Annotated in this window: 45 protein-coding genes and 2 pseudogenes (2 of these 47 cut by a window edge); 19 read left to right on the top strand and 28 right to left on the bottom strand. The window is 62.2% G+C overall.

All coding sequences use genetic code 11. From position 1 onward, the window contains the following. Window positions 1–79 carry the start of a nitroreductase family protein gene (locus R4P65_RS10390; protein WP_124569410.1) on the bottom strand. The gene continues 578 nt to the left of window position 1, outside the view, so only the first 79 of its 657 coding nucleotides appear in the window; it begins with the start codon at window positions 77–79; the stop codon falls past the left edge of the window. Between the two features lie 117 nt (window positions 80–196). Here R4P65_RS10390 and R4P65_RS10385 point away from each other — a divergent pair, with 117 nt between their 5' ends. Further along, on the top strand, window positions 197–826 hold the full coding sequence (locus R4P65_RS10385; RefSeq protein ID WP_230813430.1) for a LysE family transporter: 630 nt from the start codon (window positions 197–199) through the stop codon (window positions 824–826). Between the two features lie 21 nt (window positions 827–847). Here R4P65_RS10385 and R4P65_RS10380 read toward each other — a convergent pair whose 3' ends face one another. From R4P65_RS10380 to R4P65_RS10360, 5 genes are all read right to left on the bottom strand, one after another. Then, entirely contained in the window at window positions 848–1,519 is a 672-nt protein-coding gene (locus R4P65_RS10380; RefSeq protein WP_317826427.1) for a DUF1345 domain-containing protein, read from the bottom strand. 69 nt (window positions 1,520–1,588) lie between these two features. Then, window positions 1,589–2,908: a lipase family protein gene (locus R4P65_RS10375; RefSeq protein ID WP_317826426.1), complete on the bottom strand. Its 1,320-nt coding sequence runs from the start codon at window positions 2,906–2,908 to the stop codon at window positions 1,589–1,591. A 20-nt stretch (window positions 2,909–2,928) separates the two neighbouring features. Further along, a complete protein-coding gene (locus R4P65_RS10370) occupies window positions 2,929–4,260 on the bottom strand; it encodes a cyclopropane-fatty-acyl-phospholipid synthase family protein (protein WP_317826425.1) in 1,332 nt (443 codons plus the stop codon). A 127-nt stretch (window positions 4,261–4,387) separates the two neighbouring features. Next, window positions 4,388–5,950, bottom strand: a complete 1,563-nt coding sequence (locus R4P65_RS10365) for a pyridoxal phosphate-dependent decarboxylase family protein (RefSeq protein ID WP_317826424.1) — start codon at window positions 5,948–5,950, stop codon at window positions 4,388–4,390. After that, window positions 5,947–7,344, bottom strand: coding sequence for an MFS transporter (locus R4P65_RS10360; protein WP_230813435.1), 1,398 nt, complete (start codon window positions 7,342–7,344; stop codon window positions 5,947–5,949). Before R4P65_RS10360 ends, R4P65_RS10365 begins: the two co-directional genes overlap by 4 nt. Window positions 7,345–7,467: 123 nt before the next feature. On the opposite strand from R4P65_RS10360, the gene R4P65_RS10355 reads away from it, so the two are divergent. Further along, window positions 7,468–8,121, top strand: coding sequence for a GNAT family protein (locus R4P65_RS10355; RefSeq protein ID WP_317826423.1), 654 nt, complete (start codon window positions 7,468–7,470; stop codon window positions 8,119–8,121). A gap of 523 nt (window positions 8,122–8,644) precedes the next feature. On the opposite strand, the gene R4P65_RS10350 is transcribed toward R4P65_RS10355, so the two are convergent. Further along, a complete protein-coding gene (locus R4P65_RS10350; RefSeq protein WP_317826422.1) occupies window positions 8,645–24,880 on the bottom strand; it encodes a non-ribosomal peptide synthetase in 16,236 nt (5,411 codons plus the stop codon). A gap of 192 nt (window positions 24,881–25,072) precedes the next feature. Here R4P65_RS10350 and R4P65_RS10345 point away from each other — a divergent pair, with 192 nt between their 5' ends. Both R4P65_RS10345 and R4P65_RS10340 read left to right on the top strand, forming a co-directional pair. Then, window positions 25,073–26,932, top strand: coding sequence for a DUF4012 domain-containing protein (locus tag R4P65_RS10345; RefSeq protein WP_317826421.1), 1,860 nt, complete (start codon window positions 25,073–25,075; stop codon window positions 26,930–26,932). A gap of 201 nt (window positions 26,933–27,133) precedes the next feature. After that, window positions 27,134–28,165 (top strand): iron-siderophore ABC transporter substrate-binding protein, encoded by a 1,032-nt coding sequence (locus R4P65_RS10340; protein WP_317826420.1) that lies wholly within the window; start codon window positions 27,134–27,136, stop codon window positions 28,163–28,165. A gap of 36 nt (window positions 28,166–28,201) precedes the next feature. Here R4P65_RS10340 and R4P65_RS10335 read toward each other — a convergent pair whose 3' ends face one another. From R4P65_RS10335 to R4P65_RS10310, 6 genes and pseudogenes are all read right to left on the bottom strand, one after another. Further along, window positions 28,202–28,705 (bottom strand): GbsR/MarR family transcriptional regulator, encoded by a 504-nt coding sequence (locus R4P65_RS10335; protein WP_317826419.1) that lies wholly within the window; start codon window positions 28,703–28,705, stop codon window positions 28,202–28,204. A gap of 93 nt (window positions 28,706–28,798) precedes the next feature. Next, window positions 28,799–30,025, bottom strand: coding sequence for a hypothetical protein (locus R4P65_RS10330; protein ID WP_317826418.1), 1,227 nt, complete (start codon window positions 30,023–30,025; stop codon window positions 28,799–28,801). Between the two features lie 34 nt (window positions 30,026–30,059). Further along, window positions 30,060–32,052, bottom strand: a pseudogene (locus R4P65_RS10325) (ArnT family glycosyltransferase). A 92-nt stretch (window positions 32,053–32,144) separates the two neighbouring features. Continuing rightward, window positions 32,145–32,651 (bottom strand): GNAT family N-acetyltransferase, encoded by a 507-nt coding sequence (locus tag R4P65_RS10320; RefSeq protein WP_317826417.1) that lies wholly within the window; start codon window positions 32,649–32,651, stop codon window positions 32,145–32,147. Window positions 32,652–32,791: 140 nt separating this feature from the next. Further along, window positions 32,792–34,090: an HNH endonuclease signature motif containing protein gene (locus tag R4P65_RS10315; RefSeq protein ID WP_317826416.1), complete on the bottom strand. Its 1,299-nt coding sequence runs from the start codon at window positions 34,088–34,090 to the stop codon at window positions 32,792–32,794. A 48-nt stretch (window positions 34,091–34,138) separates the two neighbouring features. Next, complete coding sequence (locus tag R4P65_RS10310) at window positions 34,139–35,032, bottom strand: 4-hydroxy-tetrahydrodipicolinate synthase (RefSeq protein ID WP_317826415.1); 894 nt, start codon at window positions 35,030–35,032, stop codon at window positions 34,139–34,141. Between the two features lie 71 nt (window positions 35,033–35,103). Between R4P65_RS10310 and R4P65_RS10305 the strand changes: the two genes are divergently transcribed. After that, window positions 35,104–36,012 carry a LysR substrate-binding domain-containing protein gene (locus R4P65_RS10305; RefSeq protein ID WP_317826414.1) on the top strand — a complete coding sequence of 303 codons (909 nt, stop codon included), beginning with the start codon at window positions 35,104–35,106 and terminating at the stop codon, window positions 36,010–36,012. 6 nt (window positions 36,013–36,018) lie between these two features. Here R4P65_RS10305 and nadC read toward each other — a convergent pair whose 3' ends face one another. From nadC to nadA, 3 genes are read right to left on the bottom strand one after another with little or no spacing between them, the layout of a single operon-like run. Further along, window positions 36,019–36,891, bottom strand: a complete 873-nt coding sequence (gene nadC / locus R4P65_RS10300) for a carboxylating nicotinate-nucleotide diphosphorylase (protein ID WP_317826413.1) — start codon at window positions 36,889–36,891, stop codon at window positions 36,019–36,021. Beyond that, on the bottom strand, window positions 36,891–38,462 hold the full coding sequence (locus tag R4P65_RS10295) for an L-aspartate oxidase (RefSeq protein ID WP_317826412.1): 1,572 nt from the start codon (window positions 38,460–38,462) through the stop codon (window positions 36,891–36,893). The genes nadC and R4P65_RS10295 overlap by 1 nt, the downstream gene beginning before the upstream one ends. Next, window positions 38,459–39,496, bottom strand: a complete 1,038-nt coding sequence (nadA, locus tag R4P65_RS10290) for a quinolinate synthase NadA (protein WP_317826411.1) — start codon at window positions 39,494–39,496, stop codon at window positions 38,459–38,461. The genes R4P65_RS10295 and nadA overlap by 4 nt, the downstream gene beginning before the upstream one ends. A gap of 102 nt (window positions 39,497–39,598) precedes the next feature. Between nadA and R4P65_RS10285 the strand changes: the two genes are divergently transcribed. Next, a complete protein-coding gene (locus tag R4P65_RS10285; protein ID WP_007733069.1) occupies window positions 39,599–40,327 on the top strand; it encodes an NUDIX hydrolase in 729 nt (242 codons plus the stop codon). A 14-nt stretch (window positions 40,328–40,341) separates the two neighbouring features. On the opposite strand, the gene R4P65_RS10280 is transcribed toward R4P65_RS10285, so the two are convergent. Continuing rightward, complete coding sequence (locus tag R4P65_RS10280; RefSeq protein ID WP_317826410.1) at window positions 40,342–40,674, bottom strand: short-chain dehydrogenase; 333 nt, start codon at window positions 40,672–40,674, stop codon at window positions 40,342–40,344. A 108-nt stretch (window positions 40,675–40,782) separates the two neighbouring features. Further along, window positions 40,783–41,385 (bottom strand): TetR/AcrR family transcriptional regulator, encoded by a 603-nt coding sequence (locus R4P65_RS10275; RefSeq protein WP_230813450.1) that lies wholly within the window; start codon window positions 41,383–41,385, stop codon window positions 40,783–40,785. An 83-nt stretch (window positions 41,386–41,468) separates the two neighbouring features. On the opposite strand from R4P65_RS10275, the gene R4P65_RS10270 reads away from it, so the two are divergent. Further along, entirely contained in the window at window positions 41,469–42,299 is an 831-nt protein-coding gene (locus tag R4P65_RS10270) for an SDR family oxidoreductase (protein ID WP_317826409.1), read from the top strand. Between the two features lie 11 nt (window positions 42,300–42,310). Here R4P65_RS10270 and R4P65_RS10265 read toward each other — a convergent pair whose 3' ends face one another. From R4P65_RS10265 to bioB, 3 genes are read right to left on the bottom strand one after another with little or no spacing between them, the layout of a single operon-like run. Further along, window positions 42,311–42,901: a DUF2567 domain-containing protein gene (locus tag R4P65_RS10265; protein WP_317826408.1), complete on the bottom strand. Its 591-nt coding sequence runs from the start codon at window positions 42,899–42,901 to the stop codon at window positions 42,311–42,313. An 11-nt stretch (window positions 42,902–42,912) separates the two neighbouring features. Beyond that, window positions 42,913–43,137: a hypothetical protein gene (locus R4P65_RS10260; protein WP_230813453.1), complete on the bottom strand. Its 225-nt coding sequence runs from the start codon at window positions 43,135–43,137 to the stop codon at window positions 42,913–42,915. Further along, on the bottom strand, window positions 43,134–44,147 hold the full coding sequence (gene bioB / locus R4P65_RS10255; protein ID WP_024487821.1) for a biotin synthase BioB: 1,014 nt from the start codon (window positions 44,145–44,147) through the stop codon (window positions 43,134–43,136). The genes R4P65_RS10260 and bioB overlap by 4 nt, the downstream gene beginning before the upstream one ends. 164 nt (window positions 44,148–44,311) lie before the next feature. Between bioB and R4P65_RS10250 the strand changes: the two genes are divergently transcribed. Beyond that, window positions 44,312–44,968 (top strand): TetR/AcrR family transcriptional regulator C-terminal domain-containing protein, encoded by a 657-nt coding sequence (locus R4P65_RS10250; protein WP_317826407.1) that lies wholly within the window; start codon window positions 44,312–44,314, stop codon window positions 44,966–44,968. On the opposite strand, the gene R4P65_RS10245 is transcribed toward R4P65_RS10250, so the two are convergent. Both R4P65_RS10245 and R4P65_RS10240 read right to left on the bottom strand, forming a co-directional pair. Continuing rightward, window positions 44,954–45,274: an AzlD domain-containing protein gene (locus R4P65_RS10245; RefSeq protein ID WP_317826406.1), complete on the bottom strand. Its 321-nt coding sequence runs from the start codon at window positions 45,272–45,274 to the stop codon at window positions 44,954–44,956. The genes R4P65_RS10250 and R4P65_RS10245 overlap by 15 nt on opposite strands. Further along, entirely contained in the window at window positions 45,271–45,966 is a 696-nt protein-coding gene (locus R4P65_RS10240; RefSeq protein WP_317826405.1) for an AzlC family ABC transporter permease, read from the bottom strand. The genes R4P65_RS10245 and R4P65_RS10240 overlap by 4 nt, the downstream gene beginning before the upstream one ends. Window positions 45,967–46,030: 64 nt before the next feature. On the opposite strand from R4P65_RS10240, the gene R4P65_RS10235 reads away from it, so the two are divergent. The 3 genes from R4P65_RS10235 (at window position 46,031) to R4P65_RS10225 (ending at window position 47,535) form a co-directional block, all read left to right on the top strand. Beyond that, a complete protein-coding gene (locus tag R4P65_RS10235; protein WP_230813457.1) occupies window positions 46,031–46,603 on the top strand; it encodes a helix-turn-helix domain-containing protein in 573 nt (190 codons plus the stop codon). Between the two features lie 114 nt (window positions 46,604–46,717). Then, window positions 46,718–47,131, top strand: coding sequence for a VOC family protein (locus R4P65_RS10230; protein WP_317826404.1), 414 nt, complete (start codon window positions 46,718–46,720; stop codon window positions 47,129–47,131). 29 nt (window positions 47,132–47,160) lie between these two features. Then, complete coding sequence (locus R4P65_RS10225) at window positions 47,161–47,535, top strand: VOC family protein (protein WP_317826403.1); 375 nt, start codon at window positions 47,161–47,163, stop codon at window positions 47,533–47,535. Between the two features lie 5 nt (window positions 47,536–47,540). Here the strand turns inward: R4P65_RS10225 and R4P65_RS10220 are convergent, their stop codons facing one another. After that, the gene (locus R4P65_RS10220) at window positions 47,541–47,861 is read right to left on the bottom strand and encodes a hypothetical protein (RefSeq protein ID WP_317826402.1); all 321 of its coding nucleotides are present in this window, start codon (window positions 47,859–47,861) and stop codon (window positions 47,541–47,543) included. A 132-nt stretch (window positions 47,862–47,993) separates the two neighbouring features. On the opposite strand from R4P65_RS10220, the gene R4P65_RS10215 reads away from it, so the two are divergent. The 7 genes from R4P65_RS10215 (at window position 47,994) to R4P65_RS10185 (ending at window position 54,928) form a co-directional block, all read left to right on the top strand. After that, a complete protein-coding gene (locus tag R4P65_RS10215) occupies window positions 47,994–48,122 on the top strand; it encodes a hypothetical protein (protein WP_003941742.1) in 129 nt (42 codons plus the stop codon). Next, window positions 48,106–48,639, top strand: coding sequence for a tail fiber domain-containing protein (locus tag R4P65_RS10210; protein WP_317826401.1), 534 nt, complete (start codon window positions 48,106–48,108; stop codon window positions 48,637–48,639). Before R4P65_RS10215 ends, R4P65_RS10210 begins: the two co-directional genes overlap by 17 nt. A gap of 10 nt (window positions 48,640–48,649) precedes the next feature. Then, entirely contained in the window at window positions 48,650–50,623 is a 1,974-nt protein-coding gene (locus R4P65_RS10205) for a helix-turn-helix domain-containing protein (RefSeq protein WP_317826400.1), read from the top strand. Between the two features lie 106 nt (window positions 50,624–50,729). Continuing rightward, window positions 50,730–52,004 carry a hydroxymethylglutaryl-CoA reductase, degradative gene (locus R4P65_RS10200; RefSeq protein WP_317826399.1) on the top strand — a complete coding sequence of 425 codons (1,275 nt, stop codon included), beginning with the start codon at window positions 50,730–50,732 and terminating at the stop codon, window positions 52,002–52,004. Between the two features lie 5 nt (window positions 52,005–52,009). Next, window positions 52,010–52,978 (top strand): hydroxymethylglutaryl-CoA lyase, encoded by a 969-nt coding sequence (locus R4P65_RS10195; RefSeq protein WP_317826398.1) that lies wholly within the window; start codon window positions 52,010–52,012, stop codon window positions 52,976–52,978. A 79-nt stretch (window positions 52,979–53,057) separates the two neighbouring features. Continuing rightward, on the top strand, window positions 53,058–53,549 hold the full coding sequence (locus R4P65_RS10190) for a hypothetical protein (RefSeq protein WP_230813465.1): 492 nt from the start codon (window positions 53,058–53,060) through the stop codon (window positions 53,547–53,549). Next, window positions 53,546–54,928 (top strand): tripartite tricarboxylate transporter permease, encoded by a 1,383-nt coding sequence (locus tag R4P65_RS10185; protein ID WP_317826397.1) that lies wholly within the window; start codon window positions 53,546–53,548, stop codon window positions 54,926–54,928. The genes R4P65_RS10190 and R4P65_RS10185 overlap by 4 nt, the downstream gene beginning before the upstream one ends. Before the next feature lie 55 nt (window positions 54,929–54,983). On the opposite strand, the gene R4P65_RS10180 is transcribed toward R4P65_RS10185, so the two are convergent. Then, window positions 54,984–55,688 (bottom strand): GGDEF domain-containing protein, encoded by a 705-nt coding sequence (locus R4P65_RS10180; RefSeq protein ID WP_317826396.1) that lies wholly within the window; start codon window positions 55,686–55,688, stop codon window positions 54,984–54,986. A 20-nt stretch (window positions 55,689–55,708) separates the two neighbouring features. Here R4P65_RS10180 and R4P65_RS10175 point away from each other — a divergent pair, with 20 nt between their 5' ends. After that, entirely contained in the window at window positions 55,709–55,912 is a 204-nt protein-coding gene (locus R4P65_RS10175) for a hypothetical protein (RefSeq protein WP_317826395.1), read from the top strand. A 14-nt stretch (window positions 55,913–55,926) separates the two neighbouring features. On the opposite strand, the pseudogene R4P65_RS33135 reads toward R4P65_RS10175, so the two are convergent. The 3 genes and pseudogenes from R4P65_RS33135 to R4P65_RS10165 form a co-directional block, all read right to left on the bottom strand. Further along, window positions 55,927–56,355, bottom strand: a pseudogene (locus R4P65_RS33135) (sensor domain-containing diguanylate cyclase); the annotation flags it as partial. Between the two features lie 231 nt (window positions 56,356–56,586). After that, window positions 56,587–57,270, bottom strand: coding sequence for a dethiobiotin synthase (gene bioD / locus R4P65_RS10170; RefSeq protein ID WP_317826394.1), 684 nt, complete (start codon window positions 57,268–57,270; stop codon window positions 56,587–56,589). Then, window positions 57,267–57,671 carry the end of an 8-amino-7-oxononanoate synthase gene (locus tag R4P65_RS10165; RefSeq protein ID WP_317826393.1) on the bottom strand. 741 nt of this gene lie beyond the right edge of the window, so 405 of the gene's 1,146 nt are visible here — the last part of the coding sequence; its start codon lies beyond the right edge, outside the window — the gene reads right to left on this strand; its stop codon occupies window positions 57,267–57,269. Before R4P65_RS10165 ends, bioD begins: the two co-directional genes overlap by 4 nt.

The following is a 57,671-nucleotide window of genomic DNA, read 5'->3' as shown; positions in this document are numbered from 1 at the left end:
GATCCAGACGCTTTCGAACCGTGCGTGTCGTGGTCAGTAATTCGTCGGGTGTCAGGTCGAGTACGGGGTACGGCGTCATCTCCCGATCATTGCACTGCAGCGAGCAGTGAGCAGTGAGCAGGACAGTCCGTCTACACTTTTCTGATCCCGTGCGTGCTGGTTGTCGGGAGTATTCCCCGATCAAAGGACATTCGACATGAGTTGGCACGTCTGGTTGGCCTTCTTCGGAGCAAGTTGGGTGATCAGCCTGTCACCGGGGGCCGGCGCCATTGCGTCGATGTCGTCGGGGCTTGCCTACGGCCTGCGGCGCGGTTACTGGAACATTTTCGGGCTGCAATTGGGATTGTTGCTGCAGATCGGAATTGTCGCGGCCGGGGTCGGTGCAATTCTCGCCAGTTCGACCGTGGCCTTTTCCTTGATCAAGTGGTTCGGTGTCGTATACCTCGTCTACCTGGGAGTCAGGCAGTGGCGGTCAGCGCCCACCGAAGTGGAGACCGACGAAGCCACCGCGAGCAGTTCCGGCCCGATGATGATGCTTCGCGGATTTCTCGTGAACGCGAGCAACCCGAAGGCCGTCGTTTTCATGCTCGCAGTGCTCCCACAGTTCCTGGACCCGGCGGCACCGCTGCTGCCGCAGTATCTGATCATCGCCGCCACGATGTGCGCAGTCGACGTGATCGTGATGACCGGATACACCGGCCTCGCCGCACGGGTGCTCACCTTGATGCGCTCCCCCAAACAGCAGCGAACCACCAATCGAGTGTTCGCCGGCCTGTTCTTCGGAGCCGCCGGCTTCCTCTCGAGCATCGGGCGTGCAGCGGCTTGATCGGTCACACGGCTTGATCGATCACAGGCCCGCAATCAAGTTGACGACGGACGCCACGATCACCGAACCGAACAGGTACGACAGCAATGCGTGGCCGAGCGCCATCGCGCGCATGTCCGACGACTTCAAGTTGGTGTCGGAAATCGCGAAGCTCATCCCGACCGTGTACGCCACGTAGGCGAAATCGCTGTACCTCGGCGGTTCTTCCTGATTGAAGTCGATTCCTCCGTCGGGGCCCGAGTAGTACAGCCGCGCGTATCCGAGGGCGAAGAGCGTGTGAACCGCCAACCACGAGATCACGACGCTGCCGACTGCGACGGACGCGGCCACGACTTGGTAGTGATGTCCGTCGGGTGCGGCCACGAGCAGGAACGCGATACCGACCAAGCTCGCGACGGCGGCGCCGAGAATCAGCAGGTGTGCGACGTTGCGAGCCGGTTCTTCCCGCGTTGCGTGGCTCGCGGTAAGCGTCGCATCGAAGGGCCAGACCAGAATCCACGTCCACACCGTGAACACCATCGCCGCGACATCCCAGCCGATCAGGAAAGCGAACCGGGGGTAGCCGACCAACGCCGTGACGACACCTGCAGCGACACCGAGCACCAAACCTGTCGACACTCTCAACGCGGGCCCGGCACCCAGCTCACCCCGCGGAACCGGGTTGATCGGGAGGTCGTGCGATCGATCGTTCACGCGCTCAGTCAACCACCGTTCGAAGTGACACGGTGATTACGCGACACGGTGGTTACGTGACACAGAAACTCAGGCGTTGCACGCACCGACTATCGGCTTGCCGTTGAATCTGTCCAGCACGTACTGCAATCCGACGCCGAAGTCCGCCACCGCCGGTGCGAGGTGATTGTTGCCGCTCCCCGGATTCACCGCAGGCAGGGTGTCGGTGAACAACGTCGCCTCGGCCCCACGCGCACACCAGTCCTGAACCAGGCGCCGGGTTTGCTCGTACGGGATGAAATCGTCGTTGAGCGCTCCGTTGACCAGGATCGGCGAGGCCGGGGTTCGACGCCCGATGCGTTGTTCCTCGATCACCTGCTGGATCTCCGGTACCGATTCCACCACGTCGGCAAGGGGTCGTCCGTCCGTGCTCCACGACGCCGTCGACTGCTTCCCGTACTTGGTTCGGGAATCGATGAGGCATTGCCCGGCGACGTCTGCGAGCACGGACCGACCGTAGTCGTTGAGTCGAGATTCGATCGGTTCTCGGGCGGCGGGATAGCGGTCGAGGACACCGTTGATCGTGTAGCCGATCGCGGCCATCAGGCCGGTTCCGTCGATATGACGCAGAACGCTTGCCAGGTCTGCCGGGGGCGCGCTGGCGTAACTCCCGACCAGATTCACCTCAGGCGCGTATTCGGGTGCCAGTTCGGTTGCAGCGGCAGTGGCGCCGCCGCCCTGCGAGTGGCCCCACAGCGCGATCGGATCGTCCTCTCCTGCCTGTGCCAGGGCTCGGGCAGCGCGTGCACCGTCCAACATCGCATGGGCTTCCTCGGCGCGATTGACGTAGGTATGGACGCCTGGTGTTCCGAGTCCGATGTAGTCGGTGACAAACACGCGAACGCCCTGGGCTAGGAAAGCGAAAGCAAAAGCTGACTCGTAGTTGACACCGACACTGTCCACACCGGCGCCGTAGTTCGACGGATTCCCGGGTTCCGCCAGGCGGAGCTGACCGGCAGTGGGAAACATCCTCGACGGCGCGCACTGATCACCTTGGCCCTGCGTGCCCGGACCGATCACCACCGTCGGGCGCGGACCCGCCCCTGACCAGGGGGCAGCCGGCTCCAGGAACGAGCCCGACACGGCAACCTTGGATCCGTGGGTGTCGGTACTCGCGTACAGGATCCGAGTCCCTACACCAGGCACTGCGCCGACGGCGCCGGCAATCGGAAGGGGTTCCGTCCGGATCACCGATCCCGGATCACCCACGTCGCCTGGGCTCGCGTCGTAAAAATCGCTCACCGGTTCGGCGTTCGATATCGGCGTGAACAGCAGCGAGGTCGGCAACAGCGCCGATACCGCAACGGCCGAAATCTTCACCGCCGCGAGGACAACCTTCCGGGTGCTCATGGAAATCCAACGTATAGGCCTCAGTCGATGCGCGGACCGGTTTCGATCTGCGGGACTTCAATCGGTCGGTACCAACTGTTACGCGAGCGGGCCATACCGCTGACCCCCCGATCCCCTGGTTTCACGGCCAGAACCTGATGAATCGTAAGCCTGTGTGGCTCCTCGAAACCCAGCGCACTGGCGGCAAGGTACAGCAACCAGGTACGCACCCGAGGAGCACCGACCTGTAGGACTGCCGCATCCCAGTTCTCGCGAAGGTTCTCCACCCACGCGCGCAGCGTCAGTGCGTAATGCTCACGCAACGCTTCGCTGTCACGTGTCTCGAAACCTGAAAGTTCCAGCGCATCAATGGTTTTACTCAGCGGAAGTATCTCGCCGTCCGGGAAGATGTAGCTGTCGATGAAACTGGGTCCGTCTTCGGCCTTGTCCGACAACGACTTCACCGCTGCGATGGCGTGATTGAGCAGACGCCCCTGCGGCACGAGAAGGCCGTAGAGTTTTGCCGTGTACACCGGCAAATTGACCAGGCCCACATGCTCTGACATCCCGATACTCGAAATCGCCTCGTACGGGCCGTCATCGACGTCGCGGTAGTCCTGCACCCGAATCTCGATGCGATCGGTCAAACCTGCATCGGCAATTCGCCCCTTGGCGTACTCGACTTGCTCGTTACTCAGCGAGACTCCGACGACGTCGACACCGTAGTTCTGAGCGGCGTGTAATGCCATCGATCCCCAACCACAGCCGACGTCGAGCAGTCGCATGCCCGGCTTCAGATCGAGCTTGCGGCAAATCAGGTCCAGCTTCGCGAACTGAGCGGCTTCGAGGGATTCGACCCCCTCCGGCCAGTATCCGCACGAATAGACCATGCTCGGCCCGAGAAACAGTTCGTAGAAGCGATTCCCGACGTCGTAGTGATGGGAGACAGTCGCCGAATCGCGTGATTTGCTGTGCCGTTTGCCTCGCTTACGACGCATCTCGATCGACGGGGGTGATGGCGGTAGACCTACCGCCCCCAAGCCTGCGAAAGTACCGGCGGCGCGCACGATCGAGCGCAACGGCAACGCCGACAATCGATTCTCGCCAAGCCGCGTGACCAGGTCCGGGACGTCGAGGAGCGCAAAGATATCGCCGTCGACGTCAAGATCCCCGGACACGTACGCCCTCGCCAACCCCAATTCGTTGGGAGAGTAGAGGACTCGCCGCAATCCACGCCGATTCCGGAAATGCACCTGTGCGGCGGCGTCCGGCGGGCCTGCCTCGGAACCGTCCCAACAACGCACTCGAATCGGAAGCGGAACCCCGATTACGTCCTCGAAAACTGTCAGAATCTTGGTCGCGGCACCAGTCACAAATCAACCCTCCGACAACAGATGGTTAGCCGATGACAGAAAACTTACGCTCGATGCACGAATCTTTCGCGCCATTTGTCCGAGTTTTGGATAGTGTTCATCGCGGTTTCGGTATTCACCGCTGAGTTCAGGGCTCCACCAGTCCGGCGAGGAATTCCACCAGCAGTCTCTTCGTGACCTCACGTGGCAGCGATTCCACTGCCGCCAGGACGGCCGCCATGTCCAAGGGAGAATCAGAAGAGCCCCGAGGATCCAGCCCCGCCGACGTCAACGCTGCCGCGACGGCATCACTGGGCAACGCAAGAACATCGGCGACGGTGACATCGCCACGTTCAAATGCTCCGGCCAACTCTGCCAGGGCCGGCGGCGCCTCGGCTGCCGCCAAGCCACGAACGTCGTCGGCACCGAGGACGAGTGCGCTGGTCAACTCGCCGAGCACCGACTCGGTCACCGGGGTGACGGTGAGGTGGGTTGTTCGAGGCAACTTCGTCCCGTCGGATTGCGTCGACGCCGGCTGCCCTTGAAGGACGAAACCCCGGGCACCGACAGCGCTCACCCAGCGATGCGGATCCACTCGCCGTTCGAGCGGCACGGAATCGTCGGTAGCGACCGCGAACAGTGGTCCCACCGGCGAGCCCACGACGCGAAGCCCGTCGACGCTCTGGACTGTGTCGACGAGCGCACGGGTCGCCCGATGCGCCCGGGACACCAGTTCGGCATACCCGGGTTGACCGAGGACTTGCGAAATCGCCCACGCCCCGGCCAGGGCAGCAACGGATTTGGAACCGAGAAGAGTGGGATTGACCACCGGATAGCCCGGCCAGTCCGTGAGTCCGAAATACTGCCTGCGATGCAGATCACGCCCTCGGTGCAGCAAAACCGAGACGCCTTTCGGTGAATATCCGTACTTGTGGAAGTCGACCGACATGCTGGTGACACCGGCCACCCGGAAATCCCAGGGCGCCAGATCACCCCACCACGGCAACGCAAGTCCGCCGATGCAGGCATCAACATGCAATGGAATCGACCGTGCACAAGCAACTTCCGCGACTTCGGCAATCGGATCGAGGGCCGCGAACGGGTAATTGGGCGCAGAGACGACGATCAATACCGTGTCGTCCCGCAACGCTGCCGCAATACCTTGTGCGTCAACGCGCCCCGACGTGGGATCCACCGGCACCAGGATCAGTTCCAGTCCGAGCAAGTGCGCCGCCTTGTGGAAAGCGGCATGCGCGGTGGTCGGAAGAACCAGCGAGCCCTCCCCCGGCGGGAGGCCACGGAAGTCGCGAGCGGCCTTGACGGCCAACACACAACTTTCCGTTCCGCCGCTGGTGACATTGCCGACTACCGCCCCTCCTGCTTCTGCGTCTGGATCTGCGGCCGTGTCCGAAGTTCCATGGAGGAACTCGCGCGCGAACGCCACCAGCTCACGCTCCATTACCGCAGTGGAGGGAAACACCGTCGGGTCGAGACCGTTGACGGGCTGAACCAATCGAGCCGCGTCGGCTGCCAACTCGTCGAGGACTGCGAGACCGCTGTCGTACACGTACGACAGAACCCGGCCGCCGTGCGTCGGAGCATCCTGCTCACGAAGCGAACGCAGCCGGCCCAAGATGTCAGCGGCGCGGCTCTCGAGGTTCGCGCTCTCGAGGATTTTGCCCTGAAATGCCTCGACCTGACTGGAACTCATCGTTCACCTGCGTTCTCGTGAGTGGATTCTTGCTCGGTGTGGTAATTCCGCAATACGACCAGACTTATCGCAACCAGGATTGCCGGCACGATCGAGAACCCCAGGGCGATGCCGGTGAGCGCCGATTCCGGTTGTACGACAGTCTCCCCCGCAGTTTTCGAGACAAACCCGGTTACTGCGAGAACACCCAAGAACACGGCAGGCCCGAGGGCCAAACCCGCGGTTTCCGAGGCGGTCCAGATACCACTGAGCGAGCCTCCGCGCTGGCGACCACCGATTCGCGCGTCGTCCTCGATGACGTCCGGGAGCATCGCCAGCGGGAACACCTGCATACCGGCATAGGCAACGCCGGCAAGGGCGACGGCGCCGTAGATCCACGGGCCGGCGTCGAGCGCCGCGAGCGTCAACAACGCCGTCGCCACGACAAACAGAACCGAAGCCACGACGTAACCGCGAAGCTTTCCGTACCGATGGGAGAACCGGTACCACAGTGGCATCACGACGAGGGCCGGCCCGACGAGTGCGACGAACAGCCCGGTGAGTGCACCTTCGTTGCCCATCACATACGTCGCCAGGTATTGCGCACCCGCCAACATCACCGCAGTCGCAAGAGCTTGGAGCACGAATACGCTGACCAGCAATCGGAACGCGCGCGTGCGTCGTATCGCGTCGAATCCGTCCCGATACTGCGAGAGCAACGAGCCTGTCGGGGCATCCGCGTGAGTCACCGTGTGGCGCGCCGCTCCGCGAACTGCCCAGATCATTGCGCCGCACATCAGCGCCGACACTCCGATCGCCATGACGAGATAGCCGCGCGCCCCGCCCCCGGCGGCATCGCGAAGCTCGGGGCCGCCGGCGCCGATGACCAGAATTGTCAGGGCCAACACAGCAATTCGAACCGATACCAAGCGAGTGCGCTCGTGATAATCGCCGGTCAACTCGGTCGGCAACGCGATGTACGGAACCTGAAAGAGACTGTAGGCACTGGCCGCGAGCAGGAAGAAGACGAGCACCCACAACGCCCCGACTCCAGGGCCGGCAGACACGGGAGCCGAGAACGTGAGAATGAAGAGCAAGGGCAGAGCCAGAGCACCTGCGAGCATGAGTGGCACTCGCGTACCAGTTCGATGAGAGCCTCGATCGCTGATCGACCCGATCAGCGGGTCGATCAGGACATCGGCGATTTTCGGAACGATGACCACGAGCGACGCGAGCGCCGCGGTAACCCCGAGCGTGTCGGTCAGGTAGTACGCCAGTACCAGACCTGGCAGAACACCGAATCCGCCCGTGCCGACACTTCCCGCTGCGTATCCGGCCACCACACCACGCGAAAGCCTGTCAGGCGATCTACCTTCACGAAGACGTACCGGTTTGTCTGTAGTCACCGTCCACACACTAATGTCACAACTCCGTACCGCGAGGGCAAAAGAATCTCGATGACCAGAAGTCGCTCACTCGGACGGGCCGGGCATGCCAGACTGTGACTCGATTCGCACACGAACGAAAGTCTGGGCACGATGGTTGATCCGTTGAGAGAGATCTGGCCTCCGTACGGAGTAACGATCACGTGTGGGCCCGTCACCTTGACCCCCGTGCGCGACGACCATTTCCCCGAACTCGCTGCGCTGGTCCGAGCCGGCATTCACCCTGCCGAACAGATGCCGTTTCTCGTCCCCTGGACGGTGGGCACTCCCGACGAAGTGTCGCGAAGATTCATCCAATACCACTGGTCGGTCCGCGCAGCGATGACCATAGCCGACTGGAAATTCGAAACAGCCATCGTTGTGGACCGAGAAATCGTCGGCTGTCAGGCGTTTGCAGCGACGGACTTCCCCAACAGTCGTACCGGTGAAACCGGTTCGTGGATCGGGCGCGAGTTCCAGGGCCGGGGTATCGGCACTCTCGCCCGACAGGCAATCTGCGCATTCGCATTCGACTATTTGGGCGCACGCAGCGTCGTATCGTCGGCGTTCACCGACAACCCCGCCTCGATCACGGTGTCAACCAAAGTCGGGTACCGCGCAGACGGCACGATAGAGGAGTTGGCTTCCGACGGCCGAATGACTGTGCGTCGTCTCTTCACCCTCAGTCGCGAAGACTTTGTCCCACCGCCGTATCCCGTCGAAGTGACCGGCGTGCGCGAGCTCAAGCAGATGCTCGGCATCGACTGAGCGAGTTACCCGCGCACAGCGACCACTTTTGTCGAGGCCCCCGGTTCCGACCTTCTGGCGCCCGCAAAAGCTCCCGGTCAGTCGACCCACAAGATCGGGCTCACCGGTACCGCGGACATGAATGACGATGTCGCATCTTTGATGGCGATCGCATATCAACAGAACGACCGCTAGGCCTCTCACACACAAACAGGCAGCCACTCACCGGCAGGCAGCACAAAAGTCCCTGTCCTCCTCGTCGGAGAACAGGGACTTCTTCACCGCGGGGGAAGGTCGCTGCGATGTGTCAGCTCAGGCCGAAGATCGCGCCGATGATGGTCCGAGCAGCCTCGAAGAGCGCGTCGACGGACGGGACACCGATTTCAGAGCTGATGGAAAAAAGGGAACCCAACATACGATCCTCCGGAGATAGTTTCTGAATGGCTTACTGCCACAAGGCAAATGCTACGGGTTCTACTTGCGGAACGGAAGGACGGGGACCCCGGGTGTGACAACTCCGGACCAAAGTCCCGGCGCCGCAGATCTACTGCACCCCAGTATGATTGCGCTTCCCCGCTTCGGATTCGATGCTTTGGCGATCGTCGACGAGGACTTTCGCAACGCTTGCCAAAACCTCCATGCTCGACATTTCCGAGTGAGAGCAGTCGACCAGATACGTTCGCAACGACCCAGCCAGTTCGGACCACTTTTCAACCAAGTGACGATGTTCAGGCAGATCATGCTGCGCCACAAACAGCTCCACAGACCCCGAATAGGACCTCGGCCCGTGATCCCGGACGATTCGCGACAGTTTTTCCACCCGGCCCACTACCGATTCGAGAACCGAATCGGTGAGGAAATCCATACCGGTCTGCCTTCGGATCTCTGCTGCGACGTCGACGAAAGTCACTGCTGCAGTCGCAGTTTCAACCTCCGCCAGTCCGATCTGCGCGAACAGTTCGGAAGGCTCCGGAGCTGCTTGTACAGACGGCATCATCTCCGGCAGCAGTGCATCGAGCATTGCAACCGAACCGACCAGATCGCCGGCCTCCTCGAGCTGGCACGCCATCTCGAGCGCGATCGTTCCGCCGGCAGACCACCCCAGCAGATGGTATTCACCCGACGGTTGCACCATCCGTACGGCATCGACGTACCCCGACGCCAACTCCGCCACCGTGCCAGGTAGCTCACCTGCTCCCGTTGCCTGGATGCCGTACACCCGTCGACCTTCGAGCCGACCGACGAGTCCGACGTAGCACCAGGCAATTCCACTGACCGGATGCACGCAGAACAACGGCGGCCGTACGTCGTCAGGATTGCCGCCCAACATGACGATCGTGTCCAGCGGATCCGAATGAAACGAATCACCGTCCAAGACATCGGCATGATCGAGATCCAACCGAGAGGCAAGCTCGGCCACAGTTCGGTCGGTGAAAATCCATTGAACAGGGAATTCCCTGTTCAGGGCCTCACGCAAGCGCGAAGCCACCTGAACGGCTCCCATGGACGTACCGCCGAGTTCGAAGAAGTCGTCATGACGGCCCACCGATACCGCGCCTGTGACACTCTCGAATGCCTGTGCCACTTGACGTTCGGTAGCCGAGACGGGTCGATCCGCACTCGACCCTACCTGCGGTGCAGGAGCAGGAAGAGCCGCGACGTCGATTTTCCCCGATGCGAGCAACGGGACCCGGTCCACCACCGTTACCGAAGAAGGCAGCAGGTGTTTCGGCAGCGAGCCGGAGACAAAGTCGCGCAGCTCCCTTTCCGTCGCCGAATTATTCTCCGCCAGAGTTACATACGACCGAAGCTCAGCGGACCCGCGCCCGTCGTCGGTGACAACGGTAACCGAGAAGGTCACTGCTCCATGGCTTGACAGAGCCGCATCGACCTCCGCCGGTTCCACGCGAACACCCCGGACCTTCACCTGTGCGTCGTTGCGACCCAGATACTCGAGCGCTCGGTCGTGACGCCGACGACGAACAAGGTCACCCGTGCGATACATCCGAGTCCCCACCGCGGCGGGATCCGCGACAAAGGGATTGGCCACAAAACGATCAGCAGTCAAACCCGGGGAGGTGACATACCCCCGCGCCAAATTCTCACCGGAGAGGAAGAGCTCTCCCACCACGCCATCCGGAACCGGACGTAACCTTTGGTCGAGAACAAGTGCCGTCGTACCAGGTACCGGAGTGCCGACAGTGACGTCCCCATCGATAATCGGGTGCGAAATCGATGCCGCGACCGTTGATTCGGTCGGTCCGTACCCGTTGACGATGTGATGTCGGCTCGACCAGGCCGACGCAAGGCGGGCAGAGAGCGGCTCTCCCATCGATTCGACGATCAACGGTTGCACTGAATCCGGATCGACCGTGGCCAGGACGGTCGGCGTCACGATCAAATGCGTGACGTCGGCAGCCACCAGCAGACTCGTGAGTTCCTCTCCCCCGTACACGAAGTCGGGAGCCAGAATCAACGTTCCACACCCCGCAGCCGCCAGAAGAATCTCTATCACCGACGCATCGAAGGTCGACGACGCCAATTGCAGGACTCGGGTGCCACGATCGAACTGGGCGATCTCGGCGTGCGCCGTGTAGACATTCATGATTCCGCGATGTGAAACCTCGACACCCTTGGGTCTTCCCGTCGAACCCGACGTGTAGATGACATAGGCAAGGTTGTCGGGACGAGCCGGCGTGGCCGATACCTCGGTAGCCTCACTCACAGTGCGTGATTCATCCATCGACAGCCACTCGACGCAATCGGGCAAACTCTCGGCTGCACCTTGTGCTGTCAAACCGACAACCGAACCGCACTCCTCGACCATCGTCTGCCGGCGCACTGTCGGCAGCGCCGGATCGAGCGACAGCCACGCTGCGCCTGCCCGCGCCACTGCCCACAACGCAACGATCCACAGATGTCCGCGACCGAGCGCAACGGCGACGACGTCGTCAGGCCCGATTCCCCGGCCCACCAACTCGCGCGTCCAGTGCGACGACGCCTCGTGCAGGTCGCGGTAGGTCCAGAGTTGGCCGTTCTCTTCCAGAGCTACTCCGTCGGGTGCCTGACACAGTGCACGTTCGAAAATGTCGGCAATCGTCAAAGGATCGACGGTGCGGGGATTCGCAGCGGTCAGCGCCGAGCGTTCGAATCCGGACAACAATTCGATCTCCCCGACCACTATCTCGGGTTCGGCTATCACTGATTCGGCGATACGTGTCACCCGCTGCATGAACAGTTCCGCGGTCGACTTCCGGAACTTGTCCGTGGCGTACAGCAATCGAATGGTGAGACTGTCACCGGCGTCGACCAGATCCCACGTCAAGTCGTAGCCCGTCGACGCCCCTGCGATGTCGATGTCAAAGGCAGATACCCCATCGATCTGCGGCAACTCGAGCGCTCGTCGATATGCCAGCATGACGGTGAACAGTGGATGCTCGTTCATCCTGCGCGGCGGATCGACCTTTGCGACTACATCGTCGAACGAAACGTCCGCGTTCGCCATTGCTTCCAGATCTACGCGGCGAACCTCGTCCAAGACTGCTGTGAAGTGGTCGGCGGAGTTGATCCTCGTGCGCAACGCGACGGTGCCCACCATCATGCCGGCGACATTCAAAAGCGCCGGATCGTTGCGCAGACTCACCGCTGCTCCCACAACGACGTCATCCGTGACGGACTCACGAGCGAGCAGCACGGCAATCACGCTGTGGACGACCATGAATACCGTGACGCCGTGCGAACGGGCCAACGCCGACAACGCGTCGTAGGTGGTGCCGTCGAGGACTTCCGTCACCATCTCGTCGGATCGTGAGGACAGCAGACTCCGGGGTCTGTCGACGGGTAGAGCCAACACATCCTCGACGCCACGAAGGACGTTCGACCAGTAGTCGAGTTGCCGGTGAGCCACGCTGAGAGAATCCTCGGAATCACCCAAACTCTCTCTCGCCCAGAGACTGTAATCGCCGTAGCTGATCCCGTCGGCGGAGCGATCCCATTCTTTTCCAACTGTCCTGGCCTTGAAGGCTGCCGCGAAATCGGCCAGGATCGGGCCCATCGAAGCACCGTCGATTGCGATGTGGTGAACAACGATGGCCAGGACAGTCGATCCTGCAGAGTTGGCTCCTGCATTCTCGGTGAATACACGCACTCGGAACGGAACGTCTCGTTCGAGATCGAACTGCACATTCGCGAAGGCCTGAGCGCTCGCACGGATATCGTCGACCTCCACCGGGGTGAGATCGAATGCAACAGAATCTATTTCAACCTGTTGTGGACCGAATTCACCTGGAACCAACACAGTTCGCAGTACGGCGTGGCGATCGACGACGTCACCGAGTGCGGTGCTCAAGACCGAACGATCGATGCCGTCTGCCAGGATTGCTGCAAACGTCAGGTTGTACGCGGTCGATTCCGGCTGCAGCTGATTGATCAGCCAGAGTCGCTGTTGAGAGGGCGCCAACGGCGCGGGCATCCCGGGATCGCGTCGAGTCAATTCGCGGCGCGTGCCGTCGGATGCGCTCGACGAAAGCCACTGAGACATCGCTCGCGGTGACGGATGGTCGAAGACGGCTCGAACAGGCACGTCACGGGCGAAGATCGAGGCGAGTCGACCTGCCACCGCGGCCGCGGCCAACGAATCACCACCCGATTCGAACAGGTTGTGCAGAGCGCCGAAGCTTCCGGACACGTGTTCCGACATGACAGCGGTGACGAGTTCCTCCGAAACCGTCACTGCTGCGTCGGGTGCCTGGCTCTCGAACACATGGCGCCGCAACGCGTCTGCGTCCAGCTTGCCGTTCGACGTGAGCGGGATCGACTCCAACACGACTACTCGGCCGGGCATCAGATACGCAGGCAACATCGCTGCCAACTCGATTGTCAGCTGACCCGACTCCAATGAATCACCAACCGCGCATGCCACAGCGATCTCGTCGACAAGAACAACCGCAGCGGCCTCGACGCCGAGGCACCGACGCAGGGCTGATTCGATCTCGGCAGGCTCGACGCGGATTCCTCGCACACTCATCTGGCGGTCGGAGCGTCCGACAAATCCGAGGGTGTCATCGGTGCGGCGGTGAACCAGATCACCGGTCCGATAGCGGCGGCGCCCACCTGGTGCGGCGACAAACGAACTGGCGGTGCCGGCGGGATCTCCGGCGTAGCCCATCGCCAGTCCGGGTCCGCTGACGTACAACTCACCGATCCCGGCCCATGGCACCGGATGCAGTCGCGTATCCAGTACCTCTGCACCGATTCCGGTGAGCGGGACTCCGATGGTCACCCGATGATCCACCTCGGCAACAGTCGTGACCACGGTGCATTCCGTCGGTCCGTACGCATTGAGCATTCGCGCACGGCGACTCCACGCGCGCGCGGTGGAAGGTGAGAGCACATCGCCACCGACTGCCACCACCTCGAGCGAGTCGAACCGCTCCGGTGCCATGGTGTCGAGTACGGCCGGAGTCGACAACATGTGGGTAACGCCGCGTTCTGCAACAAACTCTTCGAGTGCCCGTCCCCCGAAAGCCTCCCGGGGCGCGACCGCCAAGGTAGCCCCGGCGCCGATCGCCAGCATCATCTCGAGGATCGCTGCATCGAACGTCGGTTTGTATCCATGCAGCACAACCGAACCCGAAGTCACGCCGTACTTCCGGATTGCGTCGTCGGTCAGAAGGCCCAGTCCTCGATGGGTGACTGCAACGCCTTTCGGTTCACCGGTCGATCCGGACGTGTGAACGACGTACGCAACTGAATCCGGATACTGCCGGCCGGGAACAGGACTGCGGTCGGAGAGCACTGTGCGTAGCTGCTTCAACCGTGCCGTCGGCAGGTCAGGGTCGATCGGCACGAATGCCGCGCCCGTTTTCGTGATGGCCAACATTCGGACCAGGTAAGCGATGGTTCGCACTGCCGGAATCTCGTAGACGGCGCCCGGTCCTGCCCCCCGAGCCACCAGTTCCCAGGCTTGAGCATCCGAGGCCGAGTCGAGTTCGGCATACGTCACCGTGCTCTGTCCGTCGTCGAGAGCAATGTTGTTCGGGAATCGAGCCGCCGTAGAGGCAAAGATCTCGGTGAGTGTCCGAGACGAATCGACCTCGACAGCAGTCCAACTGGGCGCCGCGCCCACCGCGAGATCCGAAACGAGTACCGGCACATCCTCGGCAATCGAGGTGAGCACTCTCGACAGATGTCGAGTAACCGCGTCGGCGCTCGACGGATCGAACGCGCTCGCGGCATAGACGACAGCGCCGGTCAACGATCCGTCGACAGCGGGTGCGAGCGAGACATGCATGGGGAACTTCGTTGTTGCGGTCTCGATTTCACGAGCCTCGATCGTGAGACCGGCCACCTCCACGGCAGGGACCGCAAAATTCTGCAGACCCAGCGCAACCTGGGGAGTTCGTCCACCGAGCAACTCACCAACCAATTCGGCAGGAACAGAACTGTATTCGAACGCTGCAACGTCAGCATCGAAAGCTGTAGCCAACAGAAGATCGATCGGCATGTCCCCGTCGATCCGCAGGCGCAGAGGCACCGTATCCACGAACATTCCGACCATGCCGTCGAGTTGGGGCGTACGCCGTCCGTCGACAGCGGTCGCGATCACGACATCTGGGTTCCCGCTCAGCTTGGCAAGCACCACGGACAACGCCGCATGAACCACCGCAAACAGCGAGACCTTCAACCGGTCCGCTCGCGCCTGCAGTGCCGAGGTGACGACGGCTGGTATCACGAAGTTCACTCGCCGCGCCACGGAAAGCGGTCCGTCGTCAGTGTGATCCACCGTCAGCGGCGACACAGACGTCACGCCGTCGAGTGCTCGGCGCCAGAACTCTTCGACGGCGGGGGGAACGTCACTCGCTGCCTCCCACGCGGCAAAATCTCCGTACTGGATCGGCAGCGGAGGCCATTGCGGATCCAGTCCAGCCCGGCGCTTGCCGTAAGCGGTCAGGAGGTCGCCGACCACAGTTCGCATCGACACCCCGTCGACTGCAATGTGATGAAAACTCACCGCCAGAACGTGTCTGACCGGCGACAGTTGGAGCAGCATCCATCGCACCGGCAGGTCTGCAGCTACGTCGAAACCGCGCGAGCCGAACTCTCGCAGCAGCACTTCGACCTCGATGTCGCCGACCAGTCGCGTTTCCACTGTCACCGAGGACGGAGGATCTACAACCTGAACCGGTGGAGTGCCCGGATACCGCGTTCTGAGGACGTCATGCCGACCGACAAGATCCGTCGCGGCCTGACGCAGCGCGGACACGTCGAGTTCACCGACGATCTCGATGCAGATCGGCAGGTTGTACGCACCGCTCGCTGTGTTCCGCTGATTGAGTACCCACATCGCACGCTGGTTTCGTGACAGGGGTGCGGGCGTGGGGTCGCGGCGCGGCTCAAGTCGGACAAGATCGGTCACCGAGTCGATCTGCTCGAGCGAATCGAGCCGAGCGGCCAACGCCGCAACCGTCGGATGCTCGAATACGGTCCTCAGCGGAACATCATGTCCCAGAGAACTACTCAAAAGTGACGTGACCTCCGCGGCCGAGAGCGAGTTGCCCCCGAGCGAGAAGAAGTCTGCGTCACGATCGTCCCCGTCTCCGCCCAGAACGGCGGCAAAAGCCGCAGCAACCAGGTACTCAGCGTCAGTGTCTGGGCCCGCTCGGCGGGAAGCATCGAGTGCCGGCAACGGTAGACCGTCGAAGTCGACCTTGCCGTTCCGCATCGGAAGGTCGCCCTCGATTTCGACGATGACATGCGGAACCATGTACGTCGGAAGAACTTCTGCAACGGCGACGCGAAGTCGACCCGTGTCAACTCTCTCGGCGCCTGAACTTCTCACGTAGGCGACCAACAGAGGGCTTCCACTTGCGGAGCTCCGAACTCCGGCGATGCAAAAATCGACGTGCGCGGCGGACTGAATGACTGCCTCGATCTCGCCCGGTTCTATCCGGACACCGTTGACCTTCACCTGTGCGTCAGTTCGCCCGAGATAATGCAGGCGATACGCATTGCGTTCGGGCTTCTGGGTTGCAGGTTTGGAGATCTCAGGCTTCCACATCACCAGGTCGCCGGTTCGGTACATCCTGGCGCCCGAACTGGTTGCCACGAATCGTTCCGCGGTTCGGCTCGGTTGGCCGGCGTACCCGCGTGCGAGCATTCGACCTGAAAGATACAGTTCGCCGGCAACTCCCGGCGGCACCGGTTCGAGTCGATCATCGAGCACCACCGCGTCGACCCCGGCCAGCGGACGTCCGACGGACCCGTCGTGACTGTCGGTCGACAAGTGTTCAATCGACAACGGTTCGGTAGCAAGCGAATACATAGTCGACTCAGCGGGTCCGTATCCGTTGATCACTCTGCGCCCGGGTTGCCAACGCTTCGCCAACGCACCGCTGAGCCGCTCGCCTCCGAACATCACCGTTACAAGGTCCGGCAGCGACGGATTGCCGATCGAGGCGACGACGGTAGGTGTGGCGCAGAGATGAGTAATACGCTCGCGCCTCAGCGCTGATGCGAGTCCCGAACCGAACAGTTCGTCGTTCTTCGCCAGGACGAGCGTCGCCCCGGACATACTCGCAATGAGCACCTCGAGCAACGTCATGTCGAATCCTGGTGCTCCGCGATGGAATACGCGAGAACCTCGCCCAGCAGAGAACCTACCGGGCAGGTCTTCGGCGATCACACCGAGCCCGCCGTTGGTCACGATTACAGCCTTCGGGGTTCCGCTCGTACCCGAAGTGAAGACTACGTATGCCGCAAGGCTGTCGGAACATTCCCGCGCCGAGTCTGTGTCCCTCTCACCACCAGCGTTCTCACCACCAGCGTTGCGGCCGCCGATCGCGCCGTCGCCCAGTGTTTCGAGGACATCGCGTAGTCGTGCCTGCGGGTGTTCCGGATCCACCAAAGCCGGGGCTGCCCCGACCTTCGCGATTGCCCACAATTGCACGATCGACGCAATGGACCGATCAGCAGTCCAGGCAGCGACCTGGTCGACTCCGACTCCCCGAGCGCGCAACTCGTCGGCTGCGACATCGGACTGGGCATCGAGATCCCGATAAGTCAGTGTGTTGCCCTCGCCCTCGACCGCCACAGCGTCCGGTGCGGATTCGACGACGAAGCGCAGCATCGAGGCAAGCGTCGTACCGGAACGTCGAGATTGATCAGGCCGGTCGGCCGCGCCGTGTGCGGGGACGAGAAGTGCTCGTTCCGCACTGTCCAACAGGTCGATTCGCCCTACGGCGATCTTCGAGTCGATCGACACGTGACCCAGGAAGCGCTCGAACCTGTCCGCAAAGCTCGATACCGTCAGATCATCGAATAGATCAGCGTTGTAGACGAATTCGAGCGTGAAACCGCCGCCGATCCCCGCATCCGTGACGTTGAGCTGCAGATCGAAATTTGCGTGCCTGACATCAGGAGCAATCTGTGTGACAGACAACCCCGGCACGGACCAGGCGGTGGGATGCACTGTTTGGAACGAGAGCGCCACCTGGAACAACGGGTGCCGCGAGCGCGATCGGGGAGGGTCGATCAGATCGACCAGCGATTCGAAGGGCATCTCTGCATGCGCGAACGCCGATACGTCGCGCTGGCGAACCTGCTCGACCAACTGGCCGAAGGACTTCGACGGATCGACTTCGGTTCGGAGAACAATCGTGCCGGCAAACATGCCGACGAGCTCATCGAGTTCAGGTGCGGTGCGTCCGGACACGACAGTGCCGACAACCACGTCACTGCTGCCGGTGTGCCTCGCCAGCAGCGCCGCGAGAGCAGCGTGGACAACCATGAACATGGTTGCGTTGTTCGATCGTGCCACCGCTTGCAGGCCCGTCCGGACGGGACCTGAGACGACCACTCGACAGCTCGACGCGCGAGCGGACGTCGAGCGTGGGTGGTCCAGGGGTAGCGTCACCTGCTCGGGAAGGCCTTCGAGAGCCTGCTTCCAGTAACTGGATACCGTGTCTGGAATCCCTGATTCCCTTTGCCATGCAGTGTAATCGGAGTATTCGAGTGCGAGCGGCGACCACTGCGGAGCTTGCTGCTCCGTGCGAGCGGTGTACGCGGCGGTGAAGTCACGTACCAACACTTCCAGCGATCGAGCGTCGGCGGCAATGTGATGGACAACGACGGCCAGGACATGCTCGTCGGGTGAAACCTGGAAAAGGGCCACCCGTACAGGCGGATCCGTGGTGACATCGAAGCCCGAGCCCACGAGTTGTGCAACGCGATTCTCGGCGTCCTCGCCCGCGAGTGCCTCGAGCTGAAGTGGCGGACTTGCTTCCCTGGCGTCGAGCACCTTCTGAACTGGGCGCTCGCCGACAACCGGGTACACGGTCCGCAGGGTGCGATGGTGCTCGATCAGGTCACGAATTGCCAGTTCGACTGCAACTACGTCCAATTCACCCGTCAGGCGCAACACGATCGGAATGTTGTAGCCGGCGGACTCTGTATCCAACTGATTCAGAATCCACATTCGGTGTTGGGAATCCGACAGCTGCACCTCCGTAGTGTCCGAACGAGGTACCAAGGACAGAGGCACCAAGGACACCGGAGACGCCTGCCCAGTGCCGATTCGGGCAGCAGCAATTCCGGCCAGCTGATCGACGAATGGGTGCTCGAAGACATCGCGGACGTCGAGGGTGCAGCCCAAGACGGCGTTCAGTCGCGACGAGAGTCGAGTGGCGATCAAGGAATTGGCCCCTTGATCGAAAAAATTCCGAGCCGGATCGACATTCGGAACGTCCATCAAATCGCTCAGGATGGCTGCGACTGTCTGCTCGAAGAAGTCTCGTGACCGCCGAGACGGCTGCGTGAGAGACACCGGGGTCGGCAGCGACGTACGGTCGATCTTGCCGTTGATCGTGACCGGCAATGACGCAAGCGTAATCAAAGCCGACGGCACCATGTACCCGGGCAACAACGAACGGGCAGTCCGCAATACGCCGTCGAGGTCGTGGCCGTTCTCCGGGGTGATGTAGCCGACCAATGTCGGCCCGCTGTCGAGTTCTCGCACCACCACCGCGGCCTGCTCCACCGACGTGTGAGCCAGCAGCGCGGACTCCACCTCGCCCGGTTCGACGCGGTAACCACGCAGAGCCATCTGACCGTCGACGCGGCGAACATATTCGAGTCGGCCGGCTCGCCAACGGACCAGATCGCCGCTGCGGTACATCCTCGAGCCGTCGAATCCCGGTTCAGGCACAAATCGTGAAGACGTCATCCCGGGTTGACCCAAGTAGCCTACGGCCAACTGCGGACCGGCAACGTACAGTTCGCCGACAGATCCCGGGGGGACGTGCGCGAGCGCGGTGTCCAGTACGTAGCTGCGCAAGCCTGGTAGCGGAGATCCGATCGGCGAGGCAGCTCCGTCGCCGACCGGCAGTTCGACACTGGTGACGTGAACGGTGGTTTCGGTGATTCCGAACATGTTGACGCCCCGCACATCCGGGTGCCGATCGAACCAAGCCTCCACGCGCCCGACGTCGAGGCGTTCACCGCCGAAAACAATCGACCGGAGCGGAAGCAGCATTTCCTGCGTGACTTCCGCGAACGCATAGAAGGCAGCCGGGGTCTGATTCAGAACGGTCACTCGTTCCCGCACAATCAGATCCACGAATCTTTCGGGTGAGCGCGCGACGTCACCGTCCACGATCACCAAGGATCCGCCAGTGGTCAACGCACCCCACATCTCCCATACCGAGAAGTCGAATGCGTACGAATGAAACATCGTCCACACATCTTCGGGCCCGAAGTCGAAGATCTCTCGAGTCGAGGCGAGCAGAGCCAACACGTTGCCCTGAGAGACCACCACGCCTTTGGGGGCTCCGGTTGATCCGGAGGTGTAGATCACGTATGCGGCGGACTCCAAGGGCGCAACTGGCCAGTATTCAGCCGCGTCAGCCGTCTCGTCGACGGATACGACGGCATGTTCGTACTCACCGAAACGTGTAGCGGAACTGGGCGTCGACAGAATCGCTTTCGGACGCGCATCGGCGAGGACGTACCGGATACGAGCGTCGGGATACTGCAGGTCGATCGGGACGTACGCGGCGCCCGCCCGAACGACCGCGAGAATCGCAACTACCAGGTCGATCGAGCGAGGGAGGCCGACGGCCACGCGATCCCCCACTCGAATTCCTCGATCGATCAAGGCGGCCGCGAGCGCCTCCGAACGAACTTGCAACTCTGCGTAGGTGACCCGAGAATTTCCACTCGTCACGGCGATTGCGTTCGACCGCTTCGTCGCGACCCCGGCGAACAGGTCGGACAGTGAGTTCGCACCAAGTGCGGGCGCCCGCACGTGCATTTGCAGTTCTTCGCGCTCGGCGACGCTGAGAACATCGATGTCACGCAACATAATTGACGAGTTCTCGGTGACCGAGTCGCACACTCGACGTAGTCGCTCGACCCAACCGCCTACGGTGGCCGCATCGAACAGATCATCGGCATATCGGAAGGTGCCCCTAATGCCGCTCGCGCCTCCGTCAACCGTGCGATCCTCGCGCACAGTCACTTCAAGGTCGAAGCGAGGGTGCGCGGGAGGTAGCGGAGTGCCGTGGGCCGTCATCGTTCCCAGCGCGATCTCGGGAGCTGAAGCCAGCGGATCGACAGCGAGAACCACGTGCAGGAAGGAATTCTTGTCGCCTGCGGCTCCACCGACCGCCCGCTCGACTACCCAGTCGAACGGGACGTCGGCATTGGACAGAGCCGCCACGTCGACGTCGCGTACTCGACTCAAGAACTCACCGAAGGTGTCTCCATCGAGCAGGAGCGTTCGCAGCGCCACGGTTCCGACGAACATACCGACGGAGCCGTCGAACGAAGGGTGTGTTCGACCGGACGTCGGGGTTCCGATGACAATATCGGGAGTACCGGTGATCTTGCTCAGCGCGATCGCAAGGCAGGCGTGCAACACCATGAAGGTCGTGCAGTCGTGTGCCCTGGCGATTTCGTTCAGCGCCGCGTGGACGCGCGAGGGCAATTCGAACGTCACGTCCCGCGCCGACGACGATTGGCCCGGCCGGCGGGATCTGTCCACGGGAAGCGCAAGAGTCGGATCAACGCCGGCGAGAGCTTTGTCCCAGAATTCCAGCTGGCGGCCAGCTAGGCTCTGCGGGTCTGCAGGATCACCGAGAACGGTTCTGTGCCAGGCAGAATAGTCGCGATAGTCGAGCGAGGGCGAAGCCCAGATCGGCGAACTCCCGGCGGCGTGGGCGTCGTACGCCGCGATGAGGTCGGAGACGATCGTCGCGAACGAAAGGCCGTCCAGGGCGATGTGATGGGCAACCACGGTCATGCGATGGTCGGCGTCGCTGTCCGAGGTGAGGATCAACCGCAAGGGCAATTCGGTCGCCAGGTCGAACCCGGCCGCAACCAAATCCGCTGACGCAGAGTCGTACTCTTCGGACGGAACCTCGATCAGGGTCACGGACGCCGCGGACGCAGCCTGGATCGGCCATGTGTCGTGACTCTGGTCGAACGAGAACACGGTGCGCAGGACGGGATGGCGATCAGTCAGGTCACCTACCGACTCCCTCATCGCCGATGCATCCAGAACACCACTGAACGAGACCTCGAACGCAATGTTGTACGCCGACGACTGCGGATCCAGACGGTTGAGTAGCCACAGACGTTGTTGTGCCGGAGAAATTTCCACGATGACGTCGTCCGAAATGCGCTGTGGTTCCACCAACCACTCCGCCCGACCCTCACGGATCTTCCGGGCCAGCCGCGCCGGCGTCGGGGCACCGAACACGTCCCTGACTCCAACCCTTCTTCCGAACGCGGAACTCACGCGCGCGGCGACGTACACGGCGTCGAGAGAACTACCACCCCAGGCGAACAAGTCGGAGTGCGGTCCGAGAACGCCGACGCCGAGGACCTCGGCCATCACCGAGGCAATCAATTCCTCGTCGTACTCGATTGTGCGGCTTACCGCCGAGCGCTGCTCGGCGACCGCCGTCGTCGTCGGTTCAGGGAGCGCTGAACGGTCTGTCTTTCCATGGCTTGTGACGGGCAACGCTGCCAGAATCGTCACCGAACTCGGAAGCATGGAACGCGGCAGTAGTGAGGCCAGATGGTCGAGGACCGCCTCCTGACTCAACGGACGAAGTCGGTCATCTCTGTCTTCGCTCACTGTCACATACGCTGCAATCGACCCGGATCGCTCCACCGCTGCTGCCTGCGAGACGCCAGGAGTCGACAGGAGCACGGCTTCGATCTCGCCCAGTTCGACGCGTACTCCACGGATCTTGACCTGTTGATCAGTGCGGCCCAAGAACTCGAGTTGACCGGCATCGTTCCACCGCACCACGTCCCCGGTGCGGTACATGCGCGCACCAGCGTCGGCCGTACCTATGGGCGCCGCGACAAAACGCTCCGCAGTCAGCGTCGGCGAAAGGTACCCACGCGCCAGTCCTTGTCCCATCACGTACAGCTCACCCGCGGCGCCGACCGGAGTGGGACGCAACCACGAATCCAACACCACAGCGGCAACGCCGTCGATCGGGCGCCCGATCGGTGTATCACCGCCAGGCACCAGCGGCTCGCTCATGAATGCCGCGACGGTTGCTTCACTAGGGCCGTACGAATTCACGATGTCGACGTGACTCGACCACGCATCGACGAGCGTCCCCGGCGGTCGCTCGCCGCCCACGTTCAACACTCGAAGATCCGGCAGTTCCCGAGGGTCCATCGTCAGAGGAACCGATGGTGTCGAGATCAGGTGCGTGACACCCTCGAGCCGCAAATAGTCTTCGAGGTCAACTCCGCCGATCAAACCGGGAGGAACGATCACGGCAGTCGCACCGCAGCCGTGAGCAAGCAGAATCTCGAGGATCGCCACATCGAACGACGTGGATGCCAGGAGCGCGACTCGAGACGAACTATCGATGTTCAATCGCCCTGCGTGAGAACGCACCAACGGCAAAATGCCTCGGTGCGTGACCGCGACGCCCTTCGGCCGTCCGCTCGACCCCGAGGTGTAAACCACGTAGGCGGTGTCATCCAGGGATAGGTCGGCGCTAGATGAACCGGCCCCCGCAGTTCGATCGATCGGCCCATCGACAGTTTCGTCGACTCTGGGACTGACGACGCAGACCCACGCCGGCACGTCCGCCGGATCGTCACCGACCACGACAGACACGTTGGCATCGTCGAGAATGAAAGCGACACGCTCGGAGGGTGTTTGAGGATCGACGAAAAGAACAGCCGCACCGGCCCGCGCTACTGCATGAAACGCAACTACGGAATCGGTCGAGCGCTGGGCGAGGATCCCGACGACGTCACCTCGGCCGACGCCGTTCTCTACGAGCAAGGCACACAGTGCATCCGCGCGAGCGCCGAGTCGGTCGTAGGTGATGTCCACACCTTGGTCGCGGATCGCGACGGCACTCCCCTGCCCTGCCCCGTCTCTGATGACCGCATCGAGCGTCGCGAATCCGCCCGTCCGCAGTCCTAGCGCGGGGACCAGATCTTTCAGTTCGTCCGCCGAGAGGACAAGGAGGTCACCGAGCGCCTTGGTGGCCGAGTCGAGGAATCCCTCGAGTAGCCGAACGAACTGACGATGGTGCATCGCCAGGTCACGTTCGCTGTACAGGCGCGGATTGGCTTCGAAGGACAGGCGAACGTTCTCCCCTGCGATCGACGGATAAATGCTGAAGAACAGATCTTCGGTGGGTCCGGATGTGAGGACGTGAAATTCACCGACGACGTCACCGAGCCGTATCGCTTCGTGAAACATCATGACGTTCACGGCCGGGCCCGTCGAGTCGCGGGATCCGCCCTGATCTCCCTGGAAACCCATGTCCTCGTAACGGAATCGCTGGTGCCGCAATGCGCCGGTCATCTGCACCGAGATCTCACGCACCAGCTCCCGTGGTGACAGATCCCGATCAAGTTGCGCACGAACAGGCACGATGTTGGACAGCATTCCGCCCGAACGTCTCGACTTTGCCGAGGTGCGGCCGGACACCGGCAGGCTGAGGACGACGTCGTCGGAATCAGTCATCCGACCGAGATAGGACGCGAATGCACCGACGAGGATCGCCACCTCGGACGTAGCCCACTCGGTCGCGACATCCGAAAGCTGTTTTGCAAGCGTTGGATTCAAGGTCTGCACCAACATACGCTGCGGCATGGACGTCAGCCCGGCGCCGTCGGCGAGGCGAACCGGGTGAGGAAGGCCCTCTGACATCTCCTTCCAGTACTGCTCGTCCGATCGATACCGCGCCGAGGATCGGTAGTCGACATCGAGGTCATGCATCGCACGTACCCCCACACCACCGAAAGGAGTCAGCTTCTTGCCGTGAACAAGATGCGAATAGCGCTCCGCCACTCGCGTGGTGAGTGTCATCGCCGCATACCCGTCGAGCACGAGGTGATGGGCATGTGAATACCAGAAAAAGTGGTTGTCTTCCAGGTGAAGCAGCGCCCCAGAGATCAGGCGATCGGACATCACGTCAAGTGGCCGTGAGTATTCCGCTCTCATCCACTCGTTCGCGCGCTCAACTGGATCGTCCTCGCTGCGTAGGTCGAGATATTCGAGATCGTCGAGGATGGAGTGATCGACGACCTGACGCGGCTCGGCATCAGTAGCGACGAGGCGAACGAACGCCGACTCCAATTCATGACATGCAGTATTCGTTGCCTCGATCAGCGCATCGACGTCAACCGGTCCTCGTAGCTCCACGTACTGAGCCACCACGAACGGAGTTGACGGACTCAGTTGCTGCGCGAACCACAGCGCGAGCTGAGCCCGAGACAACGGAAAAGCGCTCAACCCGTCACCTCACATTTCACCAGCCTTGTAATTCACGAACGTTCGGTGGCTGATCACGTGAATCCATGGGAGCGAACACCACGAACGGCCGAACCGAACCCTACTGTCTCGTCTAAGTTTTCACCACCGGGCCAACACTGCTAGACATGTCGTCGCAGCTTTCACGCACTCAAACGTCAGGAGCTTCAGCGGATGAACAACGACACGGTGGGACCAAAGTCCGACGACGATTCCGGGGCTGAACCGATCGGCTCCGACAACATCCCGCCGAGCGGTCCGGAGCGCGAATCCAAGGGGTCGGCTGCATTTCTCCGAAGCCACCGAACCGCAGTCGCGATGACGGCATCGACACTGGTCGTCGGCGCTTTTGTAGCCTGGCTCGGGTACACGGCACACGAGGCGCAGGGCAACCTGGAAGCGGCTCGCGACCATGCACAATCGGCAAAGAGTGCGCTCCTTGCCGGGGATACGGGGGTCGCAGAGTCCGCCGCGGCGGAAGCCGATGTCGCGGCATCGGCCGCCTATGACAACACCCATTCGCTTCCCTGGAACATCGCCGCAGCTGTTCCGGCCATCGGGTCGCCCTTCGACTCGACGCGCCAGATGACCGAGGTCGTTCAGGGACTCACGCGTGACGTTCTCGGTCCTGCTGTCACTGTCGGAACTTCACTCGCACCAACGGAATTGGTGCAGCCCGGCGGACGCTTGGCACTCGCACCGTTACGCGAAGCAGAACCGAAACTGGCCGAAACAGCTATCGCCGCGAAATCGCTGTCGTCGCAGGCACAGGAAGTTCCCGAATCGAAGTACCTGGGCCGAGTTAACGATGCCAGAGCAGAATTGCAGTCGCAGACAAGCGAACTGGCTACCCTCTTGACGAACACCGCCACAGCGGCTCGCATCGCACCGGCGATGCTCGGCACCGACGGACCGCGCAATTACTTCATCGGTTTCCAGACCAATGCGGAGGCCCGCGGAACCGGTGGCCTCTTGGGTGGATACGGCATCGTCCGAGTCGACGACGGCGCCGCTCGGGTGGATACACTCTCCCCCAACTCCGAACTAACACTGGACAATCAACCGATAGACCTTGGTCCTGACTTCAATCAGCTGTACGGAACAAGTCGCCCGACCACAGATTCTCGCAACAGCAACCTCAGCTCGCACTTTCCTTACGCGGCACAGATCTGGCAGTCCCTGTGGTCACAGGAGTCCGGGGGTGAGATGGTCGACGGTGCAATTGCGACCGATCCGATAGCACTGAGTTACATCCTGAAAGCGGTGGGGCCGATCAAGATGCCCGATGGGGAGTCGGTGACAGCCGACAACGTCGTGGAACTGACCGAGTCGACCGCGTATGCACGCTTCCCTTCCGACAACAAGGCACGAAAGCAGTATCTGCAGACCATCGCGGCTCGCGTCGTCGAGAGGATGACCGGGAACATCAAGTCTCCGAGCGCACTGCTGGAAGCACTGGGCAAAGGCGTCAGCGAGGGCAGAATCGCGGTGTGGAGCTCGCACCCCGAGGAACAATCAGTTCTCGCCGACACGGTCCTCGGTCATACGATCCCCGGAGATTCGGCGCCGTATGCCGGTGTGGTGATCAACAATCAAGCCGGCAACAAGCTCGACTACTACCTCACAAGAGAAATCGACTACACAGCGCAGACGTGCACCGGCGACACCCGAAAGACAACGGTCACCGTTCGACTGACAAACAACGCACCCGACGCCGACCTGACCGAATACGTCAGCGGGATCGTCGACAACCCCGGACGACTGCCCAAGGGCACCAACGTGGCCGCAGTCACCCTACTGGCAACGACCGGAGCAAAACTCGACACAGTCTCGGTGGGCGGGCAGATTTCGTTTGCCGTCAACGGATCAGAGCAGGGGCACCCGGCCTACATGACGAGGGCTGTCATTCCGCGAGGACAAACGGTTGAACTGAAGTTCGATCTGACCGAGCCCACAGCAGAGGGCGAGGCCCGCGTACCGGTCCAGCCGCTGGTCGACGAACCGAAGATCACGGTCGACGTGCCTACCTGCTGAACGTGATCGGCAAACGTCTATCGCTCCCCTTCCGAACGGACGTTTGCCGATCAGCGTCTTTCGACAGCCCTCGATGAACTTTCAACAGATTTGAAACTTTGACGAAGGCTAGCCTATGCTTCCTGACGCGCCTGGAACCAGCCGTCGGCTGCGATCCGTCGGAGTCACACTCCTCGGCGCATCGACAACGGAAGGTTCCTCATGCAATACGCCCGTGTGCGCTCACTTCGCCGAACTGTGGCACTGAGCGGTTTGGTCATTGCCGCCCTTGTGCTCGGTGGATGTAGCAACAACAACGCTGAAACCGAATCAGGCAACAGCGACTTCGAAACCGTCACCATCGAAAGTGCACTCGGAAACGCCGTCATCACGGAAAAGCCCGAGCGAATCGTGACCCTCGGCATGGGATCGGCGGAAACCGTGATCGCACTCGGCACGATCCCGGTCGGCGTCGAAAAGTACGCATGGGGCAGCGACGACACCGGATATCTGCCGTGGGTGCACGAAGCGGTCACTGAGCAAGGTGGCGAATTGCCCGAGCAGTTCACCGGCGGAACCGACCTCAACATCGAAGCGATCATCGCTCTCGAGCCAGACCTCGTCCTCGCCCCCTGGTCCGGCATCACACAGCAGCAGTTCGACTCACTCAACGCATTCGCGCCGACCGTCGCCTACGCCGAGAGTCCGTGGACCATCACGTGGGAAGAGCAGATCAACGTCATCGGCAAAGCCATGGGTGAATCCGAGAAGGCAACGGCCGAAATCGACAAGATCAAGTCGCAGTTCGCTGAATCGACTGCAGCACATCCGAACTACGCCGATGTGAGCTTCTCTTTCATCTACAATACGGGCCCGGGAACGCTCGGCGTCTTCTTCGCAGAAGAGCAGCGTGTGGCTATGGTCCGCGCACTCGGCTTGCAGGTGGATCCCGTCGTCTACACCTTGACGGAATCGGAAGGAACAGACTCAGCAGTCATCGGCCTGGAGAACGCAAACCTCCTCGACAAGTCCGACCTGCTCTTCACCTTCTACTCTGACCCGGCCAATCGCGCCGAGATCGAGGCACAACCGGCCTACCAGGCCATCCCCGCCGTGGCTCGGGGAACTGTGATCGCTCCGACCGAACAGCCCTTCGTCACGGGTTCCTCGATGATCAACCCACTGACCGTGCCCTGGTCGCTCGAGCGTTATGTACCGATGATCGACGAGGCAATCGCGAAGCTGAACAAGTGATGTCGATACGCACCGTACGATCGAGAAGCCCGCGTCCTATTCGGATGCGGGCTTCTTGCCGTCACGTTCGCTCTTGAATCGCATCCACTCACTGCTCAGCATCCGATTGTCGATGATCCACCCCATGTAATCGCGCATGTTGAGCACACGAATGTACGCAGGGCCGTTGGGGTTTGCGTATTGCAGCGCCTCGGTCGCAAGCTTGCGTTGATTCTCGAGATACACGTGCTCGGTTTCGAGGAATCCGCCCCACACGTCGGAATCCATGACGTAGTAGTGAGTCCGATCCCGAGGCTTGCGCGTGCGTTTGACGAAGCCCCGGTCGATCAACCGGCGAATGTAGGTGGACACCGATCCGCGACTTGCTCCGAGTGCCTGCGCCAGCTCTTCAGCACTGACCCCTGGCGACTCGCTGATCAACAGATAGCCCGCAATCCGACCTTCGATACGAGCCCCACCACCGGACTGCCAGTACACGGAGAACTGGTCGATGAACCAGGTGGAGAAATCGTCACCGCGAGCAGGGCTGGCATCGCCCATTCGTTGAGCCTCCGACGTCACTGGGTACGAACAAAACTGAGTACGAACAAAACCCGGTCCGAACAATTCGTCACTATTGTGCCAGCACCACACTCACTGAAACGAAAGCGTCAGTCCTGGAGTGGTTGCAATGAACTCGAGTTGTTCGATCGTCAAAGGCGAAGCTTTTGTCGAGCCTGCCGGTTTCACGAACTGGGTCACCACGACGGTTTCGCCGGAGGGGTGGACAACCCGGACCGTGTCGTCGCCCGAGCCATAAGGATCGACCAGGCGAGTCACGATGGTGGAGTCCGGCAACGTGAGTGTCTCACCCGGTTCCGGCACAGCGGTACCAACCGATATTTCGACATCGCTGCTGCCGTCCGCTGTCGAAGCGACGATTCGCTCGCACACTCCTCCCTGTCCGTAATCATCTGGAACCAACGAACCGAGCGGGCGTTCCAAGGTGACGCCTGCCGCGCCGAGATCCTTCCACCGTGCATCGAGCAATTGATTCAGTCGGTCGATATCCATGCGCGTCGCAGGTGGACCGGCATTCACAGAATCGGTGTAGCAGGATGCCATCGGTGGCGGCGTCGAGTCTGGAACCGGCGCAGTCACCGCAAGCCCCGGCGCGGTTGCGAGCGCGATCAGTTCGTCCATCGTCAAAAGCGGACCAGTGTCCGTCGACGTGTCGATGCTGGCAACAACCCGGGATCCGTCGCCGAGATACGCGACGACACCGCGCTCGCCCCCGACATCCGAAGCGACTTTGTCCTCGAAATCCGCAATGTCCAGCACTGTTCCGTTCGCGAGATGCTCCCGCCGATCCACAAGACCCTCCAAGCACGGTGGCACCGGCTGATCCCATGCACGAACCTGAACCGAGACATCGGCCGTCTGCCCGCCGCGACTTACCGCCCCGCTTGCCTTTGTCGAACCGCTGAACTCGATCGGGTCGACCCCGTCAGGAAACGAGGCGCCCCGGAAATTCTGGATCGGCGCAAACTCGAACGATTTCGACGGACTCGCAAATACAACCTCGACATCGGAAGGCAATGATTCGAGTAACGCATCGCTCATAGCGGTGGCCTTCGGCCCCGAGAACCACGGATAGTCCGGATCGTCATAGCCAGGCTCGCCTGCGAAACCGTAGTTGAATCGCACCGGCGGACCCGGTGATTCGACCGAATCGCAGCCAGGAATCGACGTACCTGTGTCCTCGTTCATCACCGCCGCGACAACAGTTCCCAATGCGACGATCGAGACGATCACCACCCCGTCGCGCCAGGTCCATTGCTCGCGACGACGGTTCGACTCGTGTGCGGTGCGCCCAGACATTTCTCGATCATTGCCTACGGCAACAACTACGTCACTACCCGACATACCCAGTGAGGTCGTAAACCGTGGAATTTCCCACTGTCGTCGATGCGAAATTGGCTTCGACCCATTCCTGGATGGCACTCGACGTGCTGTCCCCGCTTTGGCCCTCTCTCTGGCTTCCGCCCTGGCCACCGGCAATGTAGTAGTGAACCTTTCCGTCTGCCACGTACTGGATGAATTGATCCAATGTCGGTGAGGGATCGGAACTCCAACCGCCGGTCGCCATCAACGCGGTATTGCTGGCCAACTCGTAGGTTGCTGCGCTTTGCGAACCGTTGGTCGCGGCCGACCACGTGGTGCCCGCGTTGACCAGCATTGCCGTCAACTCGGAAGTGCTTTCGCTGCCGCTACTAGGTGCTTGCCCGTTCGACGTCGGATTTACAGTCGCGTCAGAAGAATTCGGCGGTGCGTCACCGTTTGGCAGCTCTGGGCCCCCACCGATGCCTCCTCCCCCGCCCATTCCGGAATCGGACACCGCGCTGGCGGGTCCGGCTGTCGGAATGGATCCGCCGTGCGCGGTTGCGGCAGTGGCAATCGCGTAAGACGCCGAAGCCGTTATCCCTGCCAACGAGCCGATGATCAATCCAGCGACAGCAAGCCTTCGGAATCGATCCTCGGCTCCCACGAGAACCAGGATCGCGCCGACGAACTTGCCTACCAACAGAATCCACTTCATCATCGGCAGCCAGTCGGCATTGCGGTGCAACAGCACCCAACTCCAGATTCCTGCGACCAGCATCACCGCTGCCAAGCCGCAACGTCCGATCCAGCGGGCACGAACCAACCACAGAGCCACTCCACCGGTCCCGATCATCCCCGCGACGGCGGGCGCAAGCGCAATTGTGTAAGAGGGGTGGATCCTGCCCGACATGTAGCTGAAGATCAGGCCGGTAACGAGAAACCAACCACCCCAAAGGATCAACGACGCACGAAGAAGATCTGTGCGCGGTGCGCGCCTCCGGGCGAGGAGTCCGAACACCACTGCGATCAGTGCCGCAGGAATCAGCCAGGAAATCTGTATACCCATCTCGCTGCCGAACAGCCGCTCCAGTCCGGTACTCCCCCCGAAGCTCGAGCCTGCACTGCCACCGTTCATTCCACCACCGCTACCGGTGTTACCGAAAAGTCGACCCAATCCGTTGTATCCCAGCACCAAGTCCATGACGCTGTTGTTGGTCGACCCACCGATGTACGGGCGAGAATCCGCCGGCCACAGCCACACTACCAATACCCACCCACCCACCGGCCGATACGACAACGGCCGTGGCGCCGATCGCCAAGTGGACCAAGCGATCTCGCAAACGTGCTTGTCCGGCAATCACATACGCACCTGCGAGCGCAGGCAATACCATCACCCCTTGCAACATCTTGGTGAAAAGCGAACCCCAGCGCAACACCTGCGAGGGCTACCCACATCGCGGCTCGTCGACCCATCGCCGTGCCCATTGCCCGAATCACGAAGTAGCCGGCGAGAGTCATGAGCAGAACCAACAGTGCATCAGGATTGTCGAACTTGAACATCAGGGCGGCAGCCGGCGTAGCGGCCAACACAGCTCCCGCCACAGAACCCGCAGCGGGCGACGCCACTCGTTTGACGGCCACATACACGAGTGGAACCGATCCGACGCCCATCAATGCCTGCGGAACTAGAAGGCTGGCACTCGAAAATCCGAAGATCCGTCCGGACAGACCCATGACCCACAACGAAGCGGGCGGTTTGTCGACCGTGATGAAATTCGAGGTATCGAGGGACCCGAAGAACCACGCTTTCCAATCTTGTGAGCCGGCCTACGCAGCCGCAGCGTAGAAGGTGTTGGCGTACCACTCGCGGTCAGATTCCACAGATACAGGACCGCCGTTGCCGCCAACAGGGTCGTCAGCGCCAATCCTGTACGGCGAGTGCGGAACCACGACGGCGAGGGCTCGGCTCGATGGGCAGTTGGTGCCGGCCGCTGAGGTGGGGCCGGATGCAGAACGGCGGTCATCAGGAAGTCCCTTCACGAGTTACTGTCCTGCCAACGATCGCGTCTCCAACCCTGGCGGCACTGGGCCCGTCTGGAAGATTGCTGTGAATGGATCAGGTCAGAGCGCGCTCGAACAGCACGACGCTGAACCAACCGTTCTCGGCATCATCTCCGAAGTCACGACGCCCGACCTCGATAAAGCCCGCGTCCAAGTAGTAGCGACGCAATCGCACGTTCGTTTCCACACAATCGAGCCGCAAGTACTGCGCGCCCTCCTCCGTAGACCGTCGACGCGCCCAGCGCAGTAAGCGCTCACCCATCGAGTCGCCCGAAAATGCTCGATCGATAACCAATCCGTGCACGTAGCCTGCAGGTTCGTCCGAATCGAGCCAAACCTGAGGGTCTGACCAGATCAACCTCAGCGCACCGACGATCCTCGACTGCACCTGGTCTCGCGCGACATAGAACTCCCCTCTCGAAATCTGGGCCTCGATCTTCTCGAGAGACACTTCGCGAGGACGCCACTGAGCGATTCCACGTTCCGCCAACCAGTCTTCCGCCCCATGCCGAAGCGCCAAGATCGCTGGCGCATCATTTGCGATCGCCCGTACAACGTCCACCGTCGTGATCCCTCCCCTCGATCCGACCATCGAAAGGTGCGGCCCACAGCGGCACGACCTCTGGGCTCCACCTCGGATGTATCTGCGAGATGGAGCCTATCGGCGTGAAGTTATATGTCTGAACGGGTCCCACCACTCGGTCAGGTCTTGAAAGTGGTGTTCGCCGGCCTGGGATGCTGCCCGGGGTCGATCGAGGGTGGTGGGATGAACCACGGTTTGTTGTCGACACCGATTCGGATCGCCCATTTCCCGACGAACCCTGATTTGCGGTGCATCAGCCGGTGATGTGAACGGCACAGCAGGACAAGGTTGTTCATCACCGTAGGCCCGCCGTTCGCCCAGTGCCTAATATGGTGCGCATCGGTCCACGCCGGAACACACGAACAGCCCGGGAACGCGCAGCCCTTGTCGCGGGCGATCAGCGCGACCCGTTGTTCGGCGGTGACCAACCGTTTTCCGGGTTTCGCATCGAGCGGCGCGCCGTGATCGTCGAGCAGGACAGTGGAGAGGAAACAATCGCACCCGAGGAGTCTGGTCTGCGAGACCGACAGCGGCCCGAGCCAGGGCATGTGCCCCACATCAGGATCCGACAGTGACTCTCCACCATCAGTTGGTGTTGCGGCGCAATCGCGGTGCTCCGCCAGATCGCGAGCGTTGATGTGCACGTTCACGTGCGGACGTTGCCCACCATCGGTACCGGTCTTGGCACAGTCGAGGTAGCGGCGGATCAGTTCGGTGAACCCGTCCGCGGTTCGCTTCGCCGCCGACCGGGCATCGGGCGTTCCGTCCGGTGCTGGGGTGGGCATCGTCAGATTCGACAGGGCCGATAACAGCATTTCGCCGGTGAGGGCATCGAAATCACCGCGCACCACCACCCGACCGTTCAACGTGGACGCGATCCGGAGCTCGTTGCGATCGACATCTTCGGCGGGCGGAATCTCATCGGACTCGAACAACCGCTCCAAAGTCGCGATCACGTGCCGCACCTTCGTCGTCGTCGCCTCCACACCCAACGCAGCCGCAAGCAACAGGTCGATGCACTTCGGTAGCGCTTCCTCAGGCATGCCTTTAGGTGGGGATTCACAGAACGAGACGATCAACACGGCGTGATCGAAGGAGCAATCCCCGTCATCGAAGCCTGCCGCTACGGCCGGAAACGGCCGCAGCGCTGCACCGAGGGCGGCGATCTTCTTCCCGTCCCGAACCTGCAGCATCGTGTTCGCCGCCAACCAGGAACCGACACCGCGGCTGGCAATCACCTGATCATCCGGGCGCATCGACAGTTCGTCCACGACCGCCACCCGCACCGCCTCGAGACGCAGAATCTCCGCACTCGCCTCGATAGCAGCAGCCCGCAACTCCGCAGCAGACAACCGCCACAGACGACCACGCAACCCCACCGCAGAACCAGACACCACATCCGACAACAAGACACTCATTGAATCCCCCGATCCCCACCCCCAACAATACTCGAACATGCGTTCGAGTCAATAGGGATAGATCTTCAGTGCTCGATCCACCGATTCATCGCTCGCCGTTAGCAACGGCAATCTCAAATGAGGTGTCGGAATCTGCCCCAACGCGTGCAACACACCCTTGATGACAGTCGGATTCGGTTCGGAAAACAGGGCCCCGGACAGCTTCGACAACCGTCGCCCAAGGTCGCGAGCACTGTCCACATCGCCACTGTCCCAAGCCTTTACCAAGCGGACGAAGTCACCAGTCGACACATGAGCCGACGCCAAAATGCCGCCGGACGCACCCAAGGCGAGGAGCGGTGCGAGGAACAGATCATCCCCGGCCAGCACGGCGAAGTCGTCCGGAAGATCCGCGAAGAGTTCGACGGCAGCTGCGTCGATACTGCCAGCGGCATACTTCACAGCAACAACCCCGGGCAACGCTCCCAACTCTCGCAGTGTGCGACCGTCCAAATCGCACGCAGTTCGGTACGGCACGTGATAGACGATGAGCGGTACCGGGCTCGATTCCTGCAAGTACGCAAAATGCGCCACCACACCGGCTTTCGACGGCCTCGTGAATGAAGGAACCGGCACCAAGGCCGCCGAGACTTCCGGCCACCGACTCAGACTGTCGAGCGCCCGCGCACTGCCCACTGTGTCGCTACCGCCCGCGCCGACGATCAACGTCGCGCCCCGCGCACGGCACACGCTCGCGCAGATGTCCAGAACGGCCACTCTCTCCTGCTCCGTCAGCGTTGCGCTCTCCGCCGTCGTCCCGAGCGCAACGAGTCCGACTGCACCATCGGAGAGAACCTGGTGCGCAAGCCGTTCGAGTGCGTCGGTTGCGATACGACCGTCGCTCTCGAACGGGGTGATCAGAGGGACATGGATTCCGGCGAGGTCAATTCGAGCAGTAGTCATAGAACTCAGCCTCACCCAACAAACCTTGTAGGTCTAGTTCGCGTTTCCATCTTCGAGCGTAAGCTGAGCTGATGCTTGACGTTCGTCGACTGAGGCTCTTGCGTGAACTAGCGCTGCGCGGCACCATCGTTGCCGTCGCCGAGGCGTTGTCATTCAGTCCCTCTGCAGTGTCGCAGCAGTTGGCCGTTCTCGAACGTGAAGCCGGCGTTCCTCTGTTAGAACGCACGGGGCGTCGGGTGCGCCTCACGCCGGCAGGCGAGAACCTCGCACGTCACGCCGAAGTCATCCTAGAACGCCTGGAACAGGCATCGAGTGAATTGGTCGACGCTCGTCGTGGCCTCGCCGGACCGCTACGCATTGGAACGTTCCCGACCGCCGCACGTGCGATCCTCCCTCAGGCATTGATCGCACTGTCGCACGATCACCCGGGATTGGAACCGATGGTCTCGGAAATCGACCCAGCCGACGTCGCCGACGCGCTACGAGCCGGGAATTTGGACTTGGCTTTGATTCACGACTACGACTTCGTCCCTCGCCCCACCGAACCGGGCTTGACGACATTGCCGCTGTGCAGCGAAGCCGTGTACCTCGCTTCGAGTGACATCGAGTCAGATCCCGGTAACGCCGTCGCATCGCTGACCGACTGCGTAGAACGTCCCTGGATTACCGCGATCCCCGGAACCGCTTGCCACGCAATGACCATTCGCGCGTGCCAAGCTGCCGGTTTCACACCGAAAGTGCGTCATCACATCGACGAGTTCGCCACTGTTCTCGCCCTCGTTGCTGCGGGACAGGGAGTTTCACTGGTCCCGGAACTCGGAGCAAGTCATCCACCACCGGGAGTGCAGCTCACGCCGATGCCTATTCGGCGAAGGACCAAGATCGCCCACCGAGCCGGCTCCGACGCACACCCGGCAGTCACAACCGTGACAAGCGCGCTTCGCTCGGCCGTCCCGCAACTGCTGGACGCCCAGCAATAGCGGCACCTACATGTCGAGTCCGAGGTCGAGCACCGTCACCGAGTGAGTCAGTGCACCTACGGCCAGGTAGTCGACGCCGGTTCGGGCGTACTCTGCGGCAACGTCGATGGTGAGACCGCCCGAGGACTCGAGCTTGGTTTCGGGAGCAACAGCGTCGCGGCGTTGGACCGCAATCTGCGTCTGCCAGAGCGGAAAGTTGTCCAGCAGAACAAGTTCGACCTTTTCCGCCAGCACTTGATCGAGCTGAGTGAGATTGTCGACCTCGACTTCACACTCGATGTCCGGCGCGAGTTCTCGGACGGCGCGAAGTGCAGCAACCACCGAACCGGCAGCAGCAACGTGGTTGTCCTTGATCAATGCGGCGTCACCCAACCCCATGCGGTGGTTGACTCCCCCGCCCACGTGAACCGCATATTTCTGCAGAGAGCGCAGGCCGGGCAGCGTCTTTCGACTGTCACGCACTTTGGCATGAGTGCCGGCGATGGCGTCGACCCACTGTGATGTCGCCGTGGCGATCCCCGAGAGATGGCAGACGAGGTTGAGCATCGTCCGCTCTGCCGTGAGAAGTCCGCGGGTGGGCGCGACAACGGTGAGCACCGATTGACCTGGCGCAACCCGAGTTCCTTCGGAGACCCGACCGACGACCTCGTAGTTACCCGCGCCGATCACCTCGTCGAGAACAAGCAGTCCGACGTCGATGCCGGCGACGATACCCGATGAGCGTGACACGACCGAAGCCTTCGAGACCGCATCAGCGGGAACCGTTGCGGTAGAGGTGATATCGGGGCCATAGCGCAGATCCTCGTCGAGAGCGAGCCTGACCAATGTGAGCAGCTCGTCACGGTCGAGCGGCGCGGGCAGGATCTTCTGCTCGGTCATCAATGAACTCCTGTCAACAACATGTCGAGTATTTGGAGCGCTCCATCGGCGCCCATCTTGATCCGAGTGCTGCGACGCTGATTCGGATCTGTTCCAGGATAGTCGGTGCGGGTATGGCAGCCACGGCTCTCGGTTCGCGCCACGGCCACGTCGACCAATGCAGTTGCGGTCAGTGTGAGCGCCGAGTCTTCGAGGTCCGGAGCAGCCACCGCCACTGTCTGTTCAGCGTCGGCAAGCGCGGCTCGCGCAGTCTGGAGACCGCCTCCGTCGCGAACCACCGACGCGTGTGCCGTCATGACGGACTGCACGGTCTCTCGCGGCATGATCGGCATCGGCTTGCGCACCACGTTGACCACTTCGGCATGGACATCGCGACGCTCGGCAGCTGCGATTCCTGCACGCTCCCCGACTACCAAACCCTCGAGAAGGCTGTTGGACGCAAGGCGATTCGCGCCGTGCAATCCCGTGCGAGCCACTTCACCCGCTGCGTAGAGTCCAGGCACTCCCGTTCGTCCATGGACGTCGGTGGCGACTCCCCCGCACGAATAGTGCGCGGCCGGAGCCACCGGAATGAGTTGAGTGCGTGGATCGATGCCCGCTTCGAGGCAGGACGCGGTGATGGTCGGGAATCTCGAATCGAAGCCGTCGAGCTTTCGTGCGTCGAGATAGACGTGATGGGTGCCGAGATCTCGTAGGCGTGCTGCGATTGCCCGCGAAACCACATCACGCGGGGCGAGATCACCCAGCGGATGAACACCTGCGGTGACCGAATCACCGTTGGTGTCGACAAGAATCGCACCCTCGCCGCGGACCGCCTCACTGATCAGGGGTCGGCGGCCTACCCCACCCGGAGTGAAGAGCACCGTCGGATGGAACTGAACGAACTCCAGGTCGGCAATCGCCGCACCAGCTTCGAGTGCCAACGCGATTCCGTCGGCAGTTGCGCCTGGCGGATTTGTGCTGCAGGCATACAGCTGACCGAGTCCGCCGGTAGCGAGCAGTACCGCTGGTGCATGGATCACCCCGAGGCCTTCCGGGGAGGAGACGATGAGTCCACACACCCCACGGCGGTTGGTCACCACCTGAACTGCCGCCGCACCGAACAGGACGGGCAGGCCGGCAGCATTGAGGGCTCGCTGCACTTCTGCGCCCGTGGCGTCGCCGCCGGCGTGGATGATCCGACGTGTGCTGTGCCCACCCTCGCGGGTGCGCGACACCTCGCCGTCTCGCCCGCGATCGAAGACCGCTCCCAACGCGGCCAGCGCTGCAACAGCATCGTGACCAGCTTCGACGATGGAATAGACGGCTTCCTCGTCGCACAAACCGACGCCGGCCTCACACGTATCCGCAACGTGCGATTCGACGGAATCCGTATTCAGATCGTCGACGACGGCGATGCCGCCCTGCGCGTACTGAGTCGAGGTGTCCGTCGGACCACCCTTGCTGACCGTGAGTACTTTCAGCCCCCGCAGAGAAGCGGTGCGCGCAGCGGTGAGGCCCGCGACACCGCCTCCCACGACGACCAGGTCGGCATGAGCCTCCCAGGCGAAACGCCCGGCAGGGCTGGTCACTCGCCGCCGCCCGGATTACCGATCTCGATCATGCGCTGCACCGATTTCTGCGCACGCTTGGCCATCTCGAGATCGACGTGGACCTCGTCCTTGCCCTCGAGAAGGCAGCGAAGCAACGCGGCAGGCGTGATCATCTTCATGTACGGGCACGATGCGCGGTCGTTGACGGCCTGGAAATCTACGTCGGGCGCCGCCTTACGCAACTGGTGCAGCATCCCGATCTCGGTCGCGACCAGAACCTGCTTGCTCTTGGTGACGCGGGCAGCGTCGAGCATTCCGCCGGTGGAAAGGATCTTGACCTTGTCCGCGGGGACCGCGCCTTCGCCGGCGAGGTACAGAGCCGAAGTGGCGCAACCACATTCAGGATGTACGAACAGCTCGGCGTCGGGGTGCGACTTGGACTTGGCCGTCAGCTCGTCACCGTTGATGCCGGCGTGCACGTGGCACTCGCCCGCCCAGATCTGCATGTTGGTACGGCCGGTCACGCGCTTGACGTGCGCTCCCAGGAACTGGTCCGGCAGGAACAGAACCTCGCGGTCGGGATCGATCGAGTTGACCACGTCGACGGCATTGGACGAGGTGCAGCAGATGTCGGTGAGTCCCTTCACCTCTGCCGTGGTGTTGACGTACGACACCACCAGCGCGTCCGGGTTGTCGGCCTTCCACTCACGAAGCTGCTCGGCATTGATCGAGTCGGCCAGCGAGCAGCCAGCTCGCTCGTCGGGGATCAGCACGGTCTTGGACGGCGACAGGATCTTCGCGGTCTCGGCCATGAAGTGCACACCGCAGAAGACAATCGTGTCCTCGGGTGCCTCGGCCGCGATTCGCGAAAGCGCCAGGGAATCTCCGACGTGATCGGCGACGTCCTGAATCGCAGGCAGCTGGTAGTTGTGCGCAAGAATCGTCGCGCCGCGTTCGCGAGCCAGACGTTTGATCTCAGCGGCCCACTCGGGGGTCGCTTCGACTCCGTTGTATCCGCCGGGGCCGTCGTGAATCTGCGAGGCCGATCCCTCCCATAACGTCGTGGTCGTCATGGCGTTCTCCTTCACCGTGAACCCGGGCTCGTCACCCAGTTCAAATCCGGACGGGCTGGCCCGGATTTCCGTATTCGAGGTTTTCGACTTAGGATCGAAAACGTGCCCAATAGTAACACCACCCACGAAGTGCTTGCAGCGGTGTTCCAAGTTCGCACCTTCCCCGCAAGCATCGCCGCAGGTGACGGCGACCACTGCCCACAAGGGCGTGAAGAGTTGGCCGTGCTGCTGTGGCAGCGCGCACTCAACCCGCAGAAGGGCACGTGGTCCCTGCCCGGGGGCACTTTGCGCGACGACGAGGACTTGACGACGTCCGCTCGACGACTCCTCGCCGAGAAGGTCGACCTACGAAAGGTCGCCCACCTCGAACAACTCTCCGTCTTCAGTGATCCACAACGTGTGCCGGGCCCGCGCCGCATCGCGTCGACCTTCCTCGGACTCGTTCCCCTCAGTGCCGATCCACAACTTCCACCGGACACTGCCTGGCACCCCGTTTCGAAATTGCCGGAGATGTCGTTCGATCACGGAACCGTCGTGCGGCACGCGCGCAATCGACTGGCTGCAAAACTCTCCTACACCAATATCGCATTCGGGCTGGCGCCCGAAGAATTCGCGATGTCGACGCTTCGCGAAATCTACTGCGCTGCACTCGGTTACCAGGTCGATGCCACCAACTTGCAACGCGTGCTGGGGCGTCGAGGCGTTCTGACTCCCACCGGCAACACCGCACCGTCCGGCAAGTCGGGCGGACGTCCACCGGCACTGTACCGTTTCACCGACTCCACCTTGCGAGTCACCGACGAATTCGCCGCACTACGGCCACCGAGCTGACACTGATCATACTGTCAGGCAACAGCTTCGAGACTTCCGCGCTGCAACCACACCGAGGCCACGGCGCCGGCCGGATCGATGACCCGGTTGATTGCACCGAACCGTGTCGTCACCCGATCGAGAATCCGACCGGCCTGCAAACGATCTGTCGGATCGGCGACAATCGCAAAGAAGCGATGGGCGGGTTTTCCCGCCATGACGCGCACCAATTCGGTGACCGTCCGCGCCGTGACTGCCACGCTCCAACCAGCGTCGAGAAACTCGGCGGCAGTGCGCGCACCGTGCTCGAATCCGATGTCCGTGACAAGTACAACTCCCCTGTTCGGGGCGATCTCTGAAACACTCATTGCGGAACCTCCAGTCGGAATCAAACTCTTGACTCCTATGTAAGTCCGCAATCTTGTGCTTCCCTTGTGCTGGTTCTGTGAGAACTCTGGGGATTTGCGCGCCCCACCTCAGACAGATCGAGACAGCCCCGCCCAGAAGACCGTCGAGGCCGCGTTCACCACATCGCCGACCGGTACGTCGCCCAACATTCCGCCCGCAGCAAGCGTCGCGACGCCATGGAACGTCGCAAAGGCAACCAGCGCAATACTTTCCGGATCGCCGGCGGCAATATCGCCCGCGGTCTGAGCTTCCGACACGAGCCGGACGGTCAGGTCCATCGTCGCGTGCCCCGCGTTGACGACAGTTTCGGCGGCGCCCGGTGCATGCTTGTTGCTGTACATCAACGACAAAAGTCCGGGATGATCCAGCGCAAAATCCACGTAGGCATTGGCGAGGGAGGAGAACCGGGCCCTCGCGGTCGGTGGAGCATCCGCGACTGCCCGCTCGAGCGCACCGGTCATCCGATGGAATCCACTTTCGGCCAAGGCATCGAGCAAAGCCTGGCGGTCACGAAAGTGCTTGCCCGGAGCCGCGTGGCTCACGCCCGCCTCGCGCGCAAGTTGCCTCAGCGACAACTTGTCGACACCATCTCGTTCGAGTGTTGCTTCGGCCGACGCCAGGAGTTCCTGTCGCAGACTGCCGTGGTGGTACGGCTGTTCGTGGGCGGGCATGGTGGCACCATATCAAAATGTTGTCATTGACAACTATGGTGCCAGTGCCTACATTTGGGATCACCCGAACCGAAGGAGCCACCATGGCCATCGACGTAGCCGGAACCACCGTCCTCATCACCGGAGCCAGCGCTGGACTCGGCGTGGAATTCGCTCATCGCTTTGCCGCTCGCGGCGCAAACCTCGTTCTGGTCGCCAGACGGGCGGACCGCCTCGAAGCACTCGCCACCGAACTTCGTGGCACGCACGGCATCACCGTGACAGTTCTGCCCGTCGACCTGGCCGCACCCGGCGTCGGCGCGACCCTGCACCAAGAACTCGCCAGTCGCGACATCACGGTCACGTCCCTGATCAACAACGCCGGATTCGGAACACACGGAGCATTCGTGGACGAAAACCTCGAACGCGTCACGTCCGAAATTCAGCTCAACATCGCCACACTCGTCGAACTGACGCACACATTCCTGCCCGACCTTCTCACCGGCCGCGGAGCACTGGTCAACATCGCCAGCACCGCGTCGTTCCAGCCGACACCGGGCATGGCGGTCTACGGCGCATCCAAGGCTTTTGTACTCAACTTCACCGAAGCACTCTGGGCAGAAGCTCGCGGTAGCGGATTGACCGTGTTGGCGGTGTGCCCCGGTCCGACGCGGACCGAGTTCTTCGACGTCGTCGGCTCGGAAGATGCTGCGGTCGGGCGAATGCAGACGGCAACTCAGGTGGTGGACACAGCTTTCCGGGCACTGGATCGACGCAACGCGCCGCCGACCGTCGTATCAGGATTGCCGAACTGGGTGTCCTCGATCAGCACTCGCTTCGCAACCCGCCGGTTGGGGGCGCTGATTTCGGGCCGACTGCTGGGTGACGTGCGAATGAAGTCCGAAGCGAAGCGCTCGTCGACGTCGCCTGCGTAGCGACATAACAGTTACGGGAGCTTCGGCTGGATCTCATCGTCGGCCTGTTCGGTCTCGGTGGCCGGATCCCCAGATTCCGGATCCCCAGATTCCAGATGGTCACCCACACCGAGGTCGTCGTACGGATTGAGCACTGCGAGAACTAAAGTCACGACGCACGCCGCGAGCGGCTGAAACAGAAGGACGAGCAAGGTGCCGATGTTCGGCGCCCGCGCGATGATCTCCCCGACCGCCAGATTGTCGGCCATCGGGAAACGCAGTTTGGTCACGCCCGAACCCACGAGTGCCATCAGACCCGCTCCCACCGCTGAGCCGACGATCAACCCGCCCAGGGCATACGGGCCTCGACTCAGGCGTGCCAGCCACGCAGCCACTGCCGACAGCACACCGACGATCAGTGCCAGCCAGATGAATGCAGCGCTCGCGTCGAACTGGTGAAGACTCTCACCTGTCAACGCGACGCCGCGCCCCTCGGACACCACCAACAGGTGCTCGGCCGGAGCCAAGAACGCCCACAGCACACCAACGAGCACGCTCACGCCCGCAGTGGTTGCGGCGATCACGATCGCGGTACGCAGACGAGTCTGCCGAAGAGAGATCACACAGAGTGACGCTACCTGCGGGCGACGTCGATCGAGTCGACGACACCGTGTCGGGAGCATTTCGCCCACCATCCGTCAGGACTGACCTGAACGATCATGCGACGCCCGCACTGCTCGCAGAAGCGAGGAGGCTCCAGCCCCATCGACGCCGCTGTCGGCGTCGGATCGTCGACACCGTCGACGATCCGACGCCCGGTGAACGGGTTGTACCGCTCCTCGGTCACCGGAGCGCTCACAGAGTGTCGTTCAGTGCTTTGATCGGCATCTGCAGATCGACCAACAGATCCAGATCCTTCTCGGCGGGACGCCCGAGGGTCGTCAGGTAGTTGCCGACGATGACGGCGTTGATTCCGCCGAGGATGCCCTGCTTGGCACCCAGGTCGCCGAGGGTGATCTCGCGTCCACCGGCGAAGCGCAGGATCGTGCGTGGCAGCGCGAGACGGAATGCCGCCACGGACTTGAGTGCCTCGCTGGCGGGCAACACGTCCAGATCACCGAACGGGGTACCCGGACGCGGGTTGAGGAAGTTGAGCGGGACCTCGTCCGGCTCCAGTTCAGCCAGGTTGGCCGCGAATTCTGCGCGCTGCTCCAGCGATTCGCCCATACCGAGGATTCCGCCGCAGCACACTTCCATGCCTGCTTCGCGAACCATCCGCAGGGTGTTCCAACGCTCTTCCCACGAGTGCGTGGTCACGACGTTCGGGAAATGCGACTTCGAGGTCTCCAAGTTGTGGTTGTACCGGTGCACACCCATGGCGGCCAGTTGGTCTACCTGTTCCTGGGTCAGCATGCCCAGCGAGCAGGCGATCTGGATGTCGACCTCGTTGCGGATCGCCTCGATGCCGGCGGCGACCTGAGCGAGCAACCGGGCGTCGGGTCCGCGGACGGCGGCCACGATGCAGAACTCGGTAGCGCCCGACTTCGCAGTCTGCTTGGCAGCCTCCACCAGGCTCGGGATGTCCAACCAGGCCGCGCGAACCGGCGACTGGAAGAGTCCGGACTGCGAGCAGAAATGACAGTCCTCGGGGCAGCCGCCCGTCTTGAGGCTGATGATGCCCTCGACCTCGACCTCCGGTCCACACCACTTCATACGCACATCGTGGGCGAGAGCCAGCAGGTCTTCGAGCCTGTCGTCGTCGAGTCGGAGTACGTCGAGCACCTGGCTTTCGGTCAGGCCAACTCCTCTTTCGAGAACTTGCTCGCGCGCCTGGTCGAGGATGTCGACCGTCGCAGGGGCCGTGCTAATCGGGGGCGGGGTCACAGACGTCTCCTTCAGAACCAGGAAAATTGAACACCGTACAAGTTGAACAGTGTTCACGTTAGAGACGTGGTGGAATACTGTCAAAGGCGGGTCCGATCGACATCCGATCGCGAGCGGTCAACAGCGAGGCGAAACGAGGGGAACAACAAGTGCAGTTGCGACGCGGCGACGTGCTGGACGGCGCCATGGCGATACTCGACGAGTTCGGGCTTGCCGACCTCACGATGCGCAGGCTCGCAACCTCACTGGGCGTCCAACCCGGCGCTCTCTACTGGCATTTCCCGAACAAACAGACCTTGCTCGGCGCGGTCGTCGACAAGATCCTCGAGGACCTCGACGCACCCACTGACGCAGAGACGTGGCAAGAGGCGTATTCCGAACTGGCACACAGACTTCGGTCTGCACTGCTGGCGCACCGCGACGGCGCCGAGTTGGTCAGCGCCACCTTCGCCTCACGAATGACAAGCAGCCAGGTGCGCGAGCACTTCGCGCAAGCCGGGCAAGAATCCGGCCTCTCACGCGAGCACGCCCAACTCGCGGCGTATGCCCTGCTGTATTACGTACTCGGCCATACCGTCGACGAGCAGTCCCGAGCGCAGATGGAAGAAATGGGGGCACTCACCCGGGCTCCCATCTCCCCCGACTCCCCCGACGTGATCGGCGGCGGTTCCGACGAGGACCTCCTCGACGGCGATCCGACAGTGCGCTTCCAGTTCGGCCTGGACCTCTTCATCGACGGAATTCGCACTCGCTTGAATTCGACCCTGAAGTCAGCCCACACCGAATCGGTTCTACGACACTCCTGACAGTCGCAGTAATGCAGTAGTGCCGGCCGCAACAATCACCACGACCACCAACGGGGCCTTGAACCAGGCGCAGATGCCTCCGGCCGCCACGCCGAACCCTCGCGCCGGCCCCGCAACGTCATGCCCGGTGAAGATCGTCGAGGTCGCAACCACTGCAAGCAACAGCACCACGACAGCACGATCGAGGGTCTTCTCAGCGAAACCCGAAAGCTTTACCCGAGCACGGAGCAGAACGCCGCTCACCCTCAAAGCGTAAGAGCCGCAAGCGAACACGACAATGCCGATCCAGACCGATGCGGTATTCATCGAACTTTCTCCCGGAACGGTATCGTCACCGCGAGGCTCAGCAGAGCTACGAGCGGCGCTGTACCCGACGGCAGGAACGGCGACGTGGCCACCGCAACCGCTGCACCGATCACACCGGCAAGCAATGTCACCTTTTCCCTCAGCGCGGGCAGGACGAGGGCCAAAATGACAACTGGAAAAGCGGCATCCAATCCCAACGCGGCCGGATCTTGTACGACGCCGCCGAGCAGCCCGCCCAGGAGCGCTCCGATCGGCCACGACACCGCGATCCCGATCCCACAGAACCAGAAAGCCGCACGCTTCTGCTTCACCGATCCCTGCGCCATGGCAACCGCGACGCTTTCGTCGTTGACCAGGTGCGCGCCGACCAACTTGCGCCAGCCCGAGCCCCTGTGCCGAGCCTCGCCGAGAAACGATCCCGCGGCCAATCCGTAGGCGAAGTTTCGGGAGTTGATCAGCAAGCCTGCTACAACTGCAGCGAGGGCGCCGCCTCCGGCCGCAATGATTCCGATGAACAGGAACTCCGAGGAGGCACCCAGGACCAGCACAGCCAAGGCAAGCAGCTGCCATATCGAGAATCCAGCTGATCCTGCCGTCACACCGTAGGACACGCCGACGACGGCCACGGAGAGACAGAGCAGCACAGTCACCCGGATCGTGTCGCGATCAACTGTTCGCCATAAAGAACGCATGTATTCTATGTTGAACGAAATGACACCGTTCGTCAAGAAAAACGATCGATCGGAGAATCGAACGATGGTCAGTGGTGAAACCGGCACGGATCAGAGCCCGCAGAAACTGGTGGCCGTCGCACTCAAACGCGAGCGCACCCGAGCGGGCCTGAGCCTCTCGGAGGTGGCCCGGCGCGCCGACATCGCCAAATCCACACTCTCCCAACTCGAATCCGGCCTCGGAAATCCGAGCCTCGAAACACTGTGGGCACTCGGCAACGCATTGGGTGTGCCATTCTCACAACTCGTCGACTCGCAGGCACAGACTGTTCAGTTGATTCGAGCCGGAGAAGGGCCGGCGATTGCGTCGGCTAACGCGTCGTACATCGCGACTCTCCTGGCGCCCAGCCCACCGAACGCACGCCGCGATCTGTATCGGATCGTCGCTGAACCGGGCGAGCCGCGCATTTCGTCTCCGCATGCCCGCGGCACCACCGAACACGTTGTGATCGGTACGGGGCGGGCCGAGGTCGGGCCGACCGCAGATCCGATCGAGCTCGGCCCGGGCGACTATCTCTCTTATCCTGGGGACGAGGAGCACATCTTTCGGGCACTCCAACCAGGTACGACGGCGATCATGGTTTCGGAGCACACCTGAGCCTCGATCAGTTTCGCCGATGAGTTTCGTCGCTGCGGGAAGTCTGTATCTGCGAGGTGATGTGGCCAGCGCCTCGATCACCGACGGCAGCAACGACCAACAGCAGGAGGACCCATGTCCGGATCCAGCATCAGCAGCATTTTGCTCTCGAGCACCAACCCCGAACGCTTGCGCGACTGGTACGCCGAGGCGTTCGCCCCGAAAGTCGACCGCACGCCGGGCGAACCTGGTTACGACGTCCTCGACTTCAACGGTTTCTACGTCATGCTCGACAGACGCGACGACGTCGGCGAGACCAACCCGCAGCCCGGCCGGATGTTCCTCAACGTCGAGACCGACGATGCCCGGTCGATCGCGCAGCGCATCGACGCACTCGGCGGACACTGGTTCGCCCCACTCGAAGACCGCGGGGGCAGTTTGTTCGCCACCGCGATCGACCCCGACGGAAACTACGTTCAGATCATCGAGTTCAGCGAGGAAGCCAGGGCTGAGATGGAATCCGGAATGACGGATTCCCAACTCACCTAGTCCGGCAACAGCTAGGAACGGAGACAGTCATGCTCGCAGACAAAAAAGCATTCAGCGGATTTTCGGTGACTGACATCGACGCTGCAAAGAAGTTCTACGGCGAAACGCTCGGGCTGAAAGTGACCGACGAAGACATGGGACTCATTCGCCTACATCTTGCCGGCGGAACCGAGATCCTGGTTTATCCGAAACCGAATCACGAAGCGGCGACCTACACGATCCTCAACTTCGTCGTCGACGACATCGACACAACCGTCGATCAACTGACCGCACGTGGTGTGGAGTTTCTGAAATACGACGGATTCCCCCAGGATGCGCGAGGCATCATGCGTGGCAACGGCCCCGATATCGCGTGGTTCACCGACCCTGCCGGCAATGTTCTGTCGGTAATCAAGGGGTCCTGACGCGCTTAACCGCTGAACAGCTGTGACTGCCGCTGTTCAGCGGTGTCGGTATTGGAGCGTTCCGCTGCCGCAGTTTCACGCTCGGCCGCCAATTGCTCGGCGCTTTTTGCGTCGACAACGGGCTCCGACGCACTGAGGTCGGAAAACAAGCCACTGTTCAATTCGTTCACATGCCACCCTTTTGCCTGGTCATCGTTGCCGCGCGCAGATAAACCTGCGTTAGAGATCGGTCGATGGCTACTTAAATACTGCCGCCGTACGGCGCCGACAAGACGCCGATGACTCAGCAGTTTCCTCACCCAGTCTTGCACGCCCGCGTTTTCCACGAGAAATTCGGTCCAGACGGGTTGTCATCGACCGCGTGCTGGAGCAATGTGAAAGATGAGCGCGGAGCAGGTCGGCAGCACTTTCGTCGGACACCTGGCCCCTCAATTCACCGCACAATTTTTGGAGGAATCATGTTGGGAATTGCTTTGGGCCTCGGCAGCGCCGCTGTCGGAATCGGCCTCGGACTGCTCGGCGCAGGAGCGGGAATTCTGCTGAGCGACAAGACCGTCAAAACCGCACGACGTGAACTCACCGCCTGACGAGGGCGAGCGCACCGAAAACGGCGAGCGCACCGAATACCTCGGCGTTGGAGTCAGCACTCGCGTGAACGCCGCGATGCGCCATCCCGCGCACTGGGTGTTCTCACGGGCCACGCGACGACGTGGCGTGCATACGGACGCGGTTGTTCCGGCCAGCGCCCAGGATGTGCTCGACAGGTTGACAGCACTTCGAATAAGCACGTGGAGTTACGGTTTCGACCACAAGTCGATCCGTCACCTGGGTCCGATGGCGCAAGATTTTGCGGCGATTTTCGGCTTGGGATCCAACACCCGTCGGATCTCGGCCGTCGATGCGAACGGCGTGTGCATGGCGAGCATCCAAGCCTTGAACCGCAAAATCGGCGCCCTCGAGACAAAAGTCAGCGCACTCGAGAAGGACCTCGACATACTGCGCACGGAGATGGGAGACACGAGAACGGATCGAAATACGTTAGAGATAAACAACAATCACAAATCCTCGATGCTCGACGAATTCGGTGGATCCACCGGTCTGTAGTTTGTTCGGTGTGACCGCCCCTGAATCAGACTCGGACTCAGACCCTAACGAGATTGCCGCACTGTTCGACGTGACATCCGACGCTGTCGGAGACGAACACGTCGAACAGACACTTTCCGAATTCGGCCTTGGCACAACGGAGATCACCGAGACCGCAGCCCGTATCCGGGCCAGTCGGTCGGAATTTCGTCGACTGCGCCGCCGCGAGAACGAATTGGCGGTCCTCTATTCGAGTGCGCGCGAGCTTGCGCAGGTTCGCGACGTCGACACACTGCTGCAGAGACTGGTCAACCGCGCACACGACATCATGGGTACCGACGTTACGTACCTGTCCGAATTCGATGTGGTAACCAGAGATCTGAACGTTCGAAAGACAGCAGGCGCGGTCTCACCGGAGCTCCAGCATCTGCAGGTTCCTGCGGGCGCCGGCTTGGTCAGCGCGATTGCCGAATCTCGTGCGGCCCAGTGGGTCCAGAACTACAGCGAATACACGCAGTCGCGGCACGACGAGGTGGTCGACGCCGCGATAGTCGCCGAGGGTCTGGTGGCGATTCTCGGCGTGCCGATGCTCTCGGACGGCCAGATCCTCGGAGTCCTGTTTGCCGCCGACCGCCGGGAACGACGATTCACCGCAGATCAGATCGCCCTGCTCTCTGCACTCGCGGATCACGCCTCGGTAGTCCTGCAAACGGCACGGGCGCTGGACCGCGCCGAGGAATCCGCCGCCGAGACCGGGAGAGCACTTGACGAGCTGCGCGAGCACGTGTCCGCGCGGGACAAATCGAACATCGTCCACCAGGATCTGATCTATGCCGTTCTCCGCGGCGGTGGCTACGCCCAGGTAGCACGAACTCTCAGCAGCGCACTCGAGCGCAGCACCGTCGTCGTCGACAACGAGCTACGCCCTCTCGTGACATCGTCGGGTGAGCAGATCACGACGGTGCCGTTGCCGCTACCTCGTGCCGTGTCCGATGCCATCACCCAGAGTCGCCGCAGTGGCCGATGCACGTATGTCGCTGATAACAGCGAGACCCTGATCCAACTCGTCAGCGCCGTCACCGCCGGAGAATCATTCCTCGGGGCCATCTTGCTGAATCGATCGGACGCGCCGATCGGACCCGTTGAACTCCGGACCGTGGAACGGGCAGCTCAGGTAACAGCGATTCTCGTGTTGCAACACTCGGCGGAAGCAGCAGCGGATCGGCGCGCACGTTCCGAACTGGTCGCCGACCTGTTGAGCACTGCGCCCGAACGACGGCGCGATCTCGAACGTCGGACCCGCAACCTCGGCATCTCCCTCAGCGAACTCGACACCGTCCTCGTGGTGTCGGTCGCTCCGGAACTCCGCACCGCAGCGCTCCGCGCAATCGGGCAGAGTCTGCCGGTCGGAGCTTTGGCGTCGCAGCACGCCGGATTGATCGCGGTGGTCTCGCGCTCGGGGAACCCTGCAGCCGCGGCGACCGTCGTTCACCGCCAGATCACCGGTTCGGTAGGACCTCACGCTGTAGTCATCGCGCCGGCGACAGCGGAGCGCCCCGAAGAACTCCCGGCGCGCTTCACCTCTGCGCTGCGCACGGCCCGCCTACTATCGGCGTTGGGCAAGACCGACGGCGCGGTCACGACTGCGTCGTACCTGCCGTACACCGTTCTGTTCGGTGAGAATCCGGAATCACTCCATCAGTTCGTCGACGAGGTAATCGGCCCGGTACTCGCCTACGACCGTGACAAGGACACCGATCTCACGGCGACCCTTCGGGCTCTGGTCCGCAACGACGGGAGCCCGACCAAGGCTGCCCGCGCACTCAACTATCACCCGAACACCGTCGTTCAGCGTCTCGACCGCATCCGTACGCTCCTCGGTCACTCGTGGCGCGAAGACGAGAACTTCTTTCGAGTGTCCATGGCGACGAGGCTCGACGAACTTCGAGAAGTGGGAACCGAAGAGGGTGGAAGCGACATCAACGACAGCGGCGATGGTGCATGACACTACAATTTCGACCGATCGATGTGTTGTAAACACGTGGTCTGGCAGGCATCAATCTCCCTACTGTGAAGCGGAGCACAGAACCACTCCAGGAGGACGACCCCCCGTGTCTATCAACAGCCGCATCGCCGATTTCCGGTCCTACGACGTCACCGCACGGCGCGCCGAGATCGTCCGCCAGACCGACCTGACCGAAGCAGACATCGCGGTCTACGACGCTGCCGACGGCCTCACCATCGATCAGGCCGATCGCATGGTCGAGAACGTCCTCGGCGTCATCGGCATCCCGGTCGGCGTAGCCACCAACTTCACGATCAACGGCAAGGACTACCTGATCCCCCTTGCCACCGAGGAGCCGTCGGTGGTCGCAGCTGCGAGTAACGCTGCTCGCATCGCACGCGGACTCGGGGGCTTTCACGTCTCGAGCACCCAGCCGATCATGCAAGCCCAGATTCAACTCGTCGACGTCGTGGATCCGTCAGCTGCCCGCATCCGGCTCCTCGAGGCACGGGAAGAAATCATTGCACTCGCCAACGAGCAGGACCCGAAGTTGGTCAGCGTCGGCGGTGGCGTGAAGGACATTTCGGTTCGCATCGTATCCTCGGACAAGGCCGTCTACGTCGTCCTCCACCTTCACGTCGACGTACGAGATGCGATGGGCGCCAACGCAGTCAACACGATGGCAGAGGCAATCGCGGATCGAGTGGCCGAGATCGGCGGCGGGCACGTCGTTCTTCGCATTCTCACCAACAAGGCAGATCTGCGGCTGACGCGCGTTCGCGCCGTGTTCGACGCCGAATTGGTCGGCGGTGCAGAGGTAGTGGACAACCTGATCCATGCCGCACGCTTGGCAGAGCTGGATCCCTACCGCGCTGCGACACACAACAAGGGCATCATGAACGGCATCAGCGCCGTGGTGTTGGCGACCGGAAACGACACGCGCGCAGTCGAAGCCGGGTGCCATTCCCACGCAGTCAACGCCGACGGAATCTACTCCTCACTCTCGCATTTCGAGAAGAATGCCGACGGCAACATCGTCGGTACCCTGGAGCTACCCATGCCGGTCGGCCTCGTCGGCGGCGCCACCAAGGTGCACCCGGTAGCGCAGGCCGCGATCAAGATGCTCGGCGTCGAGAGCGCCGAGGAACTCGCCGGCATCATCCTGGCAGTCGGTCTCGCACAGAACCTGGCTGCTGTCCGCGTTCTCGCCAGTGAGGGTGTCCAGCGCGGACACATGGGACTACACGCCCGCAACATCGCTGCCACCGCCGGAGCCCAGAAGAGCGAGATCGACGCCGTGGTTGCACGCCTGATCGCAGACAAGAGCATTCGCGTCGAACATGCCGAGAAGGTTCTCGCCGAGATCCGCGGCGGAAACTGACCACGATGACCGAAACAGCTGCAGGATCACCAGTGTGGAAGCCGGCGCCTCATCGAGTGTCGGCGACGGGCCTACCGACCGCGGTCCGGGTCTACGAAGTCGGGCCACGCGACGGACTTCAAGCCGAAACGGTAGTGATCCCGACCGAGACGAAGGCCCAGTTCATCGAACGCCTGGTCGCGGCCGGTTCCCGCACCGTCGAATTGACGAGCTTCGTCTCACCTCGATGGATCCCGCAACTTGCCGACGCGGAAGAATTGATGGGTCGGCTGCACCTGCCGGACTCGGTACGCACGGTCGTCCTTGTCCCGAACCGCAAAGGTCTCGAGCGGGCCGTTGCCGCCGGGGCGAGCGAAGTCGCAGTATTCGTCAGCGCCACAGAGGAATTCGCGAGACGCAACCTCAACTCTACGGTGGACGGTGCGATCGCCGCGGCTGCCGAGGTCACTGCCGCCGCGCGAGCCCTGGGACTTCCCGTCCGCGGTTACATCTCGATGTGCTTCGGCGACCCCTGGGAAGGCGCCGTGTCCGTCGAGCGTGTCGCTGACATCGCGGAAGCCTTGATCGACTGCGGTGCCACGTCGCTCTCTCTCGGCGACACCATCGGCGTCGGCACGCCAGGCCATGTGCTCGCCCTACTCGGCGCGATCCGCGAACGTGGCATCCCCACATCGCAGATCGCGATGCACTTTCACGATACCTACGGCCAGGCACTGTCGAACGTCTACGCGTCGTTGACTGCGGGTGTCTCCGAATTCGACAGTTCCGCAGGCGGTCTCGGACGGTGCCCGTATGCCAAGGGCGCGACCGGAAATCTCGCCACCGAGGACTTGGTGTGGATGCTCCACGGCCTCGGGATCGACACCGGCATCGACCTGGATTCCCTTACCGACACAAGCAGTTGGATGGCCGAACAGATCGGACACCCGAGTCCGTCCCGAGTTGTCAACGCCCTCCGCGCAGCACGCACCTGACACTCGTCACTCAAGCCTCTCATCTCGCAAGTCCCCCACCTCGCAAGCCCCTCGCCATGCATGACACTGGAGAAAACTGATGTCACCACCGCAGTCGGCAACGACGCCGACCACCACAACCGAGCCGACCGAGCAGCAGACGTACCTCGAAGTCTGGGGCGACACCGTCAACGGTCGACACCTCGCGATCTCCGTCCTGGTCGGCAGTGTCGTCGGCGCTTCGGCCCTTCTCGCGGCCCAGGAACTGTTCGAACGGATTGTCAATGAACCGTCGTTGGCCCAGGCGTACAGCCTGCTGGTCGGGATCGCGGCCTGCCTGCTCGCCGGCGTCGTCTGCGGAATCTTCATCAAGCCGAAGAGGATAGTCGCCTTGGCGGCCGCCGACGCGGAGTCGATCGACGGCGTCATCACGATGATGAGTGAACAACGCCAGGGTCTGGGCACTCTCGCCGACATTCCGGAGCAGAGCCAACAGGAACTTCGCGAACTCGGTCTGTACGACCATTTCGCCGCCGCCGAGGCCGAGCACGCACCGGCCTCGAACGCACCGAAGGACGGTGGGCGCGCATGAGTTCGGTCCTGACCAACGAAATTCTGATTGCCGTTCTGTTCGGCATCATCGGCGCGGTCGCATTCACGTTCATCGGATTGATTTCCGGCACGGACGAGACCGCCACCATCGCGCCACTGACGCTGCTCGTGATCCTGCTCGGCGCTCCCCCGGCCGCAGTGTTCACGTTCTTCCTCTCCGGCGCGATCGCCAAACACATGACGCACGCGGTGCCGACGATGCTGCTGGGCATTCCCGGTGACACGATGGCGATTCCGCTTTTGCCGGAGGCGCAGATGATGCGCTCACTCGGCATCCCGCACATCGCACTGCGCAAGGCTATTTCGGGAGCGGTGATCTCGGCGTTCGTCGCTGTGCCGGTTGCCGTCCTGTTCGCGACCATCCTCGCGCCGTTCGCCGACACCGTTCAATCGATAGCACCCTGGCTTTTCCTGGTCGCCGCCATCGGTATCGCCTACGCCTCGCCGGGCCGCTGGGCCGGGGTCGTCGCTCTCGTTCCCTTCGTCATCTTGATCCTCGGCGCCCGCGCGTTGACGTCGAATTACGATGTGTCGCTCAACATCAGCTACTTCCTTGCCATCGCAGTCGGGCCGCTGATCGCGGACCTCGCACTGACCTTGGGTCCGTCGACCCGTAAGGACATGGAGCGCAGTGAACCCAAAACTGTTGCACTGGCGCCGGACATCAAGGGATGGAAGGGATACTTCCCCAATCCCCTGAAGGTCCTCGATCGCAAGCAGATCGGTTACACCGCAGCCGCTTCCACGGTATCGAGCGCAACGTTCGTCTTCAGCCCCGTCGCCATGACCGTTCTGATGGGTGAGCTGGTAGGTGCGCGGATCAAAAACGGCTATCACCGACTGACCACGATGGTCTCGGCGAAAAACGGTACGACGGAATCCACCTACATCGCAGAAACCCTCATCCCGCTCGTGGCGTTCGGCCTCCCGCTCAGCCCGCTCGCGGCAGGTCCCGCGGCACCTCTCTTCAACGCTCCGCCGGTTTTCGAGACCAATCAGGAAACCGGAGTGATCAACAATCTCTCCACGTACCTGACGCAGTGGGAGTTCCTGCTCTACGGCCTGCTGGCAGTGGTCACGGCAACGGTCATCGCATATCCGTTTGCCATGAACTACGCGTACCGCGCTGCGTCAGCGGTGGTCAAGCACATCAGTCACGAAGCTGTGATCGCGGTGTTCACGGGACTCGTCGTCGTCATCAGCATCTGGGAGGGCGGCATCCTGGGCCTCCTGATCACCGTGACCGTCGGCCTGGTCGGTGGCCTTCTCGGGCGTCTGTTCAAGATTCACGGCGGTGTCCTGTTCATGGGTTACTACGTCGCCCTGTTCAGCGTTCCGGCACTGATCAACCTCTTCTGAATCTCTCGACACCACCAACCCGTGCGGACCTGCAAACACTGCGGGTCCGCACGGGTTACGTGACGTCTCCGAGCGTCAGCGAGACCGTTCGATTCCGGTCGTGTTTCTTCGCTTCGTACAAGGCTTCGTCGGCGCAGTCGACCAGTTGCGTCAGATCTGCGTCGCCGTGGGGCGAACACGCGACACCGATGCTGACGGTCGGCCCGAGGTCGCCCAACACTGCTGACGAATTCTCCGCCTGCGCGCGTCGAATCATCTCGGCCGTTGCGGTTGCACCTTCCAGATCGACACCTGTCATCAAAACGACGAACTCCTCGCCGCCCAAGCGGGCGAACAGATGCTTGTCATCGAGGTTCCGCCGGACCTGATCGGCAAAACTCACCAACGCGGTGTCGCCGGCGCGGTGACCGAGGTTGTCGTTCACCAGCTTGAAGTGATCCAGATCCATCATCAAGACGCTGACCGGACGTCCGGAGCGTCGACGCGGATCGATCGCACCCATCACGCCGCCGCCTCGCCGCAAGAACTCGTCCCGCCGCAACGCACCGGTGAGATCGTCGTGGGTCACGGCTTGTGTCAGCGCCTCGAGCGCGCGGCGGCGCTCGAGGATCACACATGCCACCGCGATCGGCGCTACCGCCAGCAGCGACAATCCGATCTGGACCGACGCACTGACGGGCGAGAGGCCTTCGCTGGACAATCCGAGATGACCGTCGGCCGTCAGCACCAACGTCCAGGCAGTTGATACGGCTGTGAGCATCGACGTGACAAAAAACATTGGTGAGCAAGGCTGCAGTCACGAGCGCGGGCATGGCGAACGCGATCGCTCCGGCGCCGCCGATCACCCACTCCAAAATGATGCAGATCGCCAGGAGCGCTGTCGGAACGAGCGATCGACGCAAAAGTGCGGCAACAGCTTTCGGGTCTCGATCAACTCGCCGAAGCGAGGGGAACGTCAGCACCATTGGGACGATGGTCATGTAGTTGACGAACTCACTCGAGAACCAGAGCAACCAGCCGTCCCACCACTGTCCGCCGAACAGCACGCGGTTTGCGATTCCGCCGACGAGCGCTGCCATCGACGCGCCGACCACCGTCATCGACACGAGATATCCGACAGACTGAATACTGGACAGACGACGATTCTCACCGTCAACCCAGCGAAAGGCGTAGAAGCCGCTCGCGACCCCGACGATGTTGGCCGCGTTGAGCCACACCGTGGACTCCCACGCCCCGCCGGTGATCAGGTCGGCTCCGACATAACCTGCCACTACGCAGATCCAGGTGAGCGGTGTCGCGGAACGCGGCGACCGAAAGAGAATCCCGAGCAGCAGCGCGTTGGCCGGCCAGAAGACAGCAAGCGTGCCGGGTAGGCGGCTCAGAATCCCGACCAGGCACGAGACGAAGACAACAACACCGATGAGCACTGCGCGGCGAACGGCCGATGACGACAATCTTCCGACCGTACTCACCACCTACGTTCGACTGACCAACTCACAATTCGACAACCACGATCGGTGACTCGGGCACCCAGGACTCTGGGTCGCCCAAGACGCCGGCCGAAATATACCGACCGGATTCGTACGCGAGGGGCGCCGAAATCAAGGCGCCCCGCTGTGCCTTTGGCTATCGATGCAGACAAATCGGATGTTACGGCTCTAGTTGGCCAAATGAGACTTGCCGAGCGCAGACCAAGCTGTCTGAGCAAACTCTCGGGCACTCGCGCTGCCGCTACCGGCCGGCATTGCTCCGACAAGGGGGGCGCCGCTGACCGAGACCAGATCCTCGCGATTACACCTCTCGGCCAGGTCCGGTTCCTGTGGCCACGAACCGATCACCAACCCGGCGCAGTCCACGCCGGATGCCCCGAGCGCTTCCACTGTCAGAGCAGTGTGATTGAGCGTGCCCAGGCCGGAGGCAACCACCAGCAAGACCGGGGCTGACAAAGCCGCGGCAAGATCACGCGCGGTGAACCCGTCTGTCCCCAACCGGACCAGCAAGCCGCCGGCGCCTTCGATCAGAGTCAGGTCTCGAGTTGCGTCCAGGTCGGAAGCGACCCGGACCACGTCGTCGAGCGCCAACAACGGGAGACCACTTCTGCGCGCAGCAGTATCGGGTGCCAAAGGTTCGGGATACCGCGCCAACTCGACCAGTGTCACACCGCCACCGGTCAGACGCTCGATCTCGGCCAGATCACCCGCACCGTCCACGTCGACGCCGGTCTGCGCCGGTTTGAGCACAGCGACCGACTTACCCGACTGCAGGGCTACCGAGGCCAGTGCTGCCGTCACCACTGTTTTCCCCACGTCGGTCGACGTTCCGGTCACTACGAGAATGCTCATGCGCGGGCACCTGCCAATACTTCGCGCAGTACGAGTGAGATCTGCTCCATTTCGGCAGCGGACAGCGTTGCTCGTGCAGTCAGGCGCAAGCGCGACGTTCCTTCCGGTACCGACGGTGGCCGGAAACATCCGACGTGCAGCCCCTGGTCTCGGCACGCCGACGCGGCATCGAACGCCCGTTGCGGATCACCGAGAACGACCGAGACGACGGCAGATTCAGGCGATGGGGCCCCGGTGACGTCGGCGAGTTCGGACGCCCGGGCCAGGACGTCGAGCGCTCGCGTCGGCTCACGCTGGAGGACGGCGAGTGCAGCCCTGGCCGCGCCGACGGCAGCCGGTGCGAGACCGGTGTCGAAGATGAACGTTCTTGCCGCGTCGATGAGATGCGCGCGGATCTTGTT

The organism is Rhodococcus sp. IEGM 1318 (assembly GCF_033142465.1).
Taxonomy (GTDB): domain Bacteria; phylum Actinomycetota; class Actinomycetes; order Mycobacteriales; family Mycobacteriaceae; genus Rhodococcus_F; species Rhodococcus_F qingshengii_B.
This window is presented reverse-complemented; position numbering and strand designations above follow the sequence as displayed.

Excerpts from the sequence above, each read along its gene's own strand:
- R4P65_RS10230 (WP_317826404.1), top strand. The coding sequence starts at position 46,718 with ATGTCCGGATCCAGCATCAGCAGCATTTTGCTCTCGAGCACCAACCCC.
- R4P65_RS10270 (WP_317826409.1), top strand. The coding sequence starts at position 41,469 with ATGGCCATCGACGTAGCCGGAACCACCGTCCTCATCACCGGAGCCAGC.
- nadA (WP_317826411.1), bottom strand. The coding sequence starts at position 39,496 with ATGACGACCACGACGTTATGGGAGGGATCGGCCTCGCAGATTCACGAC.
- R4P65_RS10355 (WP_317826423.1), top strand. The coding sequence starts at position 7,468 with ATGGTTGATCCGTTGAGAGAGATCTGGCCTCCGTACGGAGTAACGATC.
- R4P65_RS10275 (WP_230813450.1), bottom strand. The coding sequence starts at position 41,385 with ATGCCCGCCCACGAACAGCCGTACCACCACGGCAGTCTGCGACAGGAA.
- R4P65_RS10195 (WP_317826398.1), top strand. The coding sequence starts at position 52,010 with ATGACCGAAACAGCTGCAGGATCACCAGTGTGGAAGCCGGCGCCTCAT.
- R4P65_RS10225 (WP_317826403.1), top strand. The coding sequence starts at position 47,161 with ATGCTCGCAGACAAAAAAGCATTCAGCGGATTTTCGGTGACTGACATC.
- R4P65_RS10340 (WP_317826420.1), top strand. The coding sequence starts at position 27,134 with ATGCAATACGCCCGTGTGCGCTCACTTCGCCGAACTGTGGCACTGAGC.
- R4P65_RS10310 (WP_317826415.1), bottom strand. The coding sequence starts at position 35,032 with ATGACTACTGCTCGAATTGACCTCGCCGGAATCCATGTCCCTCTGATC.
- R4P65_RS10335 (WP_317826419.1), bottom strand. The coding sequence starts at position 28,705 with ATGGGCGATGCCAGCCCTGCTCGCGGTGACGATTTCTCCACCTGGTTC.
- R4P65_RS10190 (WP_230813465.1), top strand. The coding sequence starts at position 53,058 with ATGTCACCACCGCAGTCGGCAACGACGCCGACCACCACAACCGAGCCG.
- R4P65_RS10315 (WP_317826416.1), bottom strand. The coding sequence starts at position 34,090 with ATGAGTGTCTTGTTGTCGGATGTGGTGTCTGGTTCTGCGGTGGGGTTG.
- R4P65_RS10375 (WP_317826426.1), bottom strand. The coding sequence starts at position 2,908 with ATGAGCACCCGGAAGGTTGTCCTCGCGGCGGTGAAGATTTCGGCCGTT.
- R4P65_RS10385 (WP_230813430.1), top strand. The coding sequence starts at position 197 with ATGAGTTGGCACGTCTGGTTGGCCTTCTTCGGAGCAAGTTGGGTGATC.
- R4P65_RS10235 (WP_230813457.1), top strand. The coding sequence starts at position 46,031 with ATGGTCAGTGGTGAAACCGGCACGGATCAGAGCCCGCAGAAACTGGTG.
- R4P65_RS10180 (WP_317826396.1), bottom strand. The coding sequence starts at position 55,688 with ATGCTCACAGCCGTATCAACTGCCTGGACGTTGGTGCTGACGGCCGAC.
- R4P65_RS10345 (WP_317826421.1), top strand. The coding sequence starts at position 25,073 with ATGAACAACGACACGGTGGGACCAAAGTCCGACGACGATTCCGGGGCT.
- R4P65_RS10185 (WP_317826397.1), top strand. The coding sequence starts at position 53,546 with ATGAGTTCGGTCCTGACCAACGAAATTCTGATTGCCGTTCTGTTCGGC.
- R4P65_RS10305 (WP_317826414.1), top strand. The coding sequence starts at position 35,104 with ATGCTTGACGTTCGTCGACTGAGGCTCTTGCGTGAACTAGCGCTGCGC.
- R4P65_RS10245 (WP_317826406.1), bottom strand. The coding sequence starts at position 45,274 with ATGAATACCGCATCGGTCTGGATCGGCATTGTCGTGTTCGCTTGCGGC.
- bioD (WP_317826394.1), bottom strand. The coding sequence starts at position 57,270 with ATGAGCATTCTCGTAGTGACCGGAACGTCGACCGACGTGGGGAAAACA.
- R4P65_RS10365 (WP_317826424.1), bottom strand. The coding sequence starts at position 5,950 with ATGAGTTCCAGTCAGGTCGAGGCATTTCAGGGCAAAATCCTCGAGAGC.
- nadC (WP_317826413.1), bottom strand. The coding sequence starts at position 36,891 with ATGACCGAGCAGAAGATCCTGCCCGCGCCGCTCGACCGTGACGAGCTG.
- R4P65_RS10215 (WP_003941742.1), top strand. The coding sequence starts at position 47,994 with ATGTTGGGAATTGCTTTGGGCCTCGGCAGCGCCGCTGTCGGAATCGGC.
- R4P65_RS10280 (WP_317826410.1), bottom strand. The coding sequence starts at position 40,674 with ATGAGTGTTTCAGAGATCGCCCCGAACAGGGGAGTTGTACTTGTCACG.
- R4P65_RS10330 (WP_317826418.1), bottom strand. The coding sequence starts at position 30,025 with ATGTCTGGGCGCACCGCACACGAGTCGAACCGTCGTCGCGAGCAATGG.
- R4P65_RS10240 (WP_317826405.1), bottom strand. The coding sequence starts at position 45,966 with ATGCGTTCTTTATGGCGAACAGTTGATCGCGACACGATCCGGGTGACT.